The organism is Rhodococcus mengyinensis, from assembly GCF_048381435.1.
Taxonomy (GTDB): domain Bacteria; phylum Actinomycetota; class Actinomycetes; order Mycobacteriales; family Mycobacteriaceae; genus Rhodococcus_F; species Rhodococcus_F opacus_D.
Window position 1 is genome coordinate 1 of record NZ_JBLWIT010000056.1, and the last position, 56053, is coordinate 56053.

Annotated in this window: 53 protein-coding genes and 2 pseudogenes (1 of these 55 cut by a window edge); 29 read left to right on the forward strand and 26 right to left on the reverse strand. The window is 67.9% G+C overall.

Features of this window, described 5'->3' with window-relative positions:
- The first annotated feature begins 118 nt into the window (after nt 1–118).
- Nucleotides 119–1519, forward strand: coding sequence for an IS1380-like element ISRop1 family transposase (locus ACNJ7E_RS11325; protein ID WP_418339895.1), 1401 nt, complete (start codon nt 119–121; stop codon nt 1517–1519).
- Between the two features lie 144 nt (nt 1520–1663).
- Here the strand turns inward: ACNJ7E_RS11325 and ACNJ7E_RS11330 are convergent, their stop codons facing one another.
- Nucleotides 1664–2071, reverse strand: a complete 408-nt coding sequence (locus tag ACNJ7E_RS11330) for a VOC family protein (RefSeq protein WP_280782068.1) — start codon at nt 2069–2071, stop codon at nt 1664–1666.
- 165 nt (nt 2072–2236) lie between these two features.
- Nucleotides 2237–3649, reverse strand: coding sequence for a purine-cytosine permease family protein (locus ACNJ7E_RS11335; protein WP_280782066.1), 1413 nt, complete (start codon nt 3647–3649; stop codon nt 2237–2239).
- Between the two features lie 145 nt (nt 3650–3794).
- Here ACNJ7E_RS11335 and ACNJ7E_RS11340 point away from each other — a divergent pair, with 145 nt between their 5' ends.
- A complete protein-coding gene (locus ACNJ7E_RS11340; protein WP_280782064.1) occupies nt 3795–4538 on the forward strand; it encodes a DUF429 domain-containing protein in 744 nt (247 codons plus the stop codon).
- A gap of 112 nt (nt 4539–4650) precedes the next feature.
- Nucleotides 4651–5106 carry a tellurite resistance TerB family protein gene (locus tag ACNJ7E_RS11345; protein ID WP_005254018.1) on the forward strand — a complete coding sequence of 152 codons (456 nt, stop codon included), beginning with the start codon at nt 4651–4653 and terminating at the stop codon, nt 5104–5106.
- 43 nt (nt 5107–5149) lie between these two features.
- On the opposite strand, the gene ACNJ7E_RS11350 is transcribed toward ACNJ7E_RS11345, so the two are convergent.
- The 3 genes from ACNJ7E_RS11350 to ACNJ7E_RS11360 form a co-directional block, all read right to left on the reverse strand.
- Nucleotides 5150–8422 carry an arabinosyltransferase domain-containing protein gene (locus tag ACNJ7E_RS11350; protein ID WP_418339961.1) on the reverse strand — a complete coding sequence of 1091 codons (3273 nt, stop codon included), beginning with the start codon at nt 8420–8422 and terminating at the stop codon, nt 5150–5152.
- Between the two features lie 111 nt (nt 8423–8533).
- Nucleotides 8534–8656, reverse strand: a complete 123-nt coding sequence (locus ACNJ7E_RS11355; protein WP_257014924.1) for a hypothetical protein — start codon at nt 8654–8656, stop codon at nt 8534–8536.
- A gap of 87 nt (nt 8657–8743) precedes the next feature.
- On the reverse strand, nt 8744–9322 hold the full coding sequence (locus tag ACNJ7E_RS11360; protein WP_418339897.1) for a DUF4232 domain-containing protein: 579 nt from the start codon (nt 9320–9322) through the stop codon (nt 8744–8746).
- A gap of 162 nt (nt 9323–9484) precedes the next feature.
- Between ACNJ7E_RS11360 and ACNJ7E_RS11365 the strand changes: the two genes are divergently transcribed.
- Nucleotides 9485–10897 carry an aldehyde dehydrogenase family protein gene (locus ACNJ7E_RS11365; protein WP_418339898.1) on the forward strand — a complete coding sequence of 471 codons (1413 nt, stop codon included), beginning with the start codon at nt 9485–9487 and terminating at the stop codon, nt 10895–10897.
- A gap of 129 nt (nt 10898–11026) precedes the next feature.
- Complete coding sequence (locus ACNJ7E_RS11370; protein ID WP_418339900.1) at nt 11027–11824, forward strand: SDR family NAD(P)-dependent oxidoreductase; 798 nt, start codon at nt 11027–11029, stop codon at nt 11822–11824.
- Here the strand turns inward: ACNJ7E_RS11370 and ACNJ7E_RS11375 are convergent.
- From ACNJ7E_RS11375 to ACNJ7E_RS11385, 3 genes are all read right to left on the reverse strand, one after another.
- Nucleotides 11818–13200, reverse strand: coding sequence for a flavin monoamine oxidase family protein (locus ACNJ7E_RS11375; RefSeq protein ID WP_280782060.1), 1383 nt, complete (start codon nt 13198–13200; stop codon nt 11818–11820). The genes ACNJ7E_RS11370 and ACNJ7E_RS11375 overlap by 7 nt on opposite strands.
- Nucleotides 13201–13376: 176 nt before the next feature.
- Nucleotides 13377–14447, reverse strand: coding sequence for an LLM class flavin-dependent oxidoreductase (locus ACNJ7E_RS11380; RefSeq protein ID WP_280782059.1), 1071 nt, complete (start codon nt 14445–14447; stop codon nt 13377–13379).
- Between the two features lies 1 nt (nt 14448).
- The gene (locus ACNJ7E_RS11385; RefSeq protein ID WP_418339901.1) at nt 14449–15747 is read right to left on the reverse strand and encodes an O-acetylhomoserine aminocarboxypropyltransferase/cysteine synthase family protein; all 1299 of its coding nucleotides are present in this window, start codon (nt 15745–15747) and stop codon (nt 14449–14451) included.
- A 209-nt stretch (nt 15748–15956) separates the two neighbouring features.
- On the opposite strand from ACNJ7E_RS11385, the gene ACNJ7E_RS11390 reads away from it, so the two are divergent.
- From ACNJ7E_RS11390 to ACNJ7E_RS11425, 8 genes are all read left to right on the forward strand, one after another.
- Nucleotides 15957–16655, forward strand: a complete 699-nt coding sequence (locus tag ACNJ7E_RS11390) for an alpha/beta hydrolase (RefSeq protein WP_280782057.1) — start codon at nt 15957–15959, stop codon at nt 16653–16655.
- 53 nt (nt 16656–16708) lie between these two features.
- Nucleotides 16709–18073, forward strand: a complete 1365-nt coding sequence (locus ACNJ7E_RS11395) for an aminotransferase class I/II-fold pyridoxal phosphate-dependent enzyme (protein WP_418339902.1) — start codon at nt 16709–16711, stop codon at nt 18071–18073.
- A 150-nt stretch (nt 18074–18223) separates the two neighbouring features.
- A complete protein-coding gene (locus ACNJ7E_RS11400; protein WP_418339904.1) occupies nt 18224–19615 on the forward strand; it encodes an LLM class flavin-dependent oxidoreductase in 1392 nt (463 codons plus the stop codon).
- Nucleotides 19616–19648: 33 nt separating this feature from the next.
- On the forward strand, nt 19649–21172 hold the full coding sequence (locus ACNJ7E_RS11405) for an ABC transporter substrate-binding protein (protein WP_418339905.1): 1524 nt from the start codon (nt 19649–19651) through the stop codon (nt 21170–21172).
- On the forward strand, nt 21169–22194 hold the full coding sequence (locus ACNJ7E_RS11410; protein WP_037226828.1) for an ABC transporter permease: 1026 nt from the start codon (nt 21169–21171) through the stop codon (nt 22192–22194). Before ACNJ7E_RS11405 ends, ACNJ7E_RS11410 begins: the two co-directional genes overlap by 4 nt.
- Nucleotides 22195–22201: 7 nt before the next feature.
- Nucleotides 22202–23059, forward strand: a complete 858-nt coding sequence (locus tag ACNJ7E_RS11415; protein ID WP_283331204.1) for an ABC transporter permease — start codon at nt 22202–22204, stop codon at nt 23057–23059.
- Entirely contained in the window at nt 23049–23915 is an 867-nt protein-coding gene (locus ACNJ7E_RS11420) for an ABC transporter ATP-binding protein (RefSeq protein WP_418339907.1), read from the forward strand. The genes ACNJ7E_RS11415 and ACNJ7E_RS11420 overlap by 11 nt, the downstream gene beginning before the upstream one ends.
- Entirely contained in the window at nt 23908–24735 is an 828-nt protein-coding gene (locus tag ACNJ7E_RS11425; protein WP_418339909.1) for an ABC transporter ATP-binding protein, read from the forward strand. Before ACNJ7E_RS11420 ends, ACNJ7E_RS11425 begins: the two co-directional genes overlap by 8 nt.
- A gap of 39 nt (nt 24736–24774) precedes the next feature.
- Here the strand turns inward: ACNJ7E_RS11425 and ACNJ7E_RS11430 are convergent, their stop codons facing one another.
- Genes ACNJ7E_RS11430 through ACNJ7E_RS11440 form a run of 3 tightly spaced genes read right to left on the reverse strand, consistent with a single transcriptional unit; the run spans nt 24775 to nt 27329 of the window.
- Entirely contained in the window at nt 24775–25437 is a 663-nt protein-coding gene (locus ACNJ7E_RS11430) for a methionine ABC transporter permease (RefSeq protein ID WP_418339910.1), read from the reverse strand.
- Nucleotides 25434–26456, reverse strand: coding sequence for a methionine ABC transporter ATP-binding protein (locus tag ACNJ7E_RS11435; protein WP_418339912.1), 1023 nt, complete (start codon nt 26454–26456; stop codon nt 25434–25436). Before ACNJ7E_RS11435 ends, ACNJ7E_RS11430 begins: the two co-directional genes overlap by 4 nt.
- A complete protein-coding gene (locus tag ACNJ7E_RS11440) occupies nt 26457–27329 on the reverse strand; it encodes a MetQ/NlpA family ABC transporter substrate-binding protein (RefSeq protein ID WP_418339914.1) in 873 nt (290 codons plus the stop codon).
- Nucleotides 27330–27528: 199 nt separating this feature from the next.
- Between ACNJ7E_RS11440 and ACNJ7E_RS11445 the strand changes: the two genes are divergently transcribed.
- The 5 genes and pseudogenes from ACNJ7E_RS11445 (at nt 27529) to ACNJ7E_RS11465 (ending at nt 31866) form a co-directional block, all read left to right on the forward strand.
- Nucleotides 27529–28038: an NADPH-dependent FMN reductase gene (locus ACNJ7E_RS11445; RefSeq protein ID WP_029539406.1), complete on the forward strand. Its 510-nt coding sequence runs from the start codon at nt 27529–27531 to the stop codon at nt 28036–28038.
- Nucleotides 28035–28535 carry a flavin reductase family protein gene (locus ACNJ7E_RS11450; protein WP_418339916.1) on the forward strand — a complete coding sequence of 167 codons (501 nt, stop codon included), beginning with the start codon at nt 28035–28037 and terminating at the stop codon, nt 28533–28535. The genes ACNJ7E_RS11445 and ACNJ7E_RS11450 overlap by 4 nt, the downstream gene beginning before the upstream one ends.
- Before the next feature lie 11 nt (nt 28536–28546).
- A complete protein-coding gene (locus ACNJ7E_RS11455; protein ID WP_418339918.1) occupies nt 28547–29257 on the forward strand; it encodes a GNAT family N-acetyltransferase in 711 nt (236 codons plus the stop codon).
- Nucleotides 29258–29637: 380 nt separating this feature from the next.
- Nucleotides 29638–30057: a recombinase family protein gene (locus ACNJ7E_RS11460; RefSeq protein WP_418339920.1), complete on the forward strand. Its 420-nt coding sequence runs from the start codon at nt 29638–29640 to the stop codon at nt 30055–30057.
- 3 nt (nt 30058–30060) lie between these two features.
- Nucleotides 30061–31866: pseudogene (locus ACNJ7E_RS11465) on the forward strand (zinc ribbon domain-containing protein).
- 41 nt (nt 31867–31907) lie between these two features.
- Here ACNJ7E_RS11465 and ACNJ7E_RS11470 read toward each other — a convergent pair.
- Nucleotides 31908–32038, reverse strand: a pseudogene (locus ACNJ7E_RS11470) (integrase); the annotation flags it as partial.
- Nucleotides 32039–32323: 285 nt separating this feature from the next.
- On the opposite strand from ACNJ7E_RS11470, the gene ACNJ7E_RS11475 reads away from it, so the two are divergent.
- Entirely contained in the window at nt 32324–32902 is a 579-nt protein-coding gene (locus tag ACNJ7E_RS11475; RefSeq protein ID WP_418339962.1) for a DUF899 family protein, read from the forward strand.
- A gap of 9 nt (nt 32903–32911) precedes the next feature.
- On the opposite strand, the gene map is transcribed toward ACNJ7E_RS11475, so the two are convergent.
- Nucleotides 32912–33700 (reverse strand): type I methionyl aminopeptidase, encoded by a 789-nt coding sequence (gene map, locus ACNJ7E_RS11480; RefSeq protein WP_280782043.1) that lies wholly within the window; start codon nt 33698–33700, stop codon nt 32912–32914.
- 95 nt (nt 33701–33795) lie between these two features.
- On the opposite strand from map, the gene ACNJ7E_RS11485 reads away from it, so the two are divergent.
- Nucleotides 33796–34062, forward strand: a complete 267-nt coding sequence (locus tag ACNJ7E_RS11485) for a helix-turn-helix domain-containing protein (RefSeq protein WP_009474442.1) — start codon at nt 33796–33798, stop codon at nt 34060–34062.
- Between the two features lie 25 nt (nt 34063–34087).
- Here ACNJ7E_RS11485 and ACNJ7E_RS11490 read toward each other — a convergent pair whose 3' ends face one another.
- A complete protein-coding gene (locus ACNJ7E_RS11490; protein ID WP_280782042.1) occupies nt 34088–34714 on the reverse strand; it encodes a class I SAM-dependent methyltransferase in 627 nt (208 codons plus the stop codon).
- A gap of 63 nt (nt 34715–34777) precedes the next feature.
- Entirely contained in the window at nt 34778–35686 is a 909-nt protein-coding gene (locus ACNJ7E_RS11495; RefSeq protein WP_418339921.1) for an NADP-dependent oxidoreductase, read from the reverse strand.
- 113 nt (nt 35687–35799) lie between these two features.
- Between ACNJ7E_RS11495 and ACNJ7E_RS11500 the strand changes: the two genes are divergently transcribed.
- Nucleotides 35800–36240 (forward strand): winged helix-turn-helix transcriptional regulator, encoded by a 441-nt coding sequence (locus tag ACNJ7E_RS11500; protein WP_418339923.1) that lies wholly within the window; start codon nt 35800–35802, stop codon nt 36238–36240.
- A gap of 10 nt (nt 36241–36250) precedes the next feature.
- Here ACNJ7E_RS11500 and ACNJ7E_RS11505 read toward each other — a convergent pair whose 3' ends face one another.
- The 6 genes from ACNJ7E_RS11505 to ACNJ7E_RS11530 all read right to left on the reverse strand — a co-directional run bounded on the left by ACNJ7E_RS11505 (nt 36251) and on the right by ACNJ7E_RS11530 (nt 41734).
- Entirely contained in the window at nt 36251–37525 is a 1275-nt protein-coding gene (locus tag ACNJ7E_RS11505; protein WP_418339925.1) for an LLM class flavin-dependent oxidoreductase, read from the reverse strand.
- Entirely contained in the window at nt 37525–38451 is a 927-nt protein-coding gene (locus ACNJ7E_RS11510) for a MetQ/NlpA family ABC transporter substrate-binding protein (protein ID WP_280782038.1), read from the reverse strand. The genes ACNJ7E_RS11505 and ACNJ7E_RS11510 overlap by 1 nt, the downstream gene beginning before the upstream one ends.
- A 38-nt stretch (nt 38452–38489) precedes the next feature.
- Entirely contained in the window at nt 38490–39182 is a 693-nt protein-coding gene (locus ACNJ7E_RS11515; RefSeq protein ID WP_061044416.1) for a methionine ABC transporter permease, read from the reverse strand.
- Nucleotides 39179–40195 carry a methionine ABC transporter ATP-binding protein gene (locus ACNJ7E_RS11520; RefSeq protein WP_418339927.1) on the reverse strand — a complete coding sequence of 339 codons (1017 nt, stop codon included), beginning with the start codon at nt 40193–40195 and terminating at the stop codon, nt 39179–39181. Before ACNJ7E_RS11520 ends, ACNJ7E_RS11515 begins: the two co-directional genes overlap by 4 nt.
- A 148-nt stretch (nt 40196–40343) precedes the next feature.
- A complete protein-coding gene (locus ACNJ7E_RS11525; protein ID WP_418339929.1) occupies nt 40344–41270 on the reverse strand; it encodes an LLM class flavin-dependent oxidoreductase in 927 nt (308 codons plus the stop codon).
- Between the two features lie 125 nt (nt 41271–41395).
- The gene (locus tag ACNJ7E_RS11530; RefSeq protein WP_418339931.1) at nt 41396–41734 is read right to left on the reverse strand and encodes a DUF3592 domain-containing protein; all 339 of its coding nucleotides are present in this window, start codon (nt 41732–41734) and stop codon (nt 41396–41398) included.
- Nucleotides 41735–42023: 289 nt separating this feature from the next.
- Between ACNJ7E_RS11530 and ACNJ7E_RS11535 the strand changes: the two genes are divergently transcribed.
- The 5 genes from ACNJ7E_RS11535 to ACNJ7E_RS11555 all read left to right on the forward strand — a co-directional run bounded on the left by ACNJ7E_RS11535 (nt 42024) and on the right by ACNJ7E_RS11555 (nt 47319).
- A complete protein-coding gene (locus ACNJ7E_RS11535; RefSeq protein ID WP_418339932.1) occupies nt 42024–42923 on the forward strand; it encodes an LLM class flavin-dependent oxidoreductase in 900 nt (299 codons plus the stop codon).
- Between the two features lie 28 nt (nt 42924–42951).
- Nucleotides 42952–44181 (forward strand): acyl-CoA dehydrogenase family protein, encoded by a 1230-nt coding sequence (locus ACNJ7E_RS11540; protein ID WP_418339933.1) that lies wholly within the window; start codon nt 42952–42954, stop codon nt 44179–44181.
- Between the two features lie 16 nt (nt 44182–44197).
- Nucleotides 44198–45493 carry an LLM class flavin-dependent oxidoreductase gene (locus tag ACNJ7E_RS11545; RefSeq protein ID WP_280782032.1) on the forward strand — a complete coding sequence of 432 codons (1296 nt, stop codon included), beginning with the start codon at nt 44198–44200 and terminating at the stop codon, nt 45491–45493.
- A 27-nt stretch (nt 45494–45520) separates the two neighbouring features.
- Nucleotides 45521–46249 (forward strand): IclR family transcriptional regulator, encoded by a 729-nt coding sequence (locus tag ACNJ7E_RS11550; RefSeq protein ID WP_280782031.1) that lies wholly within the window; start codon nt 45521–45523, stop codon nt 46247–46249.
- 113 nt (nt 46250–46362) lie between these two features.
- Entirely contained in the window at nt 46363–47319 is a 957-nt protein-coding gene (locus ACNJ7E_RS11555; RefSeq protein ID WP_418339934.1) for a TauD/TfdA dioxygenase family protein, read from the forward strand.
- A 51-nt stretch (nt 47320–47370) separates the two neighbouring features.
- On the opposite strand, the gene ACNJ7E_RS11560 is transcribed toward ACNJ7E_RS11555, so the two are convergent.
- Nucleotides 47371–48198 (reverse strand): alpha/beta fold hydrolase, encoded by an 828-nt coding sequence (locus ACNJ7E_RS11560; RefSeq protein WP_418339935.1) that lies wholly within the window; start codon nt 48196–48198, stop codon nt 47371–47373.
- 245 nt (nt 48199–48443) lie between these two features.
- Between ACNJ7E_RS11560 and ACNJ7E_RS11565 the strand changes: the two genes are divergently transcribed.
- On the forward strand, nt 48444–49034 hold the full coding sequence (locus ACNJ7E_RS11565; protein ID WP_283331229.1) for a C40 family peptidase: 591 nt from the start codon (nt 48444–48446) through the stop codon (nt 49032–49034).
- A 70-nt stretch (nt 49035–49104) separates the two neighbouring features.
- Here the strand turns inward: ACNJ7E_RS11565 and ACNJ7E_RS11570 are convergent, their stop codons facing one another.
- Nucleotides 49105–50694 (reverse strand): GMC family oxidoreductase, encoded by a 1590-nt coding sequence (locus ACNJ7E_RS11570; RefSeq protein WP_280782027.1) that lies wholly within the window; start codon nt 50692–50694, stop codon nt 49105–49107.
- Between the two features lie 48 nt (nt 50695–50742).
- Nucleotides 50743–52488 carry an aldehyde dehydrogenase family protein gene (locus ACNJ7E_RS11575; RefSeq protein ID WP_418339936.1) on the reverse strand — a complete coding sequence of 582 codons (1746 nt, stop codon included), beginning with the start codon at nt 52486–52488 and terminating at the stop codon, nt 50743–50745.
- 197 nt (nt 52489–52685) lie between these two features.
- On the opposite strand from ACNJ7E_RS11575, the gene ACNJ7E_RS11580 reads away from it, so the two are divergent.
- The gene (locus tag ACNJ7E_RS11580; RefSeq protein ID WP_418339937.1) at nt 52686–53867 is read left to right on the forward strand and encodes a PucR family transcriptional regulator; all 1182 of its coding nucleotides are present in this window, start codon (nt 52686–52688) and stop codon (nt 53865–53867) included.
- 28 nt (nt 53868–53895) lie between these two features.
- Here ACNJ7E_RS11580 and ACNJ7E_RS11585 read toward each other — a convergent pair whose 3' ends face one another.
- Complete coding sequence (locus ACNJ7E_RS11585) at nt 53896–54693, reverse strand: carbon-nitrogen hydrolase family protein (RefSeq protein WP_418339938.1); 798 nt, start codon at nt 54691–54693, stop codon at nt 53896–53898.
- A gap of 44 nt (nt 54694–54737) precedes the next feature.
- On the opposite strand from ACNJ7E_RS11585, the gene ACNJ7E_RS11590 reads away from it, so the two are divergent.
- A complete protein-coding gene (locus tag ACNJ7E_RS11590; protein ID WP_418339939.1) occupies nt 54738–55409 on the forward strand; it encodes a GntR family transcriptional regulator in 672 nt (223 codons plus the stop codon).
- Here ACNJ7E_RS11590 and ACNJ7E_RS11595 read toward each other — a convergent pair.
- Nucleotides 55381–56053 carry the 3' portion of an MFS transporter gene (locus tag ACNJ7E_RS11595; RefSeq protein WP_418339940.1) on the reverse strand. The gene runs 698 nt beyond the window's last position, so only the last 673 of its 1371 coding nucleotides appear in the window; its start codon lies off the right edge, out of view; its stop codon occupies nt 55381–55383. The two genes, ACNJ7E_RS11590 and ACNJ7E_RS11595, sit on opposite strands and share 29 nt — an antisense overlap.

The window sequence follows — 56053 nt, forward strand, 5'->3', positions numbered from 1 at the left end:
CCCGGATCCACCGATGTGGTGCGGGGTAGGTGAGTCGAAACGGCGAGATGCCCTTGCGTGCTGAAAGAATTGGACTTCTCACAGAACCAGTTCGATCGACACGAAGGGCATCTCTAGGGTGCAACTATCCCACACCCACCCGGTGACGGCCTCGGCGTTCGACGACCGCAATCTCCTCGCCGCGGCCGGACTGATCCCGGTCCTGGGGTTGGCTCAGGACTGCGGCCTCGATGACCTGGCAGACGAGCATCTGACGCTGCCCACCGACAAGGGCGCACACGCGGGCCGGAAGGTGACCGCACTGGTAGCGGGCATGGTCGCCGGCGCCGACAGCATCGACGACATGGCGCTGCTGCGGCACGGCGCCATGCCCACGGTATTCGACCACCCGTACGCCCCGTCGACGCTGGGCTCCTTCCTGCGGACGTTCTCCTTCGGGCACGTCCGCCAACTCGACGCCGTCGCCGCCCGATTCCTGCAAGGCCTGGCCGAACGAACACCGCTGGTCGGTGGGCCCGAAGTCGGTGGGCGGATCCTCGTCGACCTCGACGACACCATCGTCCCGGTGCACGGGCACGCCAAGCAGGGTTCGGGCTACGGATATACGGGGGTCCGGGGGTTGAACGCGCTGATCGCCACCGCCACCACCGACGGGCGGGCACCGGTGATCGTCGGCCAACGCCTGCGCCGCGGCGGCTGCGGATCCCCACGCGGGGCATCCCGGATGGTCAGCGACGCCCTCGCCACACTCGGCCGCCTGCGCCCGCAGCTGTCACCGGGGTCTGTGCTGGTGCGGGCCGACTCGGCCTTCTACGGGCACCCGACCGTGTCCGCGGCACTGCGCTCCGGCGCCGACGTCTCGGTCACGGTGCGGATGACCGCGACGGTGAAGGCGGCGATCGCCGCCATCGACGAGGATGCGTGGACCCCGATCGAATACACCGACGCCGTCTACGACGAACAGGCCGGCCGGTGGATCTCCCGCGCCGAGGTCGCCGAGATCGACTTCACCGCGTTCACCCGCCTCGCCTCCGAGCGGACACCGGGCCGGTTGGTGGTGCGCCGCATCCCCGACCTGCGGGAACACACCGATGGTCAGGGCACGTTGTTCGACGCCTGGCGGTTCCACGCGTTCTTCACCACCACCGACCCCGCCGTCCTGGACACCGTGGCCGCGGACAAGATCCACCGCGGGCACGCGATCATCGAGCAGGTCCACGCCGACCTGAAGAACTCCGCGCTCGCGCACCTGCCGTCGGGGCGGTTCGCCGCCAATAGTGCCTGGCTGGTGCTTGCGGTGATGGCGTTCAATCTCACCCGCGCCGCCGCCACCCTCACCGGGGCCCGCCTGGTGCGGGCGACGACCGCCACCATCCGCCGGACCCTGATCTCGGTCCCGGCGCGGATCGCGTCCTCGGCCCGCCGCCTTACCCTGCACCTGCCGCGGCGCTGGCCCTGGGAATCCGAATGGAACCAACTCTTCACCCACACCCGGCATCGAAGACCCCAGGTCACCTAATCCGCCCGGCCACCCCCGGCCCCGACCCGAAAGACCCAGTGGAACAACCCGACACATCGGTCGGGCGATCACCCACGCCCCGACAGCCCATCAACGGCCGCAACCGAACCCATCAGCCGACCCGCCCCTATCGGTGGATCCGGGTTAAGAAGTACTCACGGGTGGGGCAAAGAATTCGAGCGCGATGTTGTCGGGGTCGCGGAACGAGATGCCGGAACCGTAGTGCGCCGTCTTGATGCCCCCGTGCTCGATGCCGAGGGCATCGAGCCGCTCCACCCACCGGGGCAGCGCGTCGGGGGAACACTGGAACGCGATGTGGTCGAGTCCGACCTGCCGTTCGTCGAAACGTGCGGGAGCGCCGCCGTCGGGGTGCGTGTGGAGGCCGAAGAGCATGCCGCCGTCGAGCGCGAACACCGTGTGGTGGAAGGTTCCCGATTCCTCGTCCTCGTCGAGCACGGGGGCTGATCCGAACAGTGCGGTGTACCAGGCGGTGCTGGCCGGTAGGTCGGACACGGTGATCGCGACGTGGGTGAGGCCCGGGAAACTGGACATCTGCGACAACTTCCTTCTCCGGTGAATCGGTCTCTTCTTTCGACCCTAGCGAGTCGGCGCTGTCGGGTGGTGGACAAACGCGAAACCCTGCCCGAGCGGACAGGGGCGGGCACCACGCACACCGCCCGAGCCTGTAACGGGCTCGGGCGGTGCGGTGTTCGAGGACTACAGGCGCGCAGGCTCACGCGTCGCGGCGGACGTGGTCTTCGCTCCGGTCGAGCCGCGCCGCGCGAGGAGCAGGTAGAGGGGTCCGGTCACCACGAGTCCGGCCACCCAGGACAGGTCGGCGCCGCCGAGGAACGCGGACATCGGGCCCGTGTAGAGGGATGTGGCCATGAACGGAATCTGGACGACGATGCCGAGCAGGTAGGCGGTGATTGCCGTCCAGTTGAACCGGCCGTAGACGCCGCCGTCGAAGCGGAAGATCGACTCGAGGTCGTAGACGCCCTTGTGGATGATGTAGAAGTCGATGAGGTTGATCGCTGTCCACGGCACCAGGACCACCAGGAGGACGACCACCAGATCGACGAAGTGCGAGACGAAGTCGGCCGACAGCGCGATGGCGACGACGGAGGCCGCGACGAGGATGATCGTCGAGAGGATGATGCGGGCGTGGGCGGTCGGAATCCAGCGGGCGCGGAACGTCTGGACCGACGTGATGATGGCGAGGACGGCGCCGTACAGGTTCAGCGCGTTGTGGCTGATGACGCTGAGCAGGAACAGCACCAGCATGATGCTGCCGAGGCTTCCCGTCGTCGCCTTGACGCCGTCCATCGTGCCCATGCCGACCGGTGCGGCGAGGGTGACGACCGCGCCGAACGCGAACGCGAGAAACGAGCCGAGGGTGCAGCCGAGGTAGGTCGCCCAGAACGTCGACGGCACACCCACGTTCTTGGGGAGGTACCGCGAGTAGTCGGAGACGTAGGGCGCGAACGCGATCTGCCAGAGTGCGCCGAGTGACACGGTGGCCAGCCAGCCGGCGAAGTTGAAGTCGCCCCGCGTGAGGAAGTCCGACGGCAGGTCGCCGGTGAGGATGGCGAAGAAGCCCACCAGGATTCCGATTCCGAGGACCCAGGTTCCGATGCGGTTGAGGATGTGGATCAACCGGTAGCCGATGATGCAGATGACGGCGGAGCCGAGAGCGCCGGCCACGATCCCCACGTCCACGGGTATGCCGGTCACGATCCCGTGCATCGACTGGCCGGCGAGGACGATGTTCGACGAGAAGAAGCCGAGATACATGACGGCGGCGATCACCACGATGATGAGCGCCCCGAATGTGCCGAACTGGCCGCGGCTCTGGATCATCTGGGGGATCCCCATCTGGGGTCCCTGCGCCGAATGCAACGCCATCAGGGCGCCGCCTGCGAGATGTCCGACGACGAACGCGACGAGGCTCCACCACAGCGAGAGTCCGAACAGACTGGGGCCGAGGGCGCCGGTCACGATCGGGAGCGGGGCGAGGTTGCCGCCGAACCACAGCGTGAACAGATCGCGAACCTTGCCGTGGCGATCGGATTCCGGGACGAACCCGATGGTGTGCTTCTCCAGCATCGGGGCGACGTGGGTGTCGGGCATCAATCCTCCGAACGGCGCAAGTGCGCCACTTCTAGGTCGAGTAGTGGAGACCACAATGGTCGGAGGCAGTGAATCTGTACAGAACAACTAACTGATGCGTTGCATCACTTCTTCTGATTCAGCAGGTCGGGACTAGCCTGGGCCGATGCGCACCGTGGGAGTCGACCTGGCGGCCGAACCGAAGAAAACGGCCCTGGCGATCATCGACTGGTCCGACGGTGTGGCCCGCGTCGAGTCCGTCCGGCTGGGAGCCGGGAACGACGCCGTCACCGAGGCCGTGCTGGCCTGCGACAGGACCGGTATCGATGCACCGTTCGGCTGGCCCGACGCGTTCGTCCGCATGGTGTCCGAGCATCACGCCGGCCGACTGTCCGCGACCAGCGGTCTCGCCAACCGCGAGGGGCGTCGACCGTTGACCAAGCGGCGCACCGACCTCGTGGTGCAGGCCGCGACGGGGATATCCCCGCTCAGTGTGTCGGCGGATCTCATTGCACACGTCGCGTTGCGCTGCGCCGGAATACTTGCGGAACTCGGCGACCTCGGCATCGACGTCGGACGCGTCGACGGCCGCGTGGTCGAGGTGTATCCGGCGGCCGCGCTGCGCACCTGGGGGCTGGTGTCGCGGGGATACAAGAGCGGTCAGAACCGGGTGACGCTGGGGGAGTTGGTCGACGCGCTCCTGGCGGCCGCGGACTGGTTGGAACTCGGTGCATTCCAGACGATCTGCCGCGAATCGGACGACGCCCTCGACGCCGTGCTGGCCGCCGTCATCGCACGGGCCGCGGCCGTCGGCTGCACAGCACTACCCGAGGGCGACGACCGCGCCGTCGCCGAGCGGGAGGGGTGGATCCACGTGCCGACGGGGGGCCTGCAGGCGCTGCAGCCCTAGCGGCGGATTTCTGCGACTGCGCTGGTAGACCGACCGCGGCGACGCCCTCGGGCGAAACCTGGCAAATTGGACACCACACGCACCGTGCGTGGGCACACGAAGAAGGAGTCCAATGGCTTTCTGGGATCAGCTGAAGGCAAAGGCGTTCGAGATGAACGGCCAGCTCAAGACCAAGACGGCACAGTTCCAGAACAAGGAGTTCGCCAACGCCAGCATGGCCATGTGCGCCCTCATCGCCGCGGCGGACGGGACCATCGACCCGTCCGAGCGTCAGAAGACCGCGGCGCTGATCACCAGCAACGAGGCGCTGAGTGTGTTCCCGTCGGACGAGTTGAGTCAGAAGTTCGACTGGTACTGCAGCAAGCTGCAGTCCGATTTCGAGTTCGGCAAGATCGAGGCCACCGCGACCATCGCGAAGCTGAAGTCCAAGCAGGATCAGGCACGTGCCGTCATCCAGATCGGCATCGTCATCGGTGGCGCCGACGGCAACTTCGACCAGCACGAGCGAAACGTGGTGCGCGACGCCTGTTTCGCCGTCGGCATCGCCCCGGCGGAATTCGAACTCTGAGGTGATCGGTGACGCGCCCGGCTCACGGGCGCGTCACCGACGCTCAGTAGGCCGTGATGATCGGCGCCGGGTTCCACATGCCCGAACGCTGAGTCCGGGTGGTGTCGATCTCCGCGGTCTTCGCGTCGGGGTCGAGCGGTGAGTACTGCTCCACTCCGCCCCAGTCACGGTCCCAGTCGTCCCGCAGATACGACGGTATGGTTCGGCTCGCCCGGGTCATCTCAATCCAGCCCAGGGGGCCTCCGCCGTACCGGTCCTGCCACAGGCTCGTCATGATCGCGCCGGGACGGTCGGGAAGGATCCGGTACTCGGGCGCCTCCGCGACCCCGGTGCGGTGGTCGAACGGTCGCTGGCACGGAAAGGCAAGTCCCACAGCCCAGTCGATCATCACGGGTGCGTCGGATCCGATCACGTCGTTCAGTGTCTGCGTCCGCGGAACACGCGGCGGTGTCACTGCCAGCCACTGCTGCGGATCACTGTCCGAATCCGACGCCACGAGTCGGATCACATCCGTATCGTCCGGCAGGGAATCGAGCGGGACGCGCAGATTCCGCCAGGACGGTGCCGGGCCGATGTCGATCGGCGTCACGCGTCCCGCCACCGCGACCGCGCCGTCCGGCCCCGTGGTGCCGTATTCCACCTCGAGGTTCTGGCCGTACGTGACGACGCCGTCCGCGTCGACGGACTGGATGCGGCCCGCCGCGGCGATGGAGATGATGTCGCCCGCCCCGGCGTCCGATTCGGGATTCGGCAACCGGTACCAATCGGTGGTCAGTGACGCGTCGCCGTCGCTGCCGTCGCTGCCGAGGACCGGCGTGCGGTCGGGGTCGAGGCCGAACGGCAGGGCCACCGCGCTGCCGTTGACGCCCACCGCGCCGGCGCCGCCGCCGGTGCCCGCAGCATTGCTCGACGCCGTCTGCTCGGTGTTGTCGGTCTTGACGGAGTTGGCGACACCCGCATCCGACGATTCCTCGTCGGCACTGAGGTCGCCGGCGACGCCGTTCGGTGTGAAGCCGACGGTGCCGGTACCCGCCAGGGCGGTGGCGGCGTCGCCGGACAGCGGTTGCAGCAGCGACGCGTTCGGATCGGTTTCGAGCAGGACGTCGTTGGCGAGACCGCACGGTGCGCCGGTGACGGCGTCGACGTTGGAACGGGCGAGGGAGAACGCGGGATACTGCGCGACCGCGCCCTTCGCCATCGACAGCACCTCGAACAGCACCATCGCGGCGGCCGCCACCGTCAACGGCGGGATCGCCCACAACCGGCGTCGCCGCACGGCGTCGGTCCGGGTGTAGGGCTCGCGGAAGTAGCACCACGCCGCGATCAGCAGCATCACCAGCGTGGCGCCGAGGAGGATCGTGCCGGCGCCCAGGCCGGCGATCGACACCGGCTTGTCCCACCACGGGACGCTGTAACTGGACACGTACCACCACCCGTTGGTGCTGGTGAAACACATCGCCAGCAGGAACAGCACGGCGGCCGCGAACAGGGCGCGGTTGCGCGGCGAGCGCACCACGGCGGTGCTCACCGCCACGGACGCGAGGACGGCGAGCGACCCTGCGAGGCCGGCGTAGATGCCGAAGTGGTGCGTCCACTTGGTGGGCGTGAACATCATCAGCCCCATCGCGGCGAGCGTGATGCCGATGAGGCGCCGCGACGGTCCGGCCGCGGTCCCGGGGATCCGGCCGCCCTTGCGGAGCATCACGAAGACCGTCACGGCCAGGCTCAGCACCATCACGAACACGCCGAACCGGCGCGCCAGTGAACCGTCGACGGAGATGTTCAGCAGGTACTGGTAGCGAAGGTATTCGTCGAACCAGGGAACGTTGGGGCCGATCGCATGTACGTGCTGCATCTCCATGACGGCGGCGAGGGTCTGGTCGGCAAACACCGCCACCAGGATCACCGTCCCCGACGCGACGAGCGGCGCCAGCAAGGCGACGTACCCCACCGTCTTGGCCCGCGCGATCACGATCTGCAGGATCGGCCGGGCGCCCGCGACCAGGGCGCCGAAACAGATCAACCCGGACGGCCCCGCGGTCAGCGTGGCCGCACCGACCAGGATCGCCACCGCGGCGGGCAGCAGTCTCCGGGTCGCGACGGCGCGTTCCACGGAGCACCAGGTGAGCAGCACGCCCACCGCGACGATCGGCTCGGGCCGCAGACCGTTGTTGTACGGGAGCCAGAACGCGAGGAACACCAATCCGCCGGTCCACAGTGCGAGCCGGTTGCCGCGGACGGCGGCGCCTAGTCGCGGTGCGACTTCACGGCTGATCACCAGCCACGCGACGATGCCGGCGAGCAGCGCGGGCAGACGCACGAACGGGCTCGCCGGGGTGATGTTCGCCAGCACCGCGAGGACGTCGTAGTACGGAGACCCGAACGGCGCCTCCGGGACGCCGTACCAGCGGAAGTAGTTGGCCATGTACCCAGCGGCCGCGGAGGTGCGGGCCATGTTGAACTGATAGCCGTCGTCGGAGGTGGAGGCGCCGATGAAATGCCACAGCACCAGCGTGCCGATGACGACGGCGTCGACGGCCCCGAACGACCACCAGCGGGTGGGAAGGAATCGTCGTGCCCGGCGTCCGTCCACGTCGTCGAGACGGTGCAGAGCCACCAGCGACAGAATCGTCGCGAGCGCGCCCACCACTATGGCGGCGAACTTGAGGGTCGACGGCGTCGACGAGAAGCGGCTGTCGATCTCAGCGGTCACCTGCAGTCCGTCGGGCGCCGCACCGTCGAGGTCGCTGAAGATGCCCACCATCTGAGGGCGGAGGTCGCCGTCGACGACGGTCGGTGCGTCCTGGCCCGCCGCGACGAATCCCGCGGTGGTCCGCGTGGAATCCGACGACACCACGAGCGCGCAGTCTGCGGGTAGCTGGTCCAGCGGCGATGACAGCAGCACCTTGTTCCGCAACAGCACCTCGACGCCGGCGGGACCGTCCGGGGTCGCAGGATTCACCCTGGCGACCAGTCCGTACCTCCCGGCGTCGGCGGCGCCTGCGGGGGCGGTGGAGGTCAGGATCCCGCCGCGGTCGGCGAGTTCGCCGACCGCCGAACAGGGGATCTGCACGTCGAGGCTCAGCGGCGCGTAGGTGACGAGCGGTGCCTCGACGCTTCCGGTGCTGCCGTTCTGCGGCCAGCTGAGGGTTGCGCTGTCCTGCTCGACCGGAAGGAACGGGAGCGACAACGTGAGCAGCACTCCGAAGACGGAGGCGATGATCGCGAGAAGGCGGGCGGAGCGGACCGACTGACCGAGGGGAGACGACTGGGGCGGGGTCCCGATCGGCGACTCGTCCGAGTCGTCTCTGGACACTTTCGCCGATTCCAGCCTGCTGTCAGTCACGACGTCGGATAGTACCCATCCGCGACAATTGTTAGCGAAGGCAAGAACAGGTCCGGTCGGAGGACCGGCCACCCCGGCGGATCACATGTGGAAGTGCTTCAGGATCCGCGACCGGCGCTCCGCTCGGGTGAGGAGATGGTGGTGATGCCGCGGACCGCGGCGGTGCCGAACTTCGGAATGCACTTCGCGAATGATCTCGAACATGTCTCCGCCCTCCTTCTACGCGAGCCGGTAGCGCAACGGTAGGTCGGCAACAGGGTGAGCCGATTCACCCGGGGCGGGTGAACCAGGTCACCCGATCACGGGCTGCACCGACAGCTGTTTCACGCCGGTCTGCGAACAGCCGGTGGTGGGGTAGAGGAGGAATACCGACCCGGTGTCGTCGGGTGGGTACACCCGGAATCCCGCGACCGGAGTGGGGCCACACGTCTCGGCCGGATAGTTCTGCACCACCGTGGCACGCACCGCTGCGGTGGCCCGTGCGCCCGGAGCGACCGTCACCGGAGTGTCGGATCCGCCGTCCCGCTCGGCCGCGGCACCCACCTGCGGACCGTCCGGGGACGCGACGTACGAGACCCCCGGGTATCCGTGGAGGACGCAGCTGCGGGTGCCGGTGTTGGTGAAGACGAGCGGGATCTCCTGAGATCCGGCGGCCCCGCTCGCCTGTCCGAGCGTCACCTGCAGTTCGCCGATCAGGCAGCGGTCGGGATGCGGTGCGGTCGTCTCGGACGGTGCGGATCTCGTGACGGTGATGTCACGCGAGGGTTCGGCGGTCCCCGTCTCGTCCGTCGAGCCACACGCCGAGGCGGTGAGCACGGCGGCGATTCCGAGTACGCCGAGACGGGCGCGTGCCGGTGACTGCGTGCGCATCTGATCGCTCCTCCTATTGATGTGCTGCCGTAGTCGATGGTCCGCGATCGGTGGCGTCCCGGTAGGTGATTCGGGGAGATCGCATTCGCCCCTCGAGGGACGATTCCGGTCGTAGGCTGCGGGGCGCAGGGGATCCGCGACACATTCACTGAAGGCAGACCGATGAGCGAAGTTCTGGACCGGACCAAGATCTACATCGACGGATCCTGGGTCGATTCGCAGGGGACGGGCCGGATCGACGTGGTGAATCCGGCCACCGAAGACGTCATCGCGGTGGTCGCCGAGGGCACCGCCGACGACGTCGATCGCGCCGCGAAGGCCGCGCGAGCAGCCTTCCCCGCATGGTCTGCGCTCAGCGGCAAGGAACGTGGCGAGTACCTCCGGAAGGCGGCCGCCCTGATCCAGGAGCGCCTCGACGACTTCACTGCCCTGGTGTCCCGCGACATGGGCATGCCGCTGGGATTCGCGAAGCCCATCCAGATCGGCATGCCGCTCGCGAACCTCGCCGCCTTCGCCGAACTGGCCGCCACCTACGACTTCGACGCCCATGAGGTGGGCAACTCGCTGATCGTGCGCGAGCCGATCGGTGTCGTCGGGGTGATCACCCCGTGGAATTTCCCGCTCCACCAGGTGGTGCTCAAGGTCGCCGGTGCTCTGGCCGCGGGATGCACCGTGGTGCTCAAGCCGACCGAGGTGGCACCGCTCGCCACGTACGCACTCGCCGACGTCTTCGACGAAATCGGTCTGCCGGCAGGCGTGTTCAATCTCGTCAGCGGATTCGGGCCCGTCGTGGGCGAGGCGATCGCCGGCCATCCCGAGGTGGACATGGTCTCGTTCACCGGCTCCACCCGCGCGGGGAAGCGGGTCGCGGTGGTCGCGGCCGAGACGGTGAAGAAGGTGGCACTCGAGCTCGGCGGCAAGTCCGCCAACGTCATCCTCGACGACGCCGACCTGACGAAGGCTGTCACCGACGGAGTGGCCAAGTGTTTCCTCAACTCCGGTCAGACCTGCTCGGCGCTGACCCGGATGCTGGTCCCCGCGGGCAAGGTGGACGAGGCCGCCGCCATCGCGGCGCAGGTCGCGCAGAACTACTCGGTCGGCGATCCGACGGCCGCCACCTCGGTGCTGGGGCCGCTGGTGAACTCGAACCAGCTGAAGCGGGTGCGCGGCTACATCGAACAGGGCATCGCGGAAGGCGCGCACGCCGTACTCGACGGCCGGGAGACCGGCCAGGAATCCGGCTACTTCGTCGGCCCCACCGTGTTCTCCGGTGTCACCGAGGACATGACCATCGCCAAGGAGGAGATCTTCGGCCCCGTCCTGTCGATCATCGGATACCAGGACGAGGACGACGCCGTGCGGATCGCCAACGCGACGGAGTACGGCCTCGCCGCCGGCGTGTGGTCCGGTGACCAGGACCGCGCCGACCGCGTCGCGCGGCAGCTGCGCGCCGGCCAGGTCGAGGTGAACGGCGGGGCGTTCAACACCAACGCCCCGTTCGGCGGGTACAAGCAGTCGGGCATCGGCCGCGAGGCCGGCGTCCTCGGCTTCGCCGCCCGTGCGCCATTTTGGTAGTGACTGCTACCAGAAAGGCGCACGGGTGCGGAGCGCAATTGGCCTCACGCTGAACCGAATCCGTGACTCCCGACCGCCGCGGTCCTACCCTCGAACCGAGGGGTGGACAGTGGAGATGAGGAGAACGACATGGATCTCGGTCTGGGCGGCAAGCGGGCCGTCGTCACCGGCGGCAGCCGCGGAATCGGTTTCGCGATCGCGCGGAGCCTCGCGTCGGAGGGGGTCGACGTGGTGCTCGCGGCCAGGGGCGTCGAGGCGCTGGAATTGGCGGCGAAGACGCTGTCGCAGGAGTCCGGGCGCCGGGTGATCGGGGTACCCACCGACACCGGCGACGACGGTTCGGTGCGCGCCCTCGTGCAGCGGACGGTGGACGAACTCGGCGGCGTCGACATTCTCGTGAACGCCGCGGCCACACCGTGGAGTGCGGGCAAGCCGAGCGACTTCGCGTCCACCACCGACGACGTGGTGCGCGCTGAACTCGAGATCAAGGTGCTCGGCTATCTGCGGACCGCCCGCGCGGTGGCACCGCACCTCGTGGAGCAGGGGTGGGGACGGATCATCAATATCAGCGGGCTCGGTGCACGCCAGGCCAATTCCATCGCGCAGACCGTGCGGAACGTCGGTGTGTCGGCGCTGACGAAGAACCTCGCCGACGAACTCGGACCGCACGGAATCAACGTGACGGTGGTGCATCCGGGACTGACGCGGACGGAGCGACTCGTCGACCGGTTGGCCAAGCAGTCCGAGGACGAAGGTGTTCCGGTCGCCGAGTTGGAGTCGCGGCTGGCCACCAACTCGATCCACCGGTTGATCGACGCGAGCGAGGTCGCGGACGTCGTCACGTTCCTGGCGTCACCGCGCAGTGTCGGGATCACCGGCGACGCGGTGGCCGTCGGCGGTGGTGTTCCGGGCGCCGTCTACTACTGAGCGCGGGCGGGTGACAGCACGCCGTCGTGTTCGGTGACTTCGCGGGCGGCGCGCTCCCCGGACCGGATGGCCCCGTCGACCCATCCGCACATCACGGACGAACTCTCCGTGCCTGCCCAGTGAACGCGACCGCAGGGCTTGCGGAGGGCGCGGCCGAACTGGGTGAGCACTCCCGTCGGCGCATGACTGAGCATGCCGCCGCCGGAGTAGCGCTCGACGCTCCAGTTCTGCTCGATGTAGTCGACGGGGGAGGCTGCCTTATTTCCGAACCTCGCGGTCAACTCCGCGAGCACCGCCTTCCTCCGTTCCGCTTCCGGCAGCGTCCCCAGCTTGCGGGCGATCGGTCCCTCGACGATGACGCACAGAACACCGGGACGTCCCGTGTCGGTACTGGCGTCGATGGTGACGGTCGCGGGGGAGTCGGGTGCCGCCGACTGCCCCGACAGTCCGGCGGCGCGCCAGAAGGGTTCGTCGTAGAGGACGGCGATCTTCATGACCGCACCGCTCGGCATTCGCTGGTGCAGGAAGGACCGATCCATCGGCAGCAGCGGTTCGTAGACGATCTGGCTCGCGATCGCCAGGGGTACCGCGACGATCGCCCTCCGGGCCCGCACGGCCAGATCCGCGGAGCGGACGGTCACGCCGTCGCCGTCCTGCGCGATGTCCCGGACGGGTTGTGACAGGTGGAGCGCGTCGCCGATCTCGGCTGCCATCGGACGATAGACGGCACCCATTCCGCCAACCGGCCGCGCGTCCTCGGCGGCGTCCTTCACACCGAGGACGAAACTCGGACCGCCGCCGGATGCCATCTGGTACAGGACGAACAGCATCGACACCTCGGACGCCGCGGACGTGTAGCAGCCGGCGATGGCGGTCTCGAGAAGGTCGTGGGCGGGTGTGGACAGCGTGTTGTCGCCGAGCCATTTGGCGAGGCTGATCGAGTCCCACTTCGCTGCCTTCTTCGCCTCCCACGGCGCGTCGAGCGGGATCGTCTTGCACATCTCGCCGAGTTCGACGAACACGGCCCCGAGATTCGCGGCCGCCCAGGGACTCATCGTCAGGGGAATCGTGCCCTTGTACCGGTACTGCTTGCCGTCGACGACCATCATCGCCTCGCCGTCGGTGTACTGCTTGTAACTCTTGACGCCGAATTCGTCCATCAGGGCGTAGATCCGGTCCTGTCCCGGCCCGATCCACGCACCGCCCCGATCGATCCACGAACCGTCTTCGCGGACCTCGGTGAACGTTCGGCCGCCGATCCGGTCACGCGCCTCCACGAGCGCGACCGATTGTCCGGCCTGCTTCAGGCGCAGTGCCGCCGTCAGTCCGGCGAATCCGGCGCCTACGACGCAATAGTCGACCTCGATGTCTGCCATGACACATCCCCTCGCGCTGCGCGCGCGGCCCTCGTGCGGCCGTATGTAACGGGTGCGCCGCCATTGGTCCTGGGGGTGTGAATTCCTCTCTCCGGGAATGAAATCGCCGCGCACAGAACATATTCATCCTTACTCGCGGCGAGTGGTCCGGTCAAGGCCCGACCCGTGAGTACTTGTTAACCGCCCGCGGTTAACAAGTACTCACGGGTGGGGACGAGCGGGAAGACCTGCTCGGCGATGCGCTCGAGTTCCTCGTGCGCGGGGGAGCACTGGATGAGCAGCAGGGTGAGACCGGCATCCTGGTAGGCGCGGATCTTCTCGGCGACCTGTTCCGGTGTGCCGACGAGGTCGGGACGCAGTCCACGTGTGCCGACGGAGTACTCGCGCCTGGACAGCTCGACGTCGAGTTCGGAGTTCTTCACGAACTCCTCGAACGACGCATACCCGGGCGAGTGCGGATCGACGGTGGTGATGCGTTCGAGTTCGGCGCGGGCCTCGGCTTCGGTGTCGCGCACGATGATGTACGTGGACATGCCGAATTCAGCCATGTCGCGCTGGTGGATTCGCTGCGACCGTGCGTTCATGTCCGCGATCTTCGTGCGCACCTCCTCGACGGTGCCGCCGTGCAGCACGTACGAGTCGGCGAAGGTCGCGATCGATTCGCGGCCGCTCTCGCTCTCACCGCCCGCGAAGACCGGGGGGTGGATGCCGGGCTTCGGCGACAGGATCGAGTCGCGCACGCTGAAGTGCTCGCCCTGGTAGGTGAACGGGGTGTGCTCCCAGAGCCCACGGAGAACGTCGACGAATTCGGTGGCCTGCCGGTATCGGTCGTCGTGCCGGGTGAAGGCGCCGCCGTACTGCCGGGCCTCCTCCTCCCACCACGCGGCGACGACGTTGAGCGCGAACCGTGCCGCACCCGCCTCGGTTGTTCCGGCGATGTCGGTGATCGTCGCCGATTCCTTCGCGGTGACCGCCGGCAGGTGGAATCCGGGTCGTACCGCCGTCATCACCCGGAGTTGTTCGGTGACCGCCAGGATCGCCGACGACAGCGCCCACGCCTCGAGGCTGGGCGCGTCGACGCCCTTGCGGTCGTTGAGATAGAGCTCGGGCACGAGGGTGGTGTGGTATCCGAGACGATCGGCGAGCTGTGCGAGCTTCTTGACGTAGTCCCAGGTGGCGGGCATCCCTTCGTCGCCGAGGTTGCGCAGGAAGCCACCGTAGATGGGCGTCCAGTAGCCGAAGTGCATGTCATTCCTCCGTGATGGCGTCGAGCGAAGCACACAGATCGTCGACGAGGTCTTCCAGGTTTTCCAGTCCGATCGACAATCGGACGGTGCGGTAGCCGAATCCGGCGTCGCGGAGTTGCGTGTCGCCGAGATGGCTGTGCGTGGTGGTGGCGGGGTGTACTACCAGCGAACGGGCGTCGCCGATGTTGGCGACGATGGCGAACAATTGCAGCGAGTCGATGAACTTCGCCACCTTCGAGTCGTCGACGGCGAGATCGAACGAGAAGACCGAGCCGGCGCCGCGTGGCAGATACCGTTGGGCGGCAGCGTGCCACCGGTTGTCCGGCAATCCGGGGTAGTTGACCTTCGCGACCGCGGGATGACCGTCGAGGAAGTGTGCGATCGCCAGCGCCGAACCGACCTGCCGTTGCAGCCGCAGGTCCAGCGTCTCCAACCCCTGAAGCAGCTGGAACGAATTGAACGGGGACAGTGCGGGACCCAGATCGTGGACGATCTTCGTCTTCGCGTAGACCAGGTAGGCGCTGCGTTCGCGGCCGAACTCCTCCCACAGCACGAGGTCACCGATGCGCGGGTAGGGCTCGGTGAACTGGGTCCACCGCTGCGGTTCCGCGCCGAAGTCGAACGTGCCGAGGTCCACGATCACACCACCCAGCGAACTGCCGTGCCCACCGATGAACTTGGTGGCCGAGTACACGGTGATGTCGGCGCCGAAGTCCTTCGGGCGGAGCAGATACGGGGTGGCGATCGTGTTGTCGACGATCAGCGGGACCCCCGCCTGGTGCGCGATGTCGGCCACGGCCCGGACGTCGAGCACGGAGGCGACGGGGTTGCCGATCGTCTCGGCGAAGAAGGCCCGGGTATCCGGACGCGCGGCCGCACGCCAGGCGTCGAGGTCGTCCTGATCGACGAGCGTGACCTCGATCCCGAAGTCCGCGAAGGTGTCGGTGAGGAGATCGACGGTTCCCCCGTACAGCTGCCGGGCCGCGACGATGTGCTGTCCGGACTTGGCGAGCGTGAGGAGGGCGACCGCGACAGCGGACTGCCCGGAACCCGTGGCCAGGGCGGCGACTCCGTCGTCGAGATCGGCGAGGCGCTGCTCGAACACGGCCTGCGTGGGATTCCCGGTGCGGCTGTACAGGTTTCCCTTCCGGCGGAGGGAGAAGATGTCCCGTGCCTGTTCGAAGCTGCCGAAATCGTAGGCAACCGATTGGTAGATCGGGGGGATCGCGGTGTTTTGCGGCGTTCCGGGTTGATAGCCGGTGCGGACCTGCCGGGTCGCGAACCCTGTGGTCTCGGGCATCGGTGTGCCTGTCCCTTCGTCGATACTTCTGGGTGAATGGCAGAGCGGGTGAATGGCAGAGCAAAACGAATATGTTCGGAACAAAACACGAAGCGCGGCGAGAAGGCACGCGTTTTGTTCTGCTCGAGCATTAGTCTTGTTCGACCTCGCGCGTGTGGGTCAGGGTGACGCAGTCAATCCTGCGAACAATCCCCCGAATGAGGTAATCAGTGGACATCGACTGGCTGGAACCCGAAGCGACTGTGCGTGGCTCGGTGATCGTGGTCGCCGGCCGCGGTGAGCATGCTCACGTGTACCGCCGGTTCGCCCGCCGGATCGCCTTCGACGGTTACCGTGTCGCGGTGGTGGAGAACGATCCCGCGGCGACTGCTCGGGTGATCGCCGATGCGGAGACCGATCTTCCGGTCACCCTCGTCGGGTCGGACAGCGGCGCCCTGACCGCCCTCGACCTGGCCGCGACGCATCCGGCCGTGTCCGGGGTGGTGGCCGCGGGTCTTCTCGTCGCGGGCGCCGACGCCTTCACCGGAGAGTGGGACGGCGAACTCGAGATCCGTTCCGCGTGTCCCGTGCATCGGGGGGTCCTGTCGTCGGCCGACGCTCTCGAGCGGGGAACGCTCGGTGCGGAAACGCCGGTGGCCACGGCCGATTCGCTGACCCACGTGCAGGTTCCCGTCCTCGTCGTGCACGGAGGCGCCGATGTACTGAGCCCGGCAGCGGACGTCCTGGCCGTCACGTCCGCGTTGCCCGACGCCCGGGTCGTCGTCGTTCACGAGGGGCTGCACGACATCCTCAACGACGTGTCCCACCGGTCGGTCGCCGCTGAGGTCGTGCAGTTCCTCGAGCGTCTCCGCCTGCCCGGGACGCCCGACATCATCCTCCGCGAACCGGCCGGGGCACTCGCGCAGTGACCCGGACTCGCGGGGCGCGGGGGCGGTAGTGGTTGTCGATCGAAGGGGTGTGGATGTCAGCGGTGCTGGAGTCGGAGACGATTGCTCCGGAGTGGTTGCTCGAAAAGATCGACGGCCGCACCGCGGAACTGGCCGATGCCGTCGCCGACCTCATCAAGTCGGGTGAGCTCGGCCCCGGCGATCGCCTGCCGACCGTCCGCGCACTCGCGAAATCGACCGATCTCAGTGTCGGTGCGATCGTCAACGCGTGGGGCCGGTTGCAGGAACAGGGGTTCGTGCAGACCCGCCGCCGCGGCGGCACCGTTGTTCTTCCGCCGCTCGACAGCGTGCCCGAGCGTGGCATACCCGACTGGCGTGGTGTCGACCTGGCGCAGAATGCACCGGACCTGGCGCTGCAGCCCTCCCTGTCCGACGCTTTGTTGTCCAGTCTGGATGCCGAGACGCTGAATGTGTTCGGCCGCGAACTGATGACCGAGCGGTTGAGGAATGCCGTGGCTCCGGGTTGGCCGTTCGAACCGGAGGCCTGGGCCACGGCGGGCGGCGGCACCGAGGCGCTGTTGCTGGCCGTGGAGGCGGCGGCCCCACCCGGTTCGATGGTGGCCGTCGACGAGCCCCTGGGCCCGGGTGTTCTCGACACCCTCCGCGACCTGGGGTTGGATGCGGTCGGGGTCGGCGCCGACCGCGACGGCCCTCGGCCGGACGCTCTCGATGCGGCCCTGACCGCCGGCGCGGTGGCCTTCGTGTTCCAGCCCGGTGCGCCGTTCGCCGTCGACCATGCGGTCAGCGCGCGGCGCACGAGTGAACTCACCGAGGTGTTGCGGCGGCATCCGGCTGTGTGGGTCGTCGAGGACGACTCGATCGGACCGCTCGAACCGCAGCAGCCTCCCTCTCTGGGATCGGTACTGCCGCAGCGTGTCGTCCGGATCCGCAGCTACTGCAAGGCATACGGGATCGACGTGCGGACCTCCGTTCTCGGCGGGTCCCGCGAACTGATCGAGAAGGCCATGAAGGTGCGCAGCCACGGAGTCGGCTCGAACAGCCGGATCCTGCAGAACACCCTCGCCCATCTGATCGGCAGCGCCGACGCCGAGCGCGCGGTCACGGCGGCGCACGAGCGCTACGCCGCCAGACGCACGTCGCTGCTGGGGGCGCTGATCGACCGGGGCATCGAGGCTTTCGCGGGCCCGCACAGTCTGGTCGTGTGGGTGACGGTGTCGGACGAGACCGCGGCCCTCGTCGCGTTGGCGCGGCAGGGCATCTCGGTGGGGGCCGGTTCCCGCTCGTTCGTGCAGGCGCCCGCACGTCAACTCCTACGCCTGTCGGCCACCCAATTGCCCGACGACCCGGACCTGATCGGGCAACTCGCCGACGTCGTCGCGGTGGCCGTCGCGGAGTCGTCGCGCGAGTTCTTCGACTGATCGGACTTTGTTCGACAGCCCTGCGGGACATACGAAATATGTTTTGAAACATCGAGAATTTAATACTCTGCACGCGTCTGTTTGCTCCATACACTTCAACGCGGCGTGCCGAGGCAGGTGCCTGACGGCGAACGACGAAGGAGCGAGAACATGACGAGACGGCAACTGAAATTGGGAGCTGTCCTCACCCCCACGGGTGGTCCCGGGCACCCGTACACCTGGCTGGACCCGGAGATTCCCGCCGACGCGAGCGTCGACATCGACTGGTACATCCGGTACGCGCGGCTGGCCGAGCAGGCGCGGTTCGATCTCGTGTTCATCGTCGACAGCCAATTCATCACCCCCGACTCGCCCCCGCACTACCTGAACCGGCTCGAGCCGCTGACGCTGCTGTCGGCGCTCGCGGTGGCCACCGAACACATCGGGCTCGTGGGCACACTAACCACATCGTTCAACCAGCCGTTCAACCTCGCGCGACGGTTCGCGTCCCTCGATCTGATCAGCCGCGGCCGTGCCGGCTGGAACGTGGTCACCAGCGGCGACTCGGGTACCGCCGGAAACTACGGACTCGAGGAGCATTACGACTACGCCACCCGCTACGGCCGGGCCCTCGAACACGTCGAGGTCGTCAAGGCTCTGTGGGACTCCTACGAGGACGACGCGTTCCCGCGCGACCGGGAGGCCCGCCGCTTCCTCGACGCAGACAAGCTGCACACCCTCGACCACCGGGGTGAGCACTTCTCGGTGGTGGGCCCGCTCAACATCGAACGCTCGCGGCAGGGGCAGCCGGTGATCTTCCAGGCCGGCGACTCCGACCAGGGCCGCGATCTCGGAGCGCGTATCGCCGACGGGATCTTCACGCACGCGCCGAGTTTCGAGGCGGGAGTGGCATTCTACACCGACATCAAGACCCGCGCCGCGGCCTACGGGCGCGCTCCCGAGGACATTGTGATCCTGCCGGGAGTCAGCGTCACCGTGGGCGACACCGACGCCGACGCCCGCGAGATCGAACGTGCAACCCAGCTGGCGGACAACGACTTCGGAAAGTCCCTCCGGGAACTGGGCCGGCCGTTCGGCTGGCACGACTTCCGGCAGTACGACCTCGACGCGCCGTTCCCCGCCGAGGCACTGCAGCACGCCGAGCGCAGCTTCTACACGCAGGCGAAGAAGATCGCCGACCTCGCCGCCGACCGCGGGCTGACACTGCGGCAGACCGTCGAGGCGCTCAGCGCGCCGAAGACGTCGCCGTTCACGGGCAGCGCCGAGACCGTCGCGAACGAGCTGCAACGCTGGCTGGACGGCCACGCCCTCGACGGCATCAACATCCACATCGGCCACCCGGCACAGTTCCAGCGCTTCGTCGACGAGGTGCTGCCGATCCTGCGTGAGCGCGGGGCCGTCCGGGAGGACTACGAGCAGAACACGTTGCGCGGCAACCTCGGTCTGCCCTTCGCGGAGAACCGCTACACCCGCGCGCGGCGTGCGGGAGTCGACCCCGCCCCGCTGCCCGGCACCACCGCATCGCTGTCCGCGAGCGTCTGAATCACCACCCCTCTGCATGGTCAGGAGCACCCAGTGAGCAAGAAGAGCCGGCGGATCGTCGGCGCCGTAATACTCGGAGTGATCGTCGGGCTCGTTGCCACCGCGTGCGGCGGCGGCAGCAGCTCGGACGGCGCCGAGGTCAAGTGGGCGTTCAACCTCCCCACCTCCTGGGATCCGGTGACGAGCCGGACCGGAAACGACATCAACACGATCAGCCTCGCGTACGCGTCGCTGACCCGGCTCGACGCCGAGGGCAACGTCGAACCGTCACTCGCCGAGAGCTGGAAGTACAACGCCGACGGCACCGCCGTGACCTTCACCCTGCGTGACGGTCTCACCTTCTCGGACGGGACCATCCTCGACTCCCAGGCGGTGAAGGCGTTCTTCGATCGCGGCAAGACCCAGGACGATTCGTTCCTGCGCGATCAACTCGCCGGTGTCACCGAGACCACGGCCGACAGCGCCACCGACGTCACACTGCACCTGGCCGACGCCGACTACCAGATCCCGTACCTGGTCGCCGGGCGCACCGGTGCGATCGCCAGCCCGACCGCGGCCGCCGACCCGCAGAAGCTCAGTGTGTGGCCGGTCGGCGCCGGTCCCTTCCGGATCACCGATTTCGTCGCCGAGGATCACGCGTACTTCGAGAAGAACCCGAACTACTGGGACGCCGAGAACATCCACATCGACCACTTCGAACTCAGCGTCGCCCCGGACCCGGCCACACTCGTCGCCGGGGTCCAGTCCGGCTCCATCGATTTCGCGACGCTGCCGGCCCTGCAGTCCAAGGAAGCCGAGGCCGCGGGTCTCGATGTCACCGTGAAGCCGTCGCTGGCCGCGAACGACGTGTCCATCAACCTGAACAAGGCCCCGTTCGACAATCCGAAGGTCGTCGAGGCGTTCCGTTACGCATTCGACCGCCAGGCGTTCGTCGACGTCATCACGAACGGGTTGGGCAGCACGACGAGCCAGCCCTTCCCGGAGGGATACCTCGCGTTCAACCCGGAGATCGAGAAGCTCTGGAACTACGATCCGGACAAGGCATCTCGTCTCCTCACCGAGGCGGGCTTCGGTCCCGGACAGTTGTCGATCGAGATCACCGCGCAGTCGGCGGCCACCAACCGGGCGGAGCTCGTGCAGTCGCAGCTGAAGAAGATCGGCGTCGAGTCCACCATCAAGGTGGTGCCGCCGGGATCGTCGACGTGGCAGAGCGAGGTCTACATCGCGAAGAACCCGCAGCTGGCGACGGACGGCACCATCGGGCGTGAATCCCCGGTGCAGAATCTGCTCGCCGTCTACGGTCCGGAAGGCATCATGAACCTCAGCGGCCCGCACGCGTCGCCGGAGTTCACCGCCGCGCTCGACGCCGTGCGTCGCACGCCCCTCGAGGACCCGGAGTACAAGCCGCGGCTGTGGCAGGCCGTCAAGGTCGGCGTCGAGCAGTCGCCGACGAATTACATCTTCAGCAATCCGTGGATCATCGTGTCCAACCCGGACCTGAAGAACCTGAACATCCTGCCGTCCCAGGTGCGGTGGGAAGGCGTCACGGTCTCGTGACCACCGCCGACGTCCAGGCCGCAGGCACCGGGAGAACATTCGCTCTCCCGGTGCCTGCGGGCGCGCTCGGCACGGCGCTGCGGGTCGTGCTGAGTACCGTGCTGATCGTGGTCCCGGTCTTCCTGTTCTCCACCCTGATCACCTTCCTGCTCGGCGCGGCCAGCGGGCTGAATCCGGCCGCCGGGATCGCCGGCGACGCCGCGACGCCGGAGACGATCGCCCGCATCAACGCCGAATTCGGGCTGGACAAGCCGGTCTGGCAGCAGTACGTCGACTGGATGTCGAGCATGCTGAGCGGCGACCTCGGGGTCTCGTGGTTCAGCAAGATCCCGGTCAGCGAGTTGATCGGCGAGCGGCTGGCCGTCAGTGCCTCGATCGCGGGTGTGGCTCTGGTCATCGGACTCGTCCTCGGTGTCGGACTCGGTGTGCTCGCCGCCGTCTACAAGGGCAGCCTGATCGACCGGCTGATCACCGCCTACACGTCGGTGGCCTCGACGCTGCCGCCGTTCGTCATCTCGATCGGACTGATTCTCGTCCTCAGCGTCGGGTTGCACTGGCTGCCGTCGGCCGGGTACGTCCCGCCGGACGAGGACTTCGGCCGCTGGCTGTCGCTGATCATCATGCCCGCGATCGCGTTGAGCATGGACGTCGTCGCCGACATCGCGCGACAACTCCGCACCGGATTGGTCGCGGAGCTGGACCAGAACTACGTCACCGGCGCGGTGGTCCGGGGTATCGGTCCGTCCCGGATCCTGTTCGTGCACACACTGCGCAACGGCAGCGGTCCCGCGCTGTCCATCCTGGGTATGAAGATCCCCACGCTCATCGGCGGCGCCGTCGTGATGGAGACCATGTTCTCCATGCCCGGCTTCGGTCGCCTCGCCGCCGACTCCGCGCTGCGCGGAGACGTTCCCATCGTCCAGGGAACGCTCGTCGTGGCGATCGTGTTCGTGCTGTTCTGCAACATCGTCGTCAACGTCGCCCAGAGCGTCTTGCAGCCGGCAACCAAGCGGAGAGACTGAAAATCCCATGCTCACAGCAATCCTGCGCTACCACTCCGCTCGCGCCGCGGTGGTCGTCCTCGGGCTGATCGTGGTGCTCGCGGTGTTCGGGCCCGCCCTCGCGCCGTTCGACCCGCTCGAGCAGGACACGTCGGCGATCCTGCAGGGCCCGAGTGGAACTCACTGGCTCGGGACGGACAACGTCGGACGGGACGTGTTCAGCCGGCTGCTGGCGGGTTCGACCGTGTCGGTGCTGTCCGCACTGCAGTGCGTGGTGGTCGGATTCCTCCTCGGCGTGATCCCGGGCTTCCTGTCGGTGTACCTCGGGCGCGGCGTGGAATGGTTCACCCTCCGGTTGATGGATGCGCTCATCACGCTGCCGTTCCTCGTGTTCGCCGTCGCGATGACCGCGCTGCTCGGAAACGGGCTCGCGCAGGCGATGTTCGCGGTCGGCATCCTCATCGCACCCGCGTTCTACCGGGTCACCCGTGCCGCGGCGCTGACGGTGGCGAACTCCCAGTACGTCGAGGCCGCCGAACTGATGGGGGCCGACACGTCCTGGATCATCCGTCGCCACGCGGTGCGTAAGGTGCTGCCGGCGGTGGGGGTGACGTTCGCGGCGATGACCGGAGCCAGCCTCGTCATCGTGTCTTCGCTGACGTTCCTCGGGATCGGGGTCGTTCCGCCGGACCCGACCTGGGGCGGACTCCTCGCCAGCGGATTGCAGTACCTCTACCAGGTTCCGTTCGGCCCGGTCGTGCCCGCCCTGTTGATCGTGGCCACCGTCTGGGCACTCAACGCCATCGCCGACGCGCTGCGGGATGCGACCGGCCGACCCCAACCACGCGCCCGCAGGAAACAGGAGGTCACCTCGGATGTCCACTGACACATTGGCTGCCCCGTCGGCACCCGCAACCACGCGTCCCGAGACGCAGGTGCTCACCGTGAGCGATCTGCGCATCGCACTCGACGACGGAACCGAACTGGTCCACGGCGTCGACTTCTCCCTCGCGCGCGGCGAAGCCCTCGGGATCGTCGGCGAATCGGGCAGCGGTAAGTCGCTGACCTGCCGGGCCATCCTCGGAATCCTGCCCGGCGGAATCGGCGTCACCGCAGGCTCGATCGATTTCGACGGCATCGAACTCACCGACCTCGGTCGCACACACTGGCGGCCGCTGCGGGGTACCCGCATCTCGGCGGTGTTCCAGGACCCGGCGTCCTATCTGAACCCGTCCATCCGGGTCGGTGAACAACTGGCCGAGGCACTCCGGTCGACCCTCGGGCTGTCCCGCGCGGACGCCCGGCGTCGCGGCGTCGAACTGTTCCGGAAAATGGGGCTGAATGACGCCGACACCGTGTACCGCCAATACCCGCACGAACTGTCCGGCGGAATGCTCCAGCGGGTGCTCATCGCGATCGCGGTGTCCGCGGAACCGGAACTCCTCATCGCGGACGAGGCGACCACCGCCCTGGACGTCACCGTTCAGGCCGAGGTGCTCGACCTCCTCGAGGACCTGCGTGACGAACTGGGCCTCGCCCTCGTCCTCGTCTCGCACGACCTCGCCGTGGTGGCTCAGGTCTGCGACAGCGTGATCGTGATGCGGGACGGCGCCGTCGTCGAGTCCGGGCGTGCGGAGGACCTGCTCACCGCGCCCCGGCACGAGTACACCCGCCAACTCGTCGAGAACCATCGGGAGTACGGGCTCGAGTCGGTCACCGGAAAGGAGGCGGCTCGTGTCTGAGTCGTTGCTGCGCATGACCGGCGTCCGGGTGGAGCGCGGGGTCCGTGGGGCCCGCAAGCAGATCCTGCACGGTGTCGACCTGACCATCGATGCCGGTGAGAAGGTGGGACTCATCGGTGAAAGCGGCTCCGGGAAAACGACACTGGCCCGCACGATTCTCGGTCTGATCACTCCCACGTCCGGAACGATCGAGATCCGCGGGCAGCGCGTCGACGACCTGTCCACGGCGGACCGCAGGGCGCACCGCCGCACGGGGACCGTGCAATACGTGTTCCAGGATCCGCTGCTGAGCCTCGATCCGGACATTCCGGTGGGCGAGTCGATCGCCGAGGGACTGCTCGTGCGGGGCGGACTCGACCGGGGCGTCGTGCAGTCGCGGGTGGCAGCGGTACTGAGCAGTGTCGGACTCGACGCCGACATCGCGGCGCGGATTCCCGCCGACCTGTCGGGTGGGCAGCGCCAGCGGATCGCGATCGCGAGGGCCCTCGTCCTCGATCCGGCGCTGCTGCTGCTCGACGAACCGGTCAGCGCCCTCGACTCGGTCAACCGCATCCAGATCCTGAAGCTGCTCACCGAACTCGGGCACTCGCGGCAACTCGCTCAGCTGTTCATCTCACACGACCTGGGGGCGGTCGCGGCGCTGGTCGACCGGATCGTCGTGCTGTACCGCGGCAACATCGTCGAGGACGGGCCCACCCATCAGGTGATCTCCGATCCCCAGCATCCGTACACGGCGCTCCTCGTCGGTTCGGCTCCCACCTTGAGCGGCGGCGCGGTGACGCGGGAACGTCGCCGCGAACTGAGGCTCCGCCTCCCGTGAGTACTTGTTAACCGCCCGCGGTTAACAAGTACTCACGGGTCAGCGGCGCAGTGCCTTTCGCGCCAGCCAGTTGCCGAAGAACTGGGAGGCCTGGACGAGCAGGATGATGACGAGGGTGGCGACGAGGGTCACCTGCCAGTTGAATCGCTGGTAGCCGTAGACGATGGCGAAGTCGCCGAGTCCGCCGCCGCCGATCGTCCCCGCCATCGCGGACATGTCGACGATGCCGATGAGGACGAATGTGTAACCGAGAATCAACGGGCCCAGGGCTTCCGGGATCAGCAGGGTGACGATGATCCGCAGGGGTCCCGCGCCCATCGCGCGGGCAGCCTCGATCACGCCGGGGTCGACGGTCACCAGATTCTGTTCCACGATGCGTGCGATGGCGAACGACGACGCGACGATCATCACGAAGATCGCGGCCTCGGTTCCGATGGTCCGGCCCACCACGGCGAGGGTCACTGGCCCCAGTGCGGCGAGCAGGATGATGAACGGAATCGGCCGGACGATGTTCACCAGGATGTTCAGCACCGTGTAGGCGGCCGTGTTCTGGAGAATCCCGCCCTTCCGCGTGGCATACAGCAGCGTGCCCACCACGAGCCCGATCAGTCCACCGACCACCAGGGTGATCACCACCATGTAGATGGTGGTGCCGATGGATTCGAACAGTACGGGGCGCAGCTTGTCCCAGTTCGTGGTCATGCCTGTACTTCCTCGACGTCGGTGACGGTCCGCAACCGGCGGATCACGTCGTCGACGCCGTCGTCGGGACCGACGAGTTCGAGCGTGAGACTGCCGAACGAGCGGTCCTGCAGGGTGGTGATGCCGCCGTAGACGATCTCGAACCGGACGCCGTGCCCGCCCGCGTCGGAGAGGACGTCGCCGATCCGGCTGCCGTCCCGCACGTCGGCGGTGACGATCCGGCCACCGAAACGCGACCGCAGCCGTTCCAGGTCGGCGGGCTCCGGGCGGTTACGCAGGATCGTGCTCACGAAGCTCTTCGACGCCGGCGCCTGGGGTTCGGAGAAGACGTCGAACACCGTGCCGAGTTCCACGACGCGACCCTCCGCCAGCACGGCGACACGATCCGCGACGGCCCGGACGACGTCCATCTCGTGCGTGATCACCACGATCGTGACCCCGAGTTCCCGGTTCACCTTGCGGAGCAGGCGGAGTACGTCCTGTGTGGTTTCCGGGTCCAGGGCGCTGGTGGACTCGTCGGCGAGCAGCAGGTCCGGCGACGTCGCGAGCGCGCGGGCGATCCCGACGCGCTGCTTCTGTCCGCCGGACAGCTGGTCGGGGTAGGCCCGTGCCTTGTCGGAGAGGCCCACGAACTCGAGGAGTTCGGCGACGCGTTCGCGGCGCTTCTGTCGCGGCCAGCCGGCCACGACGAGGGGGTAGGCCACGTTCCCGGCGACGGTCCGCGAGCGGAACAGGTTGAACTGCTGGAAGATCATCCCGATCTTCGCGCGCACGTGCCGGAGTTTCGATTCCGACAGTGCGGTGATGTCGACGTCGTCGACGACGACACGCCCACTGGTCGGGCGTTCCAGGCCGTTGATCAGCCGAACCAGCGTGCTCTTCCCGGCGCCCGAGTAGCCGATGACCCCGAAGATCTCACCCCTCTCGATGGTGAGATCCACGGCGTCGACAGCGGTGAGGGTCTTCTTTCCCGACTGGAAGGTTTTCGTGACGGATTCGAATCGGACGATCGGTGTCATCTACTTGGCCGAACGGATTCCCTCTTCGACCCGCGACAGGATTTGCTGCAGTTGGGCACCGTCGCGTTCCACCTCGACCGACGTTCCCTTCGACTCCTCGCGCACGGCGGCCTGGATCTCGGGGTCGTGCCAGATCTTCACGAGTTCGAGGTACGTCGCGTTGTCCTTGTCCTCGGCGCGGGTGACGAACGTGTTGATGTACGGCTCGGCGGCGGGGCTGGACGGGTCGTCCTTGTAGAGAGCCGATTGGGGGTCGATGCCCGAACGCTCGAGGAACGTGTTGTTGACGATCGCGCCGTCGACGGATGCGAGCGACAGCGCCGTCTGGGCGGCGTCGACCGGGGTTACCTTCACCTTGGACGCAGCCGTGTCGATGTCGGCGGGCGTGGGGGACGGGTTGTCGCCGGTCAGCGTGAGCAGGCCGGCGCCCTTCAGCACGAACAGGGCACGAGCCTGGTTGCTGGGGTCGTTGGGGATCGCGATCTCGCCGCCCTGCGGAATGTCGGCGAGGCTCCGGTGCTTCTGCGAGTACAGGCCGAGCGGCACGATCTGGGTGGCGCCGATCGGGGTGAGGTCGTCGTCCGCGCCGGTGTTGTACTCGCCGAGGAACTGCAGATGCTGGAAGAGATTGGCGTCGATCTGCCCCTGCGACAGGGCGACGTTCGGCTGCGAGTAGTCGGAGAAGTTCACGACGTCGAGCGTGATACCCGCGTCCTTCGCCTTGTCCTCGAAGATCTCCCACGAGCGGTCGCTGGCCTCGGTGGTTCCGATCCGGACCGTGTCGCCGTCGGCGCTGCCGGATCCACCGGAGCACGCTGTCAGTGCCGCCAGGAGTGGCACGGCGGCAAGGGCGAGAGAACGGCTGAACTTCACGGAAAATCCCCACGATCGATCGGATGACCACGGAGTGTGGCCACGGGCAAGGTAGCGCCTCCGCGTGCCTCGCGGAATGGTTCGGATCGCCGTGATTCGAAGGGGAGTGTCCCGACTTCCGTTCCTGCCCTGCGGTATTCGACCGGACCGGCTGCGTGCTCTAGGGTGGCAGGGTAGACACGCGAGAGGTGATGTAGCGATGAAGGTAACGGTAGTGGCGGGCAATCCCAAGCCCGGTTCGCGGACGTTGGATGCAGCCGGTCTGGTCGCGACCGCGGTCACGGGTGCCGCCGCGGATTCCACGGTCGACGTGATCGAACTCGGGGCGGGTCTGCTCGGGTGGGGTGACGACAAGGTCGCGGCGGCCGTGGAGACGGTGGCGTCGTCGGACCTCGTCGTGTTCGCCAGCCCGACGTTCAAGGCGTCGTACACGGGCGTGCTGAAGCTGTTCCTGGACCAGTTCGCGACCGGAGACGGCCTGAAGGACGTCGTGGTCGTGCCGCTGATGCTCGGGGCCGGGCCCGCGCACGCCATGGCGCCGGACCTGCTGCTCAAGCCGGTGCTCGTCGAACTCGGCGCGACGGCCCCCGCTCCCGGCCTGTACCTCATCGACACCACCTACACGACCGACACGCGCATCGCCGACTACGCCGAGCGGTGGGGTTCGATCCTGACCGCGGCGGCCCGGACCCGGACGGAACTCTCATGACGCAGGCAGACGGCACACTGGACAAGACTTCGCTCCGGGAGGCGTTCGGACATTTCCCGAGCGGCGTCGTCGCCGTCTGCGCCGAAGTGGACGGTGAGCGCGTCGGGATGGCGGCGAGCACGTTCGTGCCCGTGTCGCTGGAGCCGCCGCTGGTCGCGTTCTGCGTGCAGAACACGTCCACCACATGGCCGAAACTCGCGGACCTCGCCCACATCGGGATCAGCGTGCTCGGTGAGGCGCACGACGCCGCCGCCCGTGTGCTCGCCGCGAAGACCGGCGACCGGTTCGCGGGCCTCGACACCGAAACCACCGACGGCGGTGCGCTGTTCATCGACGGAGCATCGGTGTGGTTGGACACCACCGTCACCCAGCAGGTGCCCGCGGGGGATCACGCGATCGTGGTCCTGCGGATCAACGAGCTCAGGGTGCAGTCGGAGATCGAGCCGATCGTGTTCCACCGCAGCCGGTTCCGCTGGTTGCGCACCGTCGCGTCCTGACACGGGGTGAGATGACCACGGAACTGACGGCGCCGGCCGATACGGACGTTCATCCCCTGGACGACGCCATCCGTGAATCCCTTCGCGGGGCGCACGCGCATTTCGCCACATGGTCGGGCCGGGTGGCGCGGTACCACCCGGACGTCGCGCCGCACGTGGGCCACCCGGCGACGCTGGGCGACGAGGATTGGGCGGATCTCGCGGCACTGCTCGGGTCGTCGTCGACGGCCGCGCTGCGCGGATTCGGGCACACCCCGCCGCAGGGCTGGGAGGTCGTGGACTCCTTCGGCCTGGTCCAGATGGACGGCACCGCGCTGGACGTCGCACCGGACCCCGACGCCGAGGTGCTCGGCGCGGCGGACGTCCCCGAGATCCTGGACCTGATCGGCCGCACCCGGCCCGGACCGTATCTTCCGCGGACCGTCGAGATGGGGACGTATCTCGGTTTTCGTGTCGACGGTGAACTGGTGGCCATGGCGGGCGAGCGGTTGCATCCGCCCGGGTGGACGGAGATCAGCGCGGTCTGCACCGATGAGCGTTTCCGGGGCCGCGGATTCGGTGCCCGGCTCGTGCGCGCCGTGGGAGCAGGTATCCGCGCTCGCGGGGAAAGACCGTTCCTGCACGCCGCGCAGTCGAACACGACGGCGATCCGCCTGTACGAAAGTCTCGGCTTCACCCTCCGCCAGCAGTCCGCGCTCACCGTCGTCCGGACGCCGGCGTAGGCCGATCCGGCGCCCGCCGTGACACCGGTCAGGCAAAATCGCAGGTATGAAGTACGTGCTACTGATCTGCGACGATGAGTCGGTATCGCCGACGAACGAGGAGCTCGCGGCGGATCCGGTGCATCAGGCTCCCAACTGTTGACGGAATATCTAATACTTCCTCATTCGTCCTGCTGTCATCGGATCGTGCGCATCGGCGAGGCGGCGGTATACCTGAACATGTCGGTGGGGGTCCGGAAGGCCGCGTCGGGGGTCCGGTTACCGTCTCGGCGGACGGGTTCTGTTCAGCGAGTTGTCGATTGGGAGGATCTCGACGTGTACCTGGTCGGCCTGCACCGGAGAGTGTTCGGGCCGACAGGGCGGAAGCGTTGTACTGCCAGGTGTCCGGCTCGACCGGGCAGGAATCCTCGCGCGCCAATCAGGAGAAGATGCTGCGTGTGAGTGCCACCGGCACCGTGTACCGGGTCTACACCGATCGTGGTTCAGGTCTGAGGGAGACCCGGCCGGGACTGAATCGGATGCTCGACGACGCAGCCAGGGTCATTTCACGGTGCTGCGAGTGGTGTGGCGGGATCAGTTGGCTCGGTTTGCCGGTGGCGTGGATCGAGCGTTACCTGTCGGTGGTCGGCGTTAAGGTCGAGGCCCGGCGTGAATATGAGGACACGTCGCTGGTAGAGGAGCTGTTGGATGACTTCATGGCAGTGCTCGCTTCGTTTTCCGGCCGCTTCACCGATTGTGGTCGAAGCGGAGTCAACGTCGGCTTCTTCGGCGATGCGCCGGCACGGTGGGAGAGGGGCTAGCTGATGGCCGATGCCGGATTCACTGCGCTGCGGCAGTTCTCGTTCACCACCCGCCCCTACCTGGCTGTCGATGACGCGACCGGTGCGCCGATCGGGCTCGACGACGTCGACGTTCGTGTCGGGTGGATGCTCGGCCTGATCTCGGGCGCCGAAGCGCACCTGCTGTCGCGGCTGTGGCAACCGGCCACCTTCGATGTTCTCGCTACCGGTCGTGACAGCCACGGCCGGAAACTCCCGAGGCACGGGCATGTCGCGGCTGCGCGTCTCGGCTGGACCCCGCATTACCCGGACGGTGTCTACGTTCCGTCGCGTGTCACGCGGGTGGTGACCGCGCAGGCGGTAGGCACTTTGCGGGCTCTGTCATACCGGGATACCGCGATCACGGCACTGTCGGCCCGGTTCGACCCGGCCACCGGCCGCCTCGCCGCACCCACGACGGCCGCGGAGTACGTCCCGCCCGGATTCGCCCGAGGCGTGGTGCGGCAGCTCACCGCGCGCTCACACCGCACCGCCGGCCCGGCAGAGGAGCGCCTGCGGATCACCGACGTGCAAGCGCCACCCCAGACCTCGGCGATGGCTCGGCTTTCCGCAGCGGATCGACAACTCGCACACCTCACCGTCACCGACGCCGTCATGACGTTGACCGTCACACTGCCCACCACCCCCGCCCCGGAAGGACGCGCCCAGTGGCGACGAGTCCGGATGACCACCGCGATCCCACCGCACCTGCACCGGCGGCCGATCACCGAGTGGCATCTACCGACCCTGGTCCTCGACCACCGAGGTCTGCTGTTGCGGTGCGCCGCCACCGACACGGTCCCCGCCGCCGATCTGACATCGGGAACGACCGCAGTGGGCGTGGACTGGTCCCCGTCCACACTCGGTGCCGCCGCCATCGTGGCAGAGGAACCGGCCGGGTTGTCGTCGGATTACCGGGGCTGGACCTACGACGACCGAGGCCTCGGGATCAAGCTGGCCCGCCTACAGACCGAAGGTCAACTGCTGCACCGCAAAGCTGCTCGCTTGACCCAGCTGGCCGCGACCGCACCCCCCGAGGTCCGAGCACAACTCGACGCGAAGATCGCCGTCCTCGACGGGCACCGAACCGCTGTCGGCGTCAAACGGGGAAAGATCAACCGGGAACTGGCGTTTCACTTCGGCCGCCAGGTCACCGACTACGCCGCCGCGGCGGGGGCGACGGTGATCGCGGTGGAAGACCTCACCACCCTCGAAACCCGCGGGCACGGGCGCGTGAACAACAATCGGGCAGCGCAATCAGCCCGCCGCAAAGCCGTCGACGCTCTCACCCACACCGCCGCCGGTGTCGGTGTGGCGGTGGTGTCCGTGCCCGCACGCGGATCCTCGGCGTTGTGTCCGGGCTGCGACGAACCGCTCACGCGGCCGGGTGGTTACCACCGGGCATGGTGTGTGCGGTGCACAGTCGGCGGAAATCGTGACCATGTGGCGGCCGTGAACCTGGCCAAACGGGCATTGCTGGGGCGCGGACAAGTCATTCGGAAGCGCGGGGAGAATCCGCAGATCCGGGTGATCGAGCATGCGCCGGTGCGCCGATGCCGCGACAAAATGTGTCCCACTCCGAGCCGGCCGCGGCATCGCCGTGTCCGTCGTAGTGCTCCCGCCGCGACACCGCCGGTGGGGGTGAATCAGATAAAGATTGTTCCTGCGCCATAAGCGTCGGTGTGGGACACGGTAGAACCCGCAACACCGCAGCGAGTTACGGGTAGCCGTGAAGTACATCCATCTCCCACGCCAGCCACGTCAGTGGTAGGAAGTATGAGATCTATGTAGACGCTTGGTGGGAGGATCTGCCCGACCTCCGGGAATTACCCGGCGATCAGCTCCCGCCAGAGCGCCTCGTCGAACTTGCCGCCCTTGCCGGGCGTCAGTCCGGCCGCCAACGCGGGTGCCAGGTATTCCGGATGGTCTTGCGGTCGATTCCCAGGGCCGTCGAGATCTGCAGCTAGGACCGGCCGGCATGTCAGTGCCGGAACAACTCCATCAGATCGGTCATCGTCCACGTTCTCCTTGCCACCGTCAGGCCCCTTCCCGGGCCCGTTGTCGGTGGCCCAGTCAGGAGCGAACCTGCAGCAGCGCCGGAACCCCGGCCGACACGCCCCGAGGGTGGGGAATTACGTGACGGACAAACCCCTAAACCTGGGGAATTACATGACCGCTTACAGTCACCGCGCCCGACGCGGCGAGCACGGACTGGCCGCAGATCGCGATCCTGGACCCCGCCACCGGTCTGGTCGGCCCGCACGGGCCGGTCCCGCTGCTGGACGTGTTCGAGGGCCGCAGCCAGTTGATCGCGTACTTCCACATGTGGCACGCCGGCCACCCCGCGGCCGAACAATGTGAGGGCTGCACATTCTTCAACGGCCAGGTGCGCGAGCTGTCGTACCTGCACTCGCGCGACGTCACGTACGCCACGCTGTGCCAGGGACCGTACGACGTGAGCGTCCGCTACCGCGACTTCATGGGTTGGGACGTGCCATGGTATTCCGCGCAGGATGCGGCGGATGCCCTGCTCGGCGATCGCCCACGGTCCCCGGCGCCTCTGGTCTGTTATCTGCGACAGGATGACAGGGTGTTCGAGACGTTCTGGACCACCGGCCGCGGTCTGGAACCGATGGCTCCGACGTACGGGTTGCTCGACATGACCGCGTACGGCCGTCAGGAAACGTGGGAGGATTCGCCGAGCGGTTGGCCCCAGCATTGGGAGCCCGGCACGGGGGACATCATGCGCACCGACGGACGGCCCACCGCGCAATGGTCCCGCCTCGAATCCGGACGCTCCGACGACGTCGGCGCCACCGGGCGCTGACGCCACTGATCACAGTGCGGATGCGGCGACGTGTTCCCGGCGCGTGAGCACGAGCGCCGCGCCGTCGGTGATCGCGATGGTGTGTTCGCTGTGCGAGGTGCGCGATCCATCGGCCGAGCGGATGGTCCACCCGTCGGGGTCGTAGACGATTTTGTCCGTGCCGGCGGCGAACCACGGTTCGAGGGCGAGGGTCAGTCCCGGGCGCAGTGTGAGTCCCCGGCCCGCACGTCCCGTGTTCGATACGTGCGGATCTTCGTGCATGGTTCGTCCGAGCCCGTGACCACCGAACTCGGTGTTGACCGGGTACCCGTACTCGGCGGCGACCGCGCCGATCGCGGCAGAGATATCGCCCAGCCGGTTGCCGGGTACGGCGGCGGCGATGCCGGCTGTCAGGGCCTTCTCGGTGGCCGCGATGAGGCGCTCGTCCTCGGGTCGTGGATCACCGACGATGATGCTGCGGGCACAGTCGGCGACCCACCCGTCGATGGACACTGCGATGTCCATGCTCAGCAGGTCTCCGTTCTGCAGCACGTAGTCGTGCGGCAGGCCGTGGAGTACGGCGTCGTTGACCGACAGGCAGATGACGTTGCGGAACGGCCCGCGCCCGAATGACGGCGCGTAGTCCCAGTAGCACGACGTGGCGCCGCGCTGGGCGATCAGCTGGCGGGCGCGTTCTTCGAGCTCGAGCAGATTCACACCCGGGCCCGCGCGGTGTTCGAGATCGTCGAGCAACTCGGCGATGAACGTGCCGGTGACGTCCATCGCAGCGATCTCCTGTGGTGTTTTCAGTTCCAGCACCAATTACTCCTCCTGATAGGCCAAAATCGGTATTAAAATACCACCCTAGACGATGTATAGGTATTTTCATACCGCTGCGGAGTTAGACTGCTCGCATGGTGCGTCTTCCTTTGACTCCGGAACAGCTGGCCGCAGGTAAGCGCCTCGGTCTTCAGCTACGGCAGGCGCGCGGGGATCGCACCCTCGCCGAGGTTGCGCAGGAGGCGGGGATCTCCCCGGAGACTCTGCGCAAGATCGAGACCGGGCGGATGGCGACACCCGCATTCACGACTGTCGCGGCCCTCGCCCGGGTGCTTCCCCTGTCGCTCGACGAGCTTGCCGACATCTGCCTTGCCCGTACCGGCCTCCGGCAAACCGGGTAGCAATTCTCCAGCCCGAGAAGGGATCTCACCGGGTGTGCTGCCGGAGTGCGGTGATGGCGCCGTGCGGCCTGTGGCCGCTCCCCGTTCGTGTATGGGTCTCGATCACCTCGAAGCCGGCCGTGACCAACTCCTGGCCGAGTTCCGCCACGGGCCACCGATAGGCAGTGGTCACGGCATGGTCGAAGGTCTCTACGGTTGCTCCTTCGAAGAAGCCCACCAACAACCCGCCGCCCGGCCGAATCACGCGCGCGAACTCGGCGAGCGGAGTCCGGATGTCCTGCGGACTGTGGTGAATGAGCGAGTACCACGACAGCACACCACCGAGTGATTCGTTCGCGGCGTCCACTGTCTCGAAGCCGCCGATGTCGAAGGAGAGGTGGGGATACTGCAGGCGAGCTCGTTCGACGAACTCGGGAACCAGATCGATCCCGCTCGCCGCCAGTCCGCACTCGGCCAAGAAATCCGTCCACTGCCCCGGACCACACCCGGCGTCGACTACCGGACCTGTCAGGGTGGCGGCCCAGCTGCGCACCAGGGCCCGATCGGAGGGGTGTGTCGAACTCACGGAGCCGAAGAGGTCCGTGTACTCCTGGGATCTGGCCGAGTAGGACTCTCGTATCGTGTCGCATGGTGCGGCGCTCGTGTTCTCCATGCCGTCGATCATTGCGGAAAGTCGAGCGCCATCCCTGGAACGTTGCGGCCGGGATGGCGAAGATCAGGGCTGAAGGACGTACTTCCCGCGTACGCCGCCCCGCGCGACCGCGCGGTGGGCGTCGGCCACCCGATCGAGCGGTACGACGGCGTGCACCCGCGCCGTCAGGTGGCCGCTCGCAGTGGAGTCGAGGAGCTGCGCGAGCCGGGCACCGTCGGGCTGCGCCACCAGCACCCGGACGGTGACTCCGCGTTCCTCTGCCGGTGCCGCGCCAGGCTGCACGCCGACGAAGAGGCCGCCGTCGCGAACCAGTGTGAGGCCCTGTTCCTGGAGTGCGGCGCAGTCGGCTACCGCGTCCCAAGCGCGCGCCGCCTGCGTGGTGAAGTCGGCGCCGAGGCCCCGGACGAGTCTCTCGTCTTCGGCGCGGGCGAGTCCGGTGACCCGCCAGTCGCGGTCCTGGGCGAGTGTCACGACGTACGCCCCGACCGCCCCAGCGGCCCCGGTCACCAGCAGGCTCCGGCCTCCACCGTCACCGAGCAGGTCGACCAGCTGGTCTCCAGCCAGGCCGTTGAGCGGAACCGTTGCGGCGGTGGTCAGGTCGAGGCCGTCCGGCACCGGAGCGGTGTCGCTCGCCGGGACGGTCAGCTGCTCGGCGTACGTGCCGAAGTCGCGGTCGAACCCGGCGACCAGCCCCGCGACGCGGCTGCCGACAGGGATGTCGACGTCCGGACCAGCCGCGGTGACGGTACCGGCGAAGTCCCAGCCCAGGCCGGTGTGGTCGGGTTGGGCGATCAGCCCGAGCCGGTGGAACACCCCGGCGGCGAGCGCCAGGTCGACGGGGTTGACCGCGGCCCCGGCGATCTCGACCCGGACCTGGCCCGGCCCGGGCTCGACGACGGGTACGTCGATGATCTCGATGGAGTCGGGACCGCCCGGGGTGCGGACGACGGCGGTGCGGAAGGTGGTGGACATGTTGCCTCCTGTGGACCGGGATTTGTGCTGCAACTCCACGATGGAGGGGTTACTCTCCAATGGGAAGTACGCACTTCAGGGTGCGTAGGTCACCGCACGGGAAGGAGCGGTCGATGCCGACAACGACGGCGGCCCAGGAGCGGGCGCAGGCGAAGGTGGAGTACGAGGCGTTCCTGGCGACCTGCCCCAGCCGCCAGCTCCTCGACCGGATCTCCGACAAGTGGGTGACGCTGGTCCTGGCCGCGCTGGGCAGCGACGGCCCACACCCGGGCGAAGACTGCGTCGGCGAGTCGCGGCGGATGCGCTACTCGGAGCTGTCTCGCCGGCTGGCCGGAGTCAGCCAGAAGATGCTCACCCAGACGCTGCGCTCCCTCGAACGCGACGGCCTGCTCACCCGCACGGTGACGCCGACCGTGCCTGTCACGGTCACCTACGAGCTGACCGACCTCGGACTCTCGCTCCACTCCGTCATCCGGGGGATCAAGGCGTGGGCGGAGGCGCACATGGACGAGGTGCTTGCCAACAGAAACTCGTACGACACCCGCGTCGGCTAGCGTGCTGAACCTAACCACTCACAGGGAGCGGAGCACCCTCGAAGCGTTCGCGGAGGGTGGATTCGGCGTACTCGTGCCGGAAGATCCCCTTCGCGCGGAGGATCGGCACGACGTGATCGACGAAATCGGTGAGCCCGGAGGGGAATCCGTCCGGCATCAGGTTGAATCCGTCCGCCGCGCCCGCCAGGAACCATTCGTCGATGGTGTCGGCGATCTGTTCGGGTGAGCCGACGACCAGCCGGTGGCCGAAGCCGCCCGCCTTGCGAAGCAGTTCGGTCACCGAGTACCGGCTCTCGAGTGCCAGCCGCACGACGGCCTCCCGGAACCCGAGCGAGCCGGAGAACGACGGATCGACCGGGGCGAGAAGCAACTCCTCCGGGATCGGCCGGTCCGGGTCGAGCGAGCTCAGGTCGACGCCGAGCATGCCGCCGAGCCGTTCGGCGGAGAAACCGTCGGCGGCCTTGGATTCCCAGTCCTCGTACCGGGCGATCGCCTCGGCCTCGGTGCTACCCACCACCGTGACGAGCCCGGGAAGGATCTTCACCGCCTGGGGATCCCGACCGGCTGCGCGGGCGACATCCTTCACGTCCCGGTAGTGCTGACGCGCGGAGTCGAGCGTGAGCTCCGCCGAGAACACCGCGTCGGCGCTGCGACCTGCCAGCGCGCGGCCCTGCGGTGAGCCGCCGGCCTGCACGAGCAGGGGGTGGCCCTGCGGCGACGGCGGCACGGGCAGTGCGCCGTGAACGTGGAAGTACTCCCCGTCGTGGTGCACCGGGACCCGGGTCGTCGCCGATTCCCACAGCGCGGTGACGACGTCCACGAACTCCGTGGCCCGGCGATACCGCGACTCGCGGTCGGGAATCCGGGAGAGACCGAAGTTGTGGGCGGTTCCGGCGTGGAACGTGGTCACCACATTCCACGCCACCCGTCCGCCGGACACGACGTCGAGGGAGAGGAATCGGTCCGCCAGGTCGAACGGATCGTTGAACGTCGTCGACGCCGTGCCGATCAGCCCGAGGTGTTCCGTCGCGCTCGCCACCACCCCGAGCACGGTGGTGGGTTCGAGGGCCCGCGTCGGCTTGACGGCGGGATCCTCGCGGAGCGCAGGACCGTCCGCGAGGAACAGCGCGTCGAGGGTGCCGCGCTCGGCGATTTTCGCGACCTCGGTGTAGTAGTCCGGGTCGATGAACGACGTCGGGTGCAGGTCCGGAGCCCGCCACGCGGACGGGTGGAAACCCACGTCCAGCACGTTGACGTTGAGGATGACCTCTCGTTGCGCGGGCATCAGCCGGCCGGCTGCGCGGCCGCGCCGTCGATGTTGGTCTGGCTGCGGTCGGTGGCCCGTGCCGATTCGATGCTCTGCGCCACCCGGGAGAAGAACGGGTCGCTGTCGATGAGCTGGCCGATCCGCGGGTCGTGGTAGGTGTCGAGCAGCGGCGCGAAGTCGGGGTTGTCCTTGTTCTTCTCGTTGATGACGACCTCGATCCAGTACAACTCGTACGCGGGGGCGTTGAAGACGATCTTGTCGTCGGGGACGTCGGCGAGGTCGAAGTTGGACCGCCAGCCCAGTGCCAGGTCGACGTCGGGCAGCGTGCGCGGCAACTGCGCCAGCGCGGCCTCGGTGAACTCGAACGACTTCGGGTTGTCCTTCACGTCGCGGATGGTCACGCGCGACGGGTCGACACCGTCCTTCAGGGTCAGCTGGCCGAGGTCCTGCAGGGTCTGCAGTGCCTGCGCCTGATTCGACGGGTCGTCGGGGATGGCGACCTTCGCGCCCTTCGGGAGATCCTCGAGTTTGCCGTACTTCTCGGAATAGCCCGAGAACTTGAGGACGTACCAGTCTCCGGCCGCATACAGTCCGAGGTTGCCGTCCTCGTTCTGCACGCGCATCCACTCCTGATGCTGGCTGTGGTTGGCGTCGATGTCGCCCTGGGAGACCGCGAGATTCTTGAGCTTCGAATCCTCGATCTGCACGGGTTCGACGGTGATGCCGTGGTCGGGGGCGAGTTTCGCGACTTCCTTGGCGAGCTTCTCGTCCAGGATCGATCCGGCGGTGTATCCGATCTTGAACGTGGTCTGCGGGCCGTCGCCCTCGGTTCGGTCGTTGCCCCCGGCCGCGCCGCACGCGGTGAGGAGGAGAAGCAGGGTGGCCGTCAGTCCGCCTGCCGCCACAGCACGGGCGCGCGTCACCGAGCGGGGTCGAGTCGTCATGGGTGTGTCCTCTGATCTGGGTGAATGTGAAGGAAGGCTCAGCGCCGGTTGGTGAGGCGGGCGGCCAGGTCGCCGACGAGCTGGATGACCTGGACCAGTACCACGAGCGCGATGACCGTCGTGATCATCACGGTGTTGTCGAAACGGTTGTAGCCGTAGGCGATGGCGAGGTTGCCGATGCCGCCTGCGCCCACCGCTCCCGCGATCGCCGACATGTCGAGGATGCCGATCAGCGCGATGGTCAGGGCGCCGATGATCGTCGGGACCGCTTCGTGGAGTTGCACTTTGCGGATGATCTGAAAGTTCGACCCGGCCGAGGCCCGGCCCACTTCCACCACTTCGGGGGGAACGTCCCGCAGCGAATTCTCGATCAGACGCGCGACATACGGTGTCGCGGCCAGCGTCATCGGAACCGCCGCGGCCTGCACCCCGAGCGACGTGCCGACAATGAACCGGGTGAACGGAATGATGGCGGCCATCAGCACCAGGAAGGGAAGTGATCGGCCGAGGTTGACCACCCAGCCCGCCACCGCGTTCACCGCCGGGTTGGGGAACAGCCCGCGGGGAGCGGTGTTGTGCAGGATGACCGCCAGCGGAGTGCCCAGCAGGATGGCCAGGATCACCGTGATCCCGACCATCTGCACGGTCTGCTGCAGGGCGGGGAGGAACAGCTCGGGAAGTTCCTCGACCGGAGTCGAGATGGCGAGAACGACAGTGCCCGGGGCGCTCATGCCGCGGCCTCCTCTGTGGTACGCGCGGATGCGGCGGCGTCGACCCGGGTTCCGTGCAGGCCCCACGACGACAGCAGGTCGCCGACGGACGGATGCTCACCGGCCACCGAGATGGTGACCCGCCCCGCCGGGCGTCCGCCGACCGATTCCACGGTCCCGGACAGCACCCCGATCGACCGGCCGGTGGCCTTGCCGAGAAGTTCGATCCAGTTGGTGGGTACGGTGTCGGAGCCGTAGGTGACGTGCCAGAGCACGTCCCGGTCCGCCGCGGTGATGTGGGAACGGTCGGGGAGGAGGCCGACGCCGAGCTCGGACCGGGGATCCCGGAGGAGTTCGATCACCGGGCCCGATTCCACCACCCGCCCCGCGTCGAGGACGGTGACGACGTCCGCGACCTGCCGGACGACATCCATCTCGTGGGTGATCAGCACGATCGTCAGCCCGAGGTCATCGCGCAGTTCACGAAGCAACGCGAGGATCGATCGCGTGGTGTTGGGATCGAGCCCCGACGTCGCCTCGTCCGACACCAGGACCTTGGGGGCGAGTGCCAGCGACCGGGCAATCCCCACGCGTTGCCGCTGCCCGCCGGACAGCTGCCGGGGGTAGAGGTCGGCCTTGTCGGACAGACCGACCCGCTCGAGCAGTTCCGCCACCCGTGCCCGCCGCTCGGAGCGGCCCACACCGGCGAATTCGAGGGGCAGGGCCACATTCTCGGCCGCCGTGCGACGGGCGAGGAGGCTCGACGCCTGGAAGATCGTGCCGATCGCGCGACGCTGATCCCGGAGCAGGCGTTCGGACAGTCCCGACACGTCGGTGCCGTCGAGCAGAATGCGGCCCTCGGAGGGACGCTCCAGCAGGCTGATGATGCGCGACAGCGTGGTCTTGCCCGCACCGCTCTGGCCGATCACCGCCGCGATCTGGCCGGTGCCGACGGAGAAGTCGATGTCGTGGAGCACTTCGACGGAACGGGATCCCTTCCCGAATCGTTTCGTGACGGAACGGACTTCGATCATGCTGAACCACCTGTGTCGGATGACGGCACCTCGGGTCGGCCGTCGGGACGGAAAATCCCGGCCCGCGGACGGGCCGGTGGATTCCGGAAACGATAGGCGTGAGTGAACGGAAAGTCATGCCTAAGAATCGACTTGATCAGAAGGGCGGCTAGTTCTGCGCGCCTGGGTAGACCGGACGGCGGTGGGCAGGCGCCGGCGCCGGTTCAGGCAGCCGCAGCGTCGCCCGGAGCGACCGCTGCCGGTACCCGCGTGGCCGAGCCGGCCTCGGCCACGCGGCGAACCCGGCGTCGAGGTCGGTGACGGTCGCGATGTGACCGTCCACCTCGGTGGCGCCGGGATCGTCGACGACGAACAGCAAGGCGCGTTCGCGCACAGCCTGCCCGTGACGGTCGACCTGGCTGCCGTCCAGCACGACGATGTCGGAAACCTCGGCGGCGGAGACGATGTCGTCGCCGTCCTGCGCCCACCACGCGACGGGAATCTTCTGCTGCGGCGGGGTGGGCACGTTGAGGGGGCCGGCGATGTCGAAGACCCCGCGGTGGTCGGCGTAGACGATCCGGTCGGAATCCGCGAAACGCACGTCGTGCGGGCGCCCACGGATCGTGTCGGCCGGCCAGCTCTCCCACAGCGTGCGGGAGGCGTGGATCGCATCGGTCGTGGCTGCGGGACTCGGCCTGGCATCGATCCATACCCCCGCCGAAGCCAGGTTTCCCGGCGCCGATCGGTCTTCCACACCGGTGAGCCAGCCGACCCGGCCGCGGCTGGTGTGATCGAGCGATGCGAGCCGGCGAGCCAGGTTGTACGGGTGGTCGAGGTGGGGAACCGCGGTGACGAACACACCGACGTCGTCGGTGGCGGCGATCAGTGCTGCGGCGGACACGCTGGGCGACAGGGCGGCGGTGGGCCGCGGAGCGGTCCGCGACACCCGCTCGACGCCGAGCAGGACGAAGTCCGCGCCCGTGCGGGTGATGAATGCGGCGAGTTCGTCGATCCGGCCGCGGCGAATGGCGTCGACGAGCAGGCGCTCACCGAGTGCGAGTCCGTGGAAGGTCCTGCTGCGCTGGATCACACTCATCGGAGGTCTCCCGTTGTCGGTTCGAGGGTCTGCTGTCGTGACTCCAGGTCAGCGGTCCTGCTGCCGGATTGTCAAGGGGTATCTCCTGAGAAGAGGGTGGATGTCGCGAGGGTGAGGGACGTCAGTCACAGGATCACCAGCAACATCGATACGGACGCACTGCGCCGGAGGACGCTGGACCGCGGATCCCGCGGGTCGTACCACAGCCAGAGGGACTGTCCGACAACGAATTCGCCCCTACCTGCGTCGGACAGCGAGGCGCCGAGCGTCGATCCGGGATCGAATGTCCGCCGCTGACCGACGAATTCGTCGCTTCCGACCCGATACGAGTAGGTGATCGGCGGTCGTACATCGACGACCGAGCACTCGGACCCGGTCCACGACCGGGATCTCCACAGCGCGAGGACGCCCGGAACCCCACGGAACAGGAGGAACGCACCCGCGATGATCCAGACGGTGATCACACGGGCGACGGTACGGCCCGCGTCGGTGTGTCGTACAGCCTTCTCCGCAGCGTGAGCGGAACAAGGAACCTGCGCGTCTCGTTCGATTCCCGCTCCGCACATCCACGACTTCGGCAACGCGGCCAACTCCGTGCCCTGGTTCTACGAGACGTGGACGGAACGCAAGTGACTGATGATGGGGGACAAAAAGTTTCATGTTGCCACACGTCCAGAATCAGACTGAGCGCAACGCTCGTCCCGTGAGCGATGCTCTGGGAAGGTAACGACTATCGCGGAAAGGGGAACCGTCATGAGCCGACATTCCGTCGTCGGACTGCACGTCGACGCCGCAGTCGTCACCGAACTGCTCGACCCGAGGCAGCCGGCGCGGCAAGAAGAATTCGGGCGCGGCATCGACGAGTCGGGAATCGACTTCGTCGTTCTCGGCGGTGACCGCCTGGACGCGGGGCAGCCGAGTCACGCGACGATCGATGCGACCGTGGCCGCCACCGTCCTGGCACGTCACACGACGTCGGTCGGACTGGTGGTGGCCGGTGCCCCAGTCCGCGATCACCCGTTCAATCTCGCGCGCCGGCTCGGCTCGCTCGACCACGGATCCCACGGCAGGGTCGGCTGGCTGATCGGGTCAGCCCCGGTGGACGCGGCGGTCGATGCCGTGTCGGTGGTCCGGAAGTTGTGGGAGAGCTGGCCGGCCGACAGCATCGTCGACGACGCCGAGCGCGGCATCTTCGCGGAATCCGAGCGGATCGTCTACATCGATCATGCGGGCACGTTCTCCGTGTCGGGCCCCCTCAACGTCCCCGAGCCACCGCAACGCAAGCCGCCCGTCTTCTGGCGCCCCGCGAACGAGGCCGAACTGGTGGCGGCGCGGCGCACGGCCGACGCCGTGATCCTCGCGGACGAGGATGCGGTGCGCCGCTATCGGGCGCACTTCGACCCCGATGCCGCCCGTGACCAGGTGTTGCTGATCGACCGGCACTGGGCGCCCGGCGGCGTTTCCCCTCTGGCGACGGAGGCCGACGGTGTCGTCTTCCGAGTGTCCACCACGGCAACCCTGCCCGCCCTGCTCGGCGCGGTACGGCGGGAACCGATCCTCCAGGACCCGCGGCGCACCCTGCGTGACCGCCTGGGCCTGCAGGCGGCGGAGACCGTACTGTCCGGCGGCCGCAGCGCGTTCCCGGTCAGCTGAGCATTCCACCGAAGACAGGAGATTCACCATGACAGCGGTATCCGAGGCCCCCGCGCCGGAGGCGGTGCGTCCGCCGGCCCGCGGCTCCGCCGAACTTGCGGCTGTGATCGCCGAGATCGCCGAGGACGCCGCGCGGCGGCGCACCCGTGGCGGGACCGAGGGCCCGCAACGGGCCGTCGAGTTGATCCGCGAACACCGGCTCGGGGCCGTGCGGGTGCCGCGGGAACACGGCGGCGGTGGCTACACCTTGCAGGATCTCTTCGATTTGGTGATCGACCTCGCCGAGGCCGATCCCGATGTGCCACACATCGTCAGGGTCCACTACGCGTTCGTCGAGGAAGTGCTGCGGGCCCCACGCACGGAGCGCAAGGACGCATGGTTGCCGGAGATCCTGTCGGGCACACTGTTCGGTGGCGCATCCTCGGAACTGAGCACCCGCGCCGTCGGCTCCTACAGTTTCGAATCCACTCTGACACCGGATCCCGGCGGATACCGCCTGAACGGGGTCAAGTTCTACAGCACCGGTTCGCTGTACTCCGATTTCATCCGGGTCTCCGCCAACCTCCCGGACGGCAAGGCGCTCAGCGCCATCGTTCCCGCCGACCGGGCGGGCATCGTCCACAAGGACGACTGGGACGGAATCGGCCAGCGCCACACCGGCAGCGGGACGACGGTGTTCGAGAACGTCGCCGTCGAGGAGCCCGAGACGCTGCCGTTCCGCGGTGGCGACGAGGAGACCCGGCCGCGGCAGGCGCTTCCCCAGTTGTACCTTCATGCGATCGCGGCGGGCATCCTCCGCACCGTCACGACCGAGTCCGCCGAGCTGATCCGCGGCCGGGGGCGCAGCTTCGTGTTCGCAGTCGCCGAGGAACCACGGCACGACCCGCAGTTGCTCGAGATCGTCGGAACCCTCTCTGCGGCCGCCTTCGCGGCGGAGTCCGTGGTCCGGGCGGCCGCCGCAGCACAGGATGTGGCCGCGGACGTCGCGCGCACCTCCGGCGTCGACGCCCGACTCGAGCAGGAGGCCGCGCTACTGGCCGCCAAGGTGAAGGTCGCCATCGAGGACATCGCGCTCCGAGCGGCCACCCGACTGTTCGAGGTCGGCGGCGCCTCGGCCACCCGGGAGTCGGCGCACCTGGACAGGCACTGGCGCAACCTGCGAACCCTGTTCTCCCACAACCCGACGGTGTACAAGGCGCGGGTGATCGGCGACCTCGTGGTCAACGAGACCCCGCTTCCGGACACCGGATTCTTCTGATTCGGAAGGCACTGCCGTGAGTAGATCCCGACGCCAACTGGTGCTCAACGTGAACGTGCTCGACGTGGGAATCGCCCCCGGAGCGTGGACGCTCGACGACGTGCACGCGCACTCGTTCGTCGACCTCGATCACTTCACCAGGATCGCGCGGATCGCCGAGCGTGGCACCCTCGACGCGTTCTTCCTCGCCGACGGTCCCGGCTTCTGGGAGAACCCCCGGGTGAAGCCGACCCGGGCGCTGGAACCGTCGGTGATCCTGGCGGCCGTGGCGACGGCCACCGAGAACCTGGGCCTGATCGGGACCGCCTCCACCACGTTCAACGACCCGCGCGATCTCGCCGAGCGCTTCCTCTCCCTCGACTACCTGAGCGGCGGCCGGGTGGCGTGGAACGTGGTCACCACGTATTCGCCGACGGCCGCGGCCAATTTCGGATTCGACCAGATTCCGGACCGCGACTACCGCTATCGCCGCGCCGAGGCGTTCGTCGGCGTGGTGATAGCGCTGTGGGAGAGCGCCCGGAGCGGTGTCCCGGTGTCGCATCACAGCGAATTCTTCGACGTCGACGGCGTATTGCGGGTGCCGTCGTCGGAGCAGGGGCAGCCGCCCCTCATCCAGGCGGGCGGGTCACCCGCCGGCCGTGACCTCGCCGGACGCACCGCGCACGGGGTCTTCTCCGCGGAGCTGACGCTCGACGCCGGGCGCAGGCACTACAAGCACGTCAAGGACGTGGCGCGGGCGGCGGGCCGCAATCCCGACGACGTGAAGATCCTGCCCGGGCTGATCACGGTCATCGGCTCGACCGAAGCGGAGGCCGTCGATCGACACGAACAGCTCCGCACCCACGTCCCCGCGAAGTTCGGTTGGGACCGGCTGAGTCTGACCCTCGGTGTCCCGCTCGCGGAACTCGACCTCGACCAGCCGATCCCGGCATCGCTGCTGGACGGGCCGCCCGACCCGGCGACGTTCGCGGGTTCCCTCGGGTTCCGCGAATCAGTGGTCGGGCTGGCGCGTGAGCGGAATCTGACCGTGGCCCAGCTCCTTCGCGAGTTGGACGGTGGTGGCGGGCACCGCGCCGTGATCGGCACACCGGGACAGGTGGCCGACACCATCGAGGCGTGGTTCCGCGCCGAGGCTGCTGACGGATTCAACCTGATGCCCGACGCGTTGCCGTCCGGACTCGACACCTTCGTCGACGAAGTGGTGCCCCTGCTCCGCAAGCGGGGGCTCTTCCGTCACGAATACGCGGAGAAGACCCTGCGTGAGCGTTTTGCTGTGCCGCTTCCCGAGTACGGCGCCGCCCGGTCGGCCTGAGTTCGTTCAGACGGTAAGGAGGGGCTCGTGACGTCACCGCGGTCGGGCTCGCAGGCGGTGGAACGGGCGATCGCGGTACTCGCCTGCTTCGAGGGGGCCACCGACCTGACCGTCAGCGCGCTCGCCGCCCGTACCGGGTTGGCCGTCAGCACCGCGTATCGCATCGTGCAGGCCCTCGTCCGCGGCGGACTACTCGAGCGTGACGAGCGGACCGACTGCTATCGGGTGGGGCCGAGCCTGATCTCCCTCGCCGTGCCGTCGCTGGGGCGTCTCGACGCCGAATCGTTCGCCCCGCACCTGTATTCGCTCGCCGCGCATGTGAAGCTGACGACCAGCCTCGGGGTCGCGAGGGACGACGTCGCGGTCACCGTCTTCTCGGCGCGCCCACCCGAACGGTTCTGCACGCATCAGCTGCCCGGGGCACGCCAACCGCTGCAGAGCAGCGCGATGGGGATGGCGATCCTGGCGTTCGGCACGGCGTCCGCACGGCGAAGCAGTTCGGTGACGGCGTCCTCCGACCTCGAACGGGTCCGGCGGCTGGGGTACGCCGCGGCTTTCTCCTCGGAGAACCGGGACGTGCTCGCCGTCGCGGTTCCCGTTCTCGACCCCGAGGGACGGCCCCGAGGCGCGTTGGGGGTCCAGGCACTGCGCCGGCGACTCACCGACGAACTGGTGCGGGAGATCGTGCCGCCGATGCGCGGCGTCGCGGCGCGGATCGGCGCGGGGGCCGGAACCGCATTTCCCGCGTTCCGGTAGGGAAAAACTCAGGGTGAACCTTTTTCGCATTGTGAAAATACCGTTGTAGCACCGTGGTTCGGAATTCGATGATGATCGCGACGTATCGATACAGCCCGAAACCAGGAGTACTCATGACACTCACCACCGCCGCGCCCGCCGATTCGGATCGGACCGCCGACACCGCACTAGAGGTCCGCCCCGTCGCCGGGCACATCGGCGCCGAGATCTCCGGAATCGACCTCCGGAAAGAACTGGCCGACAACGAGGTAGCGCAGGTACGCGACGCCCTGCACCGCTACAAGGTCCTGTTCTTCCGCGACCAGGAGATCGGGCACGCCGAACAGATCGCGTTCTCGCGGAAGTTCGGTGACGTGACGCCGTCGCATCCGTACGACGACGAAGCCCCCGACGGTTTCCCGCAGATCCTCGCCGTCGACAGCCGCAAGTACGAGAAGCGCTTCGGGCGCAAGAAGTACAGCTACGACAACAAGTGGCACACGGATGTCACCGCGCTGATCAACCCGCCTGCCGGCACGATCCTGCGCGCCCACATCGTCCCGGAGCAGGGCGGCGACACCCAGTGGACGAACCTCGTCGCCGCATACGAGGGTCTGCCGGACTCGCTGAAGGGACTCGTCGACGGTCTCCGCGCCGAGCACCGGTTCGGCGGACGGCACCCGCAGTGGGCCGAGGACAGCAGCTACGCCCAGAAGACGCGGGAGAACCCGCTCGTCACCGAACACCCGGTGGTCCGAGTGCACCCGGTGACGGGGGAACGGGCACTGTTCGTCACCCCCGGTTTCACCAGCCGGATCGTCGGGATCTCGCCGTCGCAGAGCGACCGGCTGCTGGACCTGCTGTTCGCCGAGGTGACGAATCCCGCCTACACGGTGCGGTTCCGCTGGGCGCCGGGCAGCCTCGCATTCTGGGACAACCGTGCCACCGCCCACCTCGCGCCCACCGACCTCGACCACCTCGACGTCACCCGCGTCCTGTACCGCACCACCCTCGAGGGCGACGTTCCCGTCGGCCCCGACGGCAAGGAGTCCACGTCCCTCGCCGGTGCGGCGTTCCGCGGCGAGAAGTAGGCGGCTCCGCCGCCCGTGCGTGGCTAACGAGTCTCTGCACTCGTCAACCACTCACGGGCTGCGGAGTGCCCGTCGGAGGGTATCGGCGAACGTGGTGGGGTCGTGAATCAGCCAGCCGTGGCCGCCCGTCACGGTGAGGACGGGCGGATTGCGGAGTGCCTTCCGCATCGACTCGAAGCTGGCGAGCGGAATCGTCCGGTCCCCGCGACCCCAGACGAGGGACACCGGTAGGCCCCGGTCGGCGAGGACACCGAGTTCGTGGCGCAGGTCCGCCCGTCTGGCCAGGTGTGCCGTGCGCCAGACCGCACCGGGATCTCGCAGCGTGTTGGGCAGGAAGCCGTTGACGAGTGACGCGGCCGTGTGGGTGATGGTCCGGATCGACAGCGCCTCACCCAGGGCCGACGCGCCCCAGTCCCACAGCGGCCTGTCGCCGATGGGCCGGATTCCCCAGCCGTCGGACGACCAGGCGCCACCGCCGACGGAGTTGACGAGCACCAGGCGCGCGACCCGCTCCGGAAGGTCGTGGGCAGCCTGAATGGCGACGCCCCCGCCGAAGGAGTGGCCGACCAGTGTGATCGGTTCGCTGATTCCCGCCTCGTCCAGGAACCGTCCCAGCCAGGCCGCGTAACCGGCGAAGGTCCGCGCCTCGGGCGGATGGTCGGGAGTTCCGCCGAAGCCGGGGAGCGTCGGAGTGAGGACGCGGTGCCCGTGCTGGGCGAGCATCGACAGGCTGCGGCCGTACACCCGCGGGGTGAGCCCCCATCCGTGCAGGAAGACGACGGGCGAGCCGCGCCCCACGACGGTGAGGGTCGCGGCGTCCGCAACTGCGGGTTCCCCGAAGATCTCGGGTTCTGAGTTCTGGATCAGTGACACGCCCAACAGCGTGGACGACGCGCATGCCTTCGGTAACGGGCCGAATTGCCTGAAGGCATACCTGTTTCTGGGGTTTCATGACGGACCGGTCGGTTCGAGATCTGATCGTTATATACCTGGATTGCGAAAACAGGTATGTGTATGGGCCATTCGGCCGTTGTCCGCTGAGTCCGTGACCGGGATGTTATCTAACGTCTCGTCCGAGCGGCACTGATGTCGCCGGAACCTCATGAATTGAAGGACTCAGCTCAATGGCCAAGCATAGATTGCGTCGGGGCAATCGTCTGCAGTTTTCGACCGGCAGTCTTCTGATCGCCGCCGGTGTGGGAGTGGGAGCGTTTCTGCTACCCGTTGCTCCCGCTGCAGCGGAGCCGATCACGATCCCAGGGATTGGGACGTTCGAGGTACCAGGCGTGCCGCCAGTGCCTCCGGCTCCGGCTCCGGCTCCGAACCCAGGGCCCCTCCCGGGACCCCTGCCGGCCCCGCCGGCGTTGCCGTCCACCCACGGCGCGCAGGCTCTCGCGGCCGCCGAATCGAAGATCGGATCGCCGTACGTCTGGGGCGCCACCGGGCCGAACGCCTTCGATTGCTCGGGTCTGGTGCAGTGGGCGTACAAGCAGGCAGGCATCTCGGTACCCCGCACCACCTACGACCAGGTGAACGGTGGCTCGCCCGTCGACAAGGGCAGCCTGCAACCGGGTGATCTCGTCCTGTTCAACGGGGCGAACCACGTCGGGCTCTACGCCGGGAACGGCACGGTCGTCCACGCACCCACGTCCGGGCAGCCGGTGAAGCAGGCGCCTCTCGATTCGATGCCGTTCTACGCGGCGCGCCGGTACTAGGCGGCTCCGCCGCCCGTGCGCCTTTCTGGTTGCCAGCGCTACCAAAAAGGCGCACGGGGCGCGAAGCGCCCTACGAGTTGCGGATCAGATCCGACGCCCGCTCACCGATGAGGACGGAGGGTGCGTGGGTGTGCCCGCGGATGATGGCGGGCATGATCGACGCGTCGGCGACGCGCAGTTTGTCGACCCCGCGGACCCGCAGGTCGGGCGTGACGACACTCGCGTTGTCGCTGCCCATGCGACACGTCCCGACCGGGTGGTACAGGGTGTGGGCATTCTCCTGCAGTGCCCGCGCGAGAATCTCGTCGAGTGGCGTGCTCGGCGTGACCGCCGGGCGAATCATGTTGCCGAGCCTCGACTTCAGCGCCGGAGCCGATGCGAGGGCGTCGCACAGGCGCAGTCCTTCGAGCATCGCCCGCCGGTCGACGCCGCCGCTGTCGCTGAGGTAGCGGGGATCGATGATCGGCTTGGCGAGGGGATCCGCCGACCGCAGCGAGATCTCGCCTCGACTCTCGGGTTTCACGAGGATGGTGCCGATCACCGCGGCGTGACCGGTTGCCGGGATGAGGCCCTCGTCGAAGAACGGCGCCGGCCCGAAGATCATCTCGAGGTCGGGCAGTGCCAGATCGTCCCGACTGCGCGTGAAGCCGTACGCCTCGGCCACATTCGAGGTGAGCATGCCGCGGCGACGGGTCAGGTAGTTGAGAAGCTCGGGGATCTTCTCGGCGGTGAACAGCGAGTCCGAGTCGACGCTGTAGCCGAGGAACGACACCAGATGGTCGAGCAGATTCTTCCCGACCTCCGGCAGGTGCTGCTGCACCGCGATTCCGTGCTCGCGCAACTGCGCCTCGTCGCCGATGCCCGACAGCATGAGGAGTTGCGGGGAGTTGATCGCCCCGCCGGCGAGGATTACTTCCTTCGCGGCGCGGACGGTGCGTCGCACCCCGTCCTTCTCGTACTCGACGCCGACGGCGGCGGTGCCCTCGAACAGCACCCGGGTGGCCTGGGCGCCGGTGAGGACGGTCAGATTCTTCCGTTTCAGCGCCGGCCGGAGGTAGGCGTCGGCGGTACTCCACCGGGCACCCCGCTTCTGCGTGACCATGGTCTGTGAGAAACCCTCGGGCCGAGTGGTGTTCGCCCGTTCGACGGGGTAGCCGGTCTCCTCGGCGGCCGCGAGGAATGACCCGGTGAGGGCGCGGGGGCTCCGCTGGTGCGAGACGACGATCGGTCCGCCGGTTCCGCTGTCGGCGTCCGACGCGTCCTGCACGTTCTCGATGCGGCGGAAGTACTTGACCACTTCCTTGAACGACCAGGAGTCGTCGCTGAGTTCGGCCCACTCGTCGTAGTCGGCGGCGAACCCGCGCACCCACATCATCGCGTTCATCGACGAGGAGCCGCCGAGCATCTTGCCGCGCGGCCAGTAGATCGTCCGCCCGTCGAGCCCGGGTTGCGGCTCGGTCAGGTAGTCCCAATCCAACTCACTGCGAAACAGTTTCGAGAATGCGGCGGGGATGTGCGCGAACTTGTCCTTGTCCTCACCGCCGGCCTCGAGGACCACGACCTCGCTGCCGGAGTCGGCGCTGAGCCGGTCGGCCAGCACGGCACCTGCCGAACCCGACCCCACGATCACGTAGTCGGCCACAGACAGTTCCTGATTCATCGTTCATCTCCACTTCGACGAGGGTGAGGGATCGAGGACACGCAGCCCTCATCCACGCAGCGCGGACGCGAAGATCGCCGGCAGCCGGGTCCATGAGGGTGCACCGGCAAATCCTGTCAGCAATCGGCCTGTCGTGGCGGCGGTTCGGTTGGTGACGAACCACGGGGGCTTGGGCGAGATGGACATCTCACGGTTCAGGATGGACCGCGGCGACGGGCGGAACGGGCCGCGGACGACGGTGCGCTCCGGTCGGTCGATGAGCAGGGCGTTGTGCACCACGCCGATGCCGCTCTGGACGTCGTCGAGGGTGTGGCCGGGGAAGGCTCCCCAGGTCGCGGTGGCGGTGAGGTAGCCGACGCCGGTCCACGCGTTGACGGCGATGGTCCCGTAGCGGAGGCTCTCGAGCAGTGAGTCGAACTCCGCGCCCAGTTCGCGGATGGTCTGCGGTGCGGCGACGATGTTGACCCCGAGGGTGCCGATCAAGTCCTCGTTCACGAGGTCGGCGGCGTGTGCCGCGAACTCGGCGCCCCCGTGGGGGAGGTCGATCACGCCGAGCACCGGAGCGAAGTACTCGGTCTGCAGGAGCGGTGCGTAGGCGCCGGGCTCGAGATCGGTGACCAGGACGCGTCCGCCGTTCTCACCCAGGCGTGCGGCGGTGGGGAACGACGCGGTGGCCCCGGCGACCCGGGAGTCGCTGCCGGGGTAGTACGCGGCGCGGTCCGGTGCCGTGTCGAGGGCCTCCTTCAGGGCGGCCACGAACTCGTCGCGCTGCTTCCACTCGGACGACACGACCACGGCCTGCGCCGCGACGCAGTTGTAGCCGCCGTTGTGGAGCCGTTGCGTCGCAATGTGTTCGGCCTGGAACTTGATGTCGGCGCGGCTCCACTCACCGGGCAGCACGATGGTGGGGGACACACCGCCGAGTTCGCTGGAGATGGCCTTGCCGAGGATGGGGTCGTTCGCAGCCTTGCGCCGCGCACCCTCCTCGCCGGTGCCGAACACGATCGCGTCGTGGGTGAGTGCGCTGCCCGTCATGTGCACGTGGTCGACGAGGTCGTGGTGCACCAGATATGTCCCGACCTCCGCGCCGCCGGTCAACAACCGGACCGCGCCGATCGAGATGAGCGGTTCGAGGACCTGCGTCAGCACGGGCAGCAGCCGGTCGGTGATGGGGTTGAGCTTGAGTGCGACGACGCGATTGTGCGCGATCAGTTCGTACAGGGTGTCGAGCGGGGCGATCGAGGTGATGTTGCCCGCGCCCAGGACCACGCCGATGCCCTGAGTCCGCGACGGGTCGCGCTGGGCGAGGCCGGCGTCGCGCTGTGCCGTCGCACGATCGATTCCCGGTTGCAGCCACACGTCCGCGCTGAATCCGCTGAGCAGCAGCTTGTCGAAGATGTTCAGGGGCAGCGCCTTGACGGTGGTGCGGCCGCCGGGGGCGGTGCCGAACGTGGCGCCGTCCAGCGGGCTGGCCCCGGATTCGAGTTTCGCCAGGCTCGCGGACAGCGCCGCGGTGCCGGTGGCCAGCGGGTACGGTCCGGACATCCATTCCTCGCCGACCAGCGGCGACTTCGGGTCCAGCCCCTTGATCGCGACCGCGGCGTCCACCCAGTCGGCGGCGTGCTGCACGGTGAGGTCGTGCACCTGGTCGAGGAGTTTCCTGCGATCGGCGAGGGAGAGGTCGGCCCAGGTCTTCTCGCCCTCGGCGAGGTCGGCGAGGGCGGCGTCGACCTCCGGATGTGGGGAGGCCGCGCCGGGGGTGGTGGAGGTGGCCTCGGGTTCTGAAGTGCTCACTGTGGACAGCTCCGCTCGAGTCGAGTACATGAAGGACCGCGCCGCAGAAACGAAAACTACTGTGGCGTAGAACACTGATTCTCGTCCCAGTTCCGGGCGTCGCGCCATAGGCAGCGGCTGTCAATGTGAACATGCGGGCTATGCCGTCGCACAATAAGGGTATGGCGCGGACCACGCCCGGTGGATATTCTTGCCGGATGACTGTCAGCTCGGATGTCGCGCCGTCGCCCACCGATCTTCTCGGATCGATGCTGGAGTCCGTGGACCAGCTGTCCGAGCAACTCGTCTCGCGCATCCTGTCGGCCGAGCACGGCTACGTGGAGGCGACCCTCCTCACTCCCGAGCAGTTGTACGCGGCGTGCGTCGACAATCTGACGGCGATGCTGGGCAACCTCGCAGGCAGTGCGCCGATCCGGCTCGAGGCGGCGCGCGCGGCGGGACAGTTGAAGGCCGAACAGGGTGTGCCCCTCGCGGCGCTACTCCACGCGTTCCGGCTCGGCGGCCGCCTGATCTGGGACGAACTGATGGACCGCTCGGATGGCCGCGCCACCAATGCGCTGCTCGACATGGCCGCCCAGGTGTGGGCGCTCGTCGACGTCTATTCGGACAGCGCCGCGGAGGCATATCGGGAGACCGCCGACCTGCGCGCCCGCGAGGACGCAGAGTCGCGGGGCCGGCTGATCAGAACCCTGTTCGGTGACCACGCCGCGAACCCGGCCGGTGCCGCCGACGCGCTCCGCACGTTCCGGATTCCGGAGAACAGCACGTTCCTCGTCGTGTCCGTCGAAGCGGCGGCGTCCCCGTCCGCCGCGGACGTCGTGCAGTCGGACCTTCGCGGTGTGGGTGTCGACTCGGTGTGGGACACGGAGGTCGACGGCCGGATCGGACTGCTGTGGGCCGCCACCGCCGACGTACTCGATTCCGCGTTGGACCTCCTCGGCCGCACCGGTCACGGACGGATCGGGGTCAGCTCGATCTTCGGACGTCCTGGCGGGACGAGCCGGGCCGTCGAGCAGGCACGGATCGCGCGTCGCTGCGCCGGACACGGCGGATGCACCCTCACCCGTTACGAGTCGGTGCCGGTGTCGCTGCTGCTGGTCAGCGTTCCCGACGCCGGCAAGCTGGCGTCGAACCAGATCCTCGGACCGGTGCTGGCCCTGCCCGCGGAGGAGCAGGAGAGCCTGCTCGCCACCCTCGACGCCTGGTTCGCCTGTCGCGGATCCACCACCGCGGCGGCCACCCAACTGCACTACCACCGCAACACCGTCCTGTACCGGCTGCGCAGAATCCACACCCTCACGGGACGCGACTTCTCCGACCCCATCGACGCCGCCGAACTGTACGTCGGACTGCGGGCGCACCAGCTGCTCGGACGGTAACCGCGCCGCTCTCGCGGCCGGGGTGTCTTCAGAACTGTCGATTGGCGAGGACCGGCAATGTCTTTCGCACCTGCGCGACGATGTCCGTGTCGATGTCCACCGTGAGCATTCCCGGGCCCGAGTCGAGTTGGCCCAGAACAGCTCCTGTGGGTGACACGACGATGCTGTGTCCGACGCCGAGCGGCGTCGTGCCGTGGGCTTCCTCGCCGGTTGCTGCCGGGTCTGCCTGATCGCAGGCGGCGAGGAATGTGGTGGAGTCGAGGGCGCGAGCCCGGGCGAGAAGTGTCCACTGGTCGACCTTGCCGGGGCCCCTGCCCCAGGATGCGGCGACCACCGTGAGGTCCGCACCACGATCGGCGAGCGTCTGGAAAAGCCCCGGAAAGCGGATGTCGTAACAGGTGGCGAGGCCAACTCCGACGCCGTCGACGGTCACGACGAGCGGCTCGGTTCCCGGTGCGACCGTATCGGATTCTGTGAAACCGAAGGCGTCGAAGAGATGAATCTTGTCGTAGCTCGTGTCGACGCCGCCGCCGGTGACGAGCAGTGTGTTGCGTACTCTGCCGTCCCCGGAGGGGGTGAACATACCGGCGACCACGGTAATGCCGGCTCGGTCGGCGCACTCGCGGACGGCGTCGGCCCACGGCCCGTCGAGCGGTTGCGCGACGTGGGTGAGTGGTCCGCCGAACCGTTGCATGGTGGCCTCGGGAAACACCACCAACCGCGATCCCGCGTCGACGGCGGCCGCCACCTGCTTGTCCAGCATTGCCAGGTTGGCCTCGGGATTCGTCGAACTGGTGATCTGGGCGAGGCTGATGCGTAGCGTCATTATATTGCTCCTAGCTGGCTGGTGATCTAGTGTATACATGTTGTATGCAAGAAAAGAGTGGGGCCGAGCGTGCAGCTGCCGAGTTGTCGGGCCGGGAGAAGGCTTATCTGTACGTCAGAGATCAGGTGCTGACGTCGCCGGCGGCCACGGGTTCCTTTCTCAACGAGCAGGAACTTGCGACGCGGGTCGGGGTGTCGCGCACTCCCGTTCGTGAGGCGCTGCTCATGCTTCAGGCGGAGGGCCTCGTCGAAATGGTGCCCAAGCGCGGGGCGCACGTCCCCGCGATGTCGGGCCGGCAGATCGCGGAACTGATGGAGTTGCGCGGTGTCCTCGAACGTCACGCCGCCAGCCGGGCCCTGGAGGCGGGGCGGGCGCCCATTGACGCGATGCGTTCGGCGCTGGCGGAGCAGGAAGCGTTCGCGACCGATCCGAGCGCCGAAGCGGCCCGCGCCTTCATCGACTGGGATGGTCGATTCCATCAGATCCTCATCGATTCTGCCAGGAGCGAGTTGCTGTCGCGCACCTACTCCGGACTCCGGGCGCGCCAGCTCCGTATCGGTCTGACGGCGCTCTTCAGTGCGTCCGATCGGCAACACCGGGTGTGCGCCGAGCACCAGGCAATCATCGACGCGCTCGAAGCCGGCGACGAGAGCCTGGTGCACGAGAAGATCGACACTCATCTCGAGGTTACGCTTCAGATTCTCCTGCGCGCCTAGCATTCTCGCTGGCCAGCAGTGCGTAGTGCTCGTCCTCGGTGGGATCGGGGTCGCGCCCCAGTGCGAGACCGAGCACGGTTAGCACTCCGACGATCAGTACATAGGCGGCGATCGGCACCCAGCTGTCGGTCCTGCTCAGCAGATAGGTGAAGATCAGCGGTGCCATCGCACCGCCGAACACGCCGGCAATCGTGTAGGCGAGTGAACTGCCGGTCGAGCGCAACGCAACGGTGAATTGTTCGGTGACGAACGCCGCCTGCGGTCCGTACATGAACGAGTGGAACCCGAGCCCGACGACCACCCCGACGATGAGCAGCGGGAATGAGCCGCCTCCGATCACGAGGAAGAAGAGGGCGCTCCATACGACACCGCCGACGGCAGCGACGGCGTAGACGAGGCGGCGGTTGATGCGATCGGAAAGTGCCCCGGCAAGAGGGATCAGGCCCAGCTGGAATGCCGAGCCGATCAGGATTGCAGTGAGCACTTCGCCACGCTCGAAGCCGAGTTCACGGGTGCCGTACGTGATCGCGAAGACCGTGAAGAGCGCGTAGATCACGTCCGGAGCGATGCGCGACAGGATCGCGGCGACAAGTGGCCGGGTCTGCTTGGTGAGCACGTCGTGGATGGGGGCTTCGGCGCGGTCG

What these genes read in the sequence shown, in the direction of transcription:
- ACNJ7E_RS11330 (WP_280782068.1), bottom strand. Translation starts at nt 2,071, where the DNA reads ATGTCCAGTTTCCCGGGCCTCACCCACGTCGCGATCACCGTGTCCGAC.
- ACNJ7E_RS11335 (WP_280782066.1), bottom strand. Translation starts at nt 3,649, where the DNA reads ATGCCCGACACCCACGTCGCCCCGATGCTGGAGAAGCACACCATCGGG.
- ACNJ7E_RS11340 (WP_280782064.1), top strand. Translation starts at nt 3,795, where the DNA reads ATGCGCACCGTGGGAGTCGACCTGGCGGCCGAACCGAAGAAAACGGCC.
- ACNJ7E_RS11345 (WP_005254018.1), top strand. Translation starts at nt 4,651, where the DNA reads ATGGCTTTCTGGGATCAGCTGAAGGCAAAGGCGTTCGAGATGAACGGC.
- ACNJ7E_RS11355 (WP_257014924.1), bottom strand. Translation starts at nt 8,656, where the DNA reads ATGTTCGAGATCATTCGCGAAGTGCATTCCGAAGTTCGGCACCGCCGC.
- ACNJ7E_RS11360 (WP_418339897.1), bottom strand. Translation starts at nt 9,322, where the DNA reads ATGCGCACGCAGTCACCGGCACGCGCCCGTCTCGGCGTACTCGGAATC.
- ACNJ7E_RS11365 (WP_418339898.1), top strand. Translation starts at nt 9,485, where the DNA reads ATGAGCGAAGTTCTGGACCGGACCAAGATCTACATCGACGGATCCTGG.
- ACNJ7E_RS11370 (WP_418339900.1), top strand. Translation starts at nt 11,027, where the DNA reads ATGGATCTCGGTCTGGGCGGCAAGCGGGCCGTCGTCACCGGCGGCAGC.
- ACNJ7E_RS11375 (WP_280782060.1), bottom strand. Translation starts at nt 13,200, where the DNA reads ATGGCAGACATCGAGGTCGACTATTGCGTCGTAGGCGCCGGATTCGCC.
- ACNJ7E_RS11380 (WP_280782059.1), bottom strand. Translation starts at nt 14,447, where the DNA reads ATGCACTTCGGCTACTGGACGCCCATCTACGGTGGCTTCCTGCGCAAC.
- ACNJ7E_RS11385 (WP_418339901.1), bottom strand. Translation starts at nt 15,747, where the DNA reads ATGCCCGAGACCACAGGGTTCGCGACCCGGCAGGTCCGCACCGGCTAT.
- ACNJ7E_RS11395 (WP_418339902.1), top strand. Translation starts at nt 16,709, where the DNA reads ATGTCAGCGGTGCTGGAGTCGGAGACGATTGCTCCGGAGTGGTTGCTC.
- ACNJ7E_RS11400 (WP_418339904.1), top strand. Translation starts at nt 18,224, where the DNA reads ATGACGAGACGGCAACTGAAATTGGGAGCTGTCCTCACCCCCACGGGT.
- ACNJ7E_RS11415 (WP_283331204.1), top strand. Translation starts at nt 22,202, where the DNA reads ATGCTCACAGCAATCCTGCGCTACCACTCCGCTCGCGCCGCGGTGGTC.
- ACNJ7E_RS11420 (WP_418339907.1), top strand. Translation starts at nt 23,049, where the DNA reads ATGTCCACTGACACATTGGCTGCCCCGTCGGCACCCGCAACCACGCGT.
- ACNJ7E_RS11430 (WP_418339910.1), bottom strand. Translation starts at nt 25,437, where the DNA reads ATGACCACGAACTGGGACAAGCTGCGCCCCGTACTGTTCGAATCCATC.
- ACNJ7E_RS11435 (WP_418339912.1), bottom strand. Translation starts at nt 26,456, where the DNA reads ATGACACCGATCGTCCGATTCGAATCCGTCACGAAAACCTTCCAGTCG.
- ACNJ7E_RS11445 (WP_029539406.1), top strand. Translation starts at nt 27,529, where the DNA reads ATGAAGGTAACGGTAGTGGCGGGCAATCCCAAGCCCGGTTCGCGGACG.
- ACNJ7E_RS11450 (WP_418339916.1), top strand. Translation starts at nt 28,035, where the DNA reads ATGACGCAGGCAGACGGCACACTGGACAAGACTTCGCTCCGGGAGGCG.
- ACNJ7E_RS11455 (WP_418339918.1), top strand. Translation starts at nt 28,547, where the DNA reads ATGACCACGGAACTGACGGCGCCGGCCGATACGGACGTTCATCCCCTG.
- ACNJ7E_RS11485 (WP_009474442.1), top strand. Translation starts at nt 33,796, where the DNA reads ATGGTGCGTCTTCCTTTGACTCCGGAACAGCTGGCCGCAGGTAAGCGC.
- ACNJ7E_RS11490 (WP_280782042.1), bottom strand. Translation starts at nt 34,714, where the DNA reads ATGGAGAACACGAGCGCCGCACCATGCGACACGATACGAGAGTCCTAC.
- ACNJ7E_RS11495 (WP_418339921.1), bottom strand. Translation starts at nt 35,686, where the DNA reads ATGTCCACCACCTTCCGCACCGCCGTCGTCCGCACCCCGGGCGGTCCC.
- ACNJ7E_RS11500 (WP_418339923.1), top strand. Translation starts at nt 35,800, where the DNA reads ATGCCGACAACGACGGCGGCCCAGGAGCGGGCGCAGGCGAAGGTGGAG.
- ACNJ7E_RS11505 (WP_418339925.1), bottom strand. Translation starts at nt 37,525, where the DNA reads ATGCCCGCGCAACGAGAGGTCATCCTCAACGTCAACGTGCTGGACGTG.
- ACNJ7E_RS11510 (WP_280782038.1), bottom strand. Translation starts at nt 38,451, where the DNA reads ATGACGACTCGACCCCGCTCGGTGACGCGCGCCCGTGCTGTGGCGGCA.
- ACNJ7E_RS11515 (WP_061044416.1), bottom strand. Translation starts at nt 39,182, where the DNA reads ATGAGCGCCCCGGGCACTGTCGTTCTCGCCATCTCGACTCCGGTCGAG.
- ACNJ7E_RS11520 (WP_418339927.1), bottom strand. Translation starts at nt 40,195, where the DNA reads ATGATCGAAGTCCGTTCCGTCACGAAACGATTCGGGAAGGGATCCCGT.
- ACNJ7E_RS11525 (WP_418339929.1), bottom strand. Translation starts at nt 41,270, where the DNA reads ATGAGTGTGATCCAGCGCAGCAGGACCTTCCACGGACTCGCACTCGGT.
- ACNJ7E_RS11535 (WP_418339932.1), top strand. Translation starts at nt 42,024, where the DNA reads ATGAGCCGACATTCCGTCGTCGGACTGCACGTCGACGCCGCAGTCGTC.
- ACNJ7E_RS11540 (WP_418339933.1), top strand. Translation starts at nt 42,952, where the DNA reads ATGACAGCGGTATCCGAGGCCCCCGCGCCGGAGGCGGTGCGTCCGCCG.
- ACNJ7E_RS11555 (WP_418339934.1), top strand. Translation starts at nt 46,363, where the DNA reads ATGACACTCACCACCGCCGCGCCCGCCGATTCGGATCGGACCGCCGAC.
- ACNJ7E_RS11565 (WP_283331229.1), top strand. Translation starts at nt 48,444, where the DNA reads ATGGCCAAGCATAGATTGCGTCGGGGCAATCGTCTGCAGTTTTCGACC.
- ACNJ7E_RS11570 (WP_280782027.1), bottom strand. Translation starts at nt 50,694, where the DNA reads ATGAATCAGGAACTGTCTGTGGCCGACTACGTGATCGTGGGGTCGGGT.
- ACNJ7E_RS11580 (WP_418339937.1), top strand. Translation starts at nt 52,686, where the DNA reads ATGACTGTCAGCTCGGATGTCGCGCCGTCGCCCACCGATCTTCTCGGA.
- ACNJ7E_RS11585 (WP_418339938.1), bottom strand. Translation starts at nt 54,693, where the DNA reads ATGACGCTACGCATCAGCCTCGCCCAGATCACCAGTTCGACGAATCCC.
- ACNJ7E_RS11590 (WP_418339939.1), top strand. Translation starts at nt 54,738, where the DNA reads ATGCAAGAAAAGAGTGGGGCCGAGCGTGCAGCTGCCGAGTTGTCGGGC.